Raw genomic sequence first — 57,029 nt, 5'->3', positions numbered from 1 at the left:
GGGTTCTGGGCGACGAGATAAAAACATAGCGTCAGGCTGGCTGCAAGGGACGCCGCTATTCCGATAAGCCACCATCTCCTCGGCGCCAAAGCCAAGAAAAGAGGCAGCAGCAGGTAGTACTGTTCTTCGACGGAGAGCGACCAAAAATGCAGGAGGGGCATCGTTTCGGCGGCCGGGCCGAAATAGTCCACTTGGAGCCAAAGAACGATATTACTGGAAAATGTGAGCGCCCCTATGAGCTGATTGCGGAACTCCCGCAGCCCCACGTCCGAAAGCAAAAATGGCGCAGCGATCGCCGTAAGCGCAATGACGACGTAGGCCGCCGGCAATAGACGCTTCGCACGCCTATAGTAGAATTCCAAAAAGCTGAATCGCGACTGCTCCAGCTGCCTACTGATCAGATCGGTGATCAGAAAGCCCGAAATTACGAAAAAAATATCAACGCCAAGATAACCAGCTGCGAACGGCCCAATATGGGCGTGATAGAGAACAACCAGCAAAACAGCGAGCCCTCGTAGGGCTTGGATATCGGCTCGAAATTCTCGCGGCATCGGTAGGACCTAATGTAATTCTCAATTGATGGGATTGACCGATGACTTGGCCGAAAAGCGGCTGTTTAGTCGGGCGTCCCCAAGCAAGCCAGCGCTGGATCGGCTCTGATTTCATGAGCGCGCTGCGGCACTAGGTGCACTCGACATATTCGGCGCATGGGCAAGCCAGGCGCGTCACAGCTCCGGACCATTGCGATCGATCATCGAACCAGCAGGCCAATCGGACATTGATCGTCCAATCGGCAGAACGACGACAAGCGCGTCATCGATGCGTGTGGGCGGCTTATCGAGACGCGGCTCTTGTAAGGTGGACCGCACGCGAACGTCCGAAAAAACCGTCACAGGACCGTAACGGCCGAACCTCTCGATATGCCTTTGCAACTCTGGGCGAACCGTGCCGAAAGCAAACGGAACGGCGAGATCCTGGAGGGTCGGAAGCATGGCTCGGATTGAATGGCTCATTCCGAGTCTTTCAAGATTGGTGCGTATCCCGAACAATCCCAACTCAGCCACCGGCAGGTCAATTCCGTCAACTTTAATGAAGCGACGTAGCAGTCCCAGATGAGCGGCGATCCCGTCAGCGTCATAACCGATGAGGCGAAGCTCGGGTCTTGCTCCGGCCCAGCTTCGACTGCCCTCGAATGGTTTTGCATTAAAGGCCCCGGTTGGCCCGTAGGTCGCTCGAAAGAAGTTGGCGAGTTCGACATGATCGGCGAGTTCCAGCTCGCTTTCCCAGCATAGTCTCCACCGCATTTGAGAGCACATGCAAAGATCTCCTCTTCCGAGTTTTTTTGAAGCAGCTATGATGAAAGTCACCAGTTTGAGGGCGCCTAAAAGGCATTCGTCTGTCGTCCACTGCAGCCCTCATGCCCACTCGTGGCGCTAGGTTCCTGACTGTTGGGCTCTGCAACCAAATGCCTGTCCATTCGCGAACCGCTTGGCGACAGCCATCAAATGTACCTGATAGCGATGAAGCGATGTTCCTTTAATGGATCATAGCGCTCAATTCGTAAAATCGATTATTTGGATGTAATCCATCCAGGCGACAAATGGGTTGCATCCGGTGCGACTTAAACCCTTGTCGAACTCAATGCGCCAACGACCGGAGCGTCGCTTGCATTGTGAACACGAGAAAAATCGCTCACACTTAATTCGAATCATCATAGTGCTGGATGGCGATTGGTCAGCAGTACTGGCCATTTCGGGAATGGACGCGTAAAGCGCTCTTAAATAGATGGACGGGACGAAGAATGGAAGAATGCATTAGCATAGACAACCGGGGTGACTTTGGCATCTGGGCTATTGAGGTTGCCAAGCAGATTGTCGGCGAACAGGGTTTTGATCTGGCCAAAGCGGCGCGCGATGGAACCGAAGAAGCAGTCCGCGAAACAGGCAATGCGCTTGGACAGGCTATCACCAATGCGCTCATGGAAGTCTATGACGGCCTCCTTGAAGGCGCGCCAGACTAGGCCCTCGCAACATTAGCAATTCGCTCCGAAATGCCTCGCGAGCACAGCCTGCCGTTACGAATCATCTTCAGCAACGCTGATTGAGAACGTCGTCGGCTTGGTTTTCTTGTCCCCCGGATGAGCTTCGCTCGGCAGTGCTAGACAGCTTGGCAATGCGATCGCAATCGAAAGAGGCCTTAAGGCTAGCGGCGCGGGCTGTGATCCGCTCCGGTGTTCGCCGGCTGCGGCGCGGTTGATACCATCGACATCGATTGCTGATGAGTCGGAAGGGAATTGATCTCCGGCATCACTGTCATCATTACGCTCGATCGACCAGGTTGCCCTGTCATTACCACGTGGCAAGCAATGACAGGGCGGGTGCGCTGACGCGGATGGCATTGGTGCGCCAGCGACAGGGCACCCGGTCTATATCAGACAATCGGCGCGGGAGGAATCCTGTTCGCATAAAATGAAGATGGTCATAGCGGAACCATGCAATGATCCAAAAAATCATTGGTTTCGCTCAATGACGCGGGAGAGCGAGGCAGTTAACGAAAAAGCCCGGAGGCGCACCCCGACAAGCCGCCCACACGCTCTAATCATCTATCGCCCGAGAGATCATCTCGGCGAGATTGAATGGCCCACCACAGTTTGTTGCCGGCGAGGGCGGGGCTGCATACCCCTGATGCGCTTTCTCGTATGAGAAGGGCTTTCACCGTAATTTGCCTTGTACATCGCCGAGAACCGCCCGAAGTGAAGAAATCCCCATTTCAAGCAAATTTCTCTCGTTGTGTGCCCATTGGCCGGATCAAGTAAATCCACCCGCGCCGCCCGCAAGCGAAGCATCGCCAAATAAGCGGCCGGCGTGGTCTCCCGGAAGGCACGGAACCCGAGTTGCAATGCGCGTGTCGACACCCCAGCGGCTTTGGCGACCATCGGAATTCTGATCGGCTGGCTGATATTGGCTTCCATATATTCAATCGCGCGCCGGACATGCCTCGGGGCAATCATGTAGGGCTTCCTGTCGAGCAGGTGCGAAAGCTTGTGAGGGACAAGGCGTATTATCAAGTCGGCCAAAGCTTGCGTGATATGCGCCATTGCAATTGGGGATCGAACCGAGGGATCGCGCAAACCACGAATGACGGTCTCCGCGAGAGAGCCGATCATTTGACCCGCCGACGTCGACATTTCCAATTCAGGAAGAAGGCCCAATGATCCACTGAATGGCGTCTCGAAGGTCTGATCGAGCGTCTGCAGAATAACATTCCAGTCGAGCAAAAGTTCGTCAATGATGTTCGATCGGCCGTACATCATGACGCTCTCTGGCTCAAGATTGTTGTATAAGAGCAACTTACCATGTCGAGCGGTGGCTTCGCGCGAGCCGTAAGTCACTCCCATGCCGCCGCTACGCGGTAGCACAATCGACAAATGCTCCACTGCGTTGATGGTAGGCTCAATCTGAAACTCAAACTCGTGTTGATGAAAACCCTTGATCACAGTGGCACAGTCGCAGGTCGAAAAATCAAGACTCCATTGGAAGTCATCGACGGGGCTGACAAGCTCGGCTTTATACTCGCCAAAGGCAGTACCGAGTGTTTCGATCATGCCATCAAATGACGATCCATCACGCCTAAATGTCAAATGTGGGTTGCTGCTTTGCGACATCCGATACGCCTGTTCGTGATTACAATTGGGATACTGCATTCTTCGAGCGCTAATTTGCGGTTAGTCGCCACGGAAATGAATCCGGCTCATACGCCCGTGAGGCCTCAGGGGAGTCCGTCGGCAGTTCGTCGTCATAAAAGACCGATCCGCTCAACAATCTTATGGCGGCACCCACTCGAAGACGCTCAACTTCATTTCCCCTAAGTGTCACGTTCGCGACACATGGAAGGGCTTGCTATGCGGTGCGCCTCCTGGAGAATTATCTCACGCATCCAGGTGCTCGCCGCATCGTTTTCATGGGAGGTTGGCCACTGGATGCCCTCGGTGAACGCTGGAAGAGGTATTGGACTTTCCACAATCCGCAAGGGCATAGATGGTGCGAGATGCTTCACCAGTCGCAGAGGCATAATCGCGAGTCTTTCGGTGCCCAACAGCGCTGCCGGCACCATCCCAAAGCTCTGAACGGCGACTTCGATACGCCTTTTGACACCTCGTTCCGATAGATAAAAGTCCTCAAGCGATTGCTGTTGGCCAACCCCAGACTTAGCCGTGACGTGGCCCATCGACATATAGTCTCTGACTGTAAGATGACGAGATAGCTTCGTATTCGTCGTACAGCCAACAGACACTAACTTTTCGTCGAACAGCTTCGCTCTCGGATGTGCGCTTGACATGAACAATTCCGGAAGAATCAGAAAATCGGCTTTGCCCCGCCGCAGAAGCTGGTCCGGGTTGTCTGGGAGGGGAATCAACTCGAAACTGACTGCGGGAGCTTCCCGTGCCAGCCGCTTTATGATTTTCCGGAAGAACACGGTCGTCATGAAATCACAAAGCGCAATCGTGAAGTGTCGCTCCGGTTCGTCTAATGCGAAGCTGTCGCCAGAAATAATGTTGAGTTGAATGTGCTGTAGTGTCTCTCGAACCGCGGAGGCGAGGCTTTCCGCACGTGGCGTCAGAATAAGTTTTCGGTTCCGCATCGTAAACAGGTCATCGCCGAAATAGTCGCGCAGCCGGCGGACGGCGGCGCTCATTGCAGGCTGACTGAGATTGATGCTGCACGCCGCTGCCGAAACGTTACGCTCAGTCGTCAAAGCGTCCAATGCGACGAGAAGATTAAGGTCAAGACCCTTGAAACGCATACCGATTTAGCCTCAGAATTATCGTGAGGGTTGAAAAGAACAGTAGTGTTCCGATGTTTGCGGGGCAGATCTGACGTCGTGAAGTTGCAAAGCAAGATCAATCAGCATCGCAAAGACCATTGGGTGCGTAATCCGGATATATTAGGATTGAATCGACTAGTTTTGATTGTAGGTAACCTGACATTTTGGACATTATGACCTGCCGCCCGCCGTTGCGCGTTTCACAGTCTTCAGGCGTTGGTTTTGGTTCCATCCGGCGGTTGCCCTAAGGCACATTGCTGGTGTCGCGGATGGTTTCAACGTCCAACTGGACGCGTGTCAGATGCTCGACAGTGACGGGACCGAACTCACACATCGTTAAGCCCGAAAGGCGAACTTGCGTGGAACGCGGCTTTGAACGAGCTACTGGAACGGCACCGTGCTTCAAAAGGGATTCAGGCGTGCCGTGCCTCATGACATGCGACGTGTCTTGCTCGGTCGGGTTCAGCGTGCGTACCAGCAAAATCGCGCAGCAACGGGACGCGCCCGGCCGGCCGGTCGCTAAATTGTCAGTTGTTTAAAGAAAAGCTGAATTGGCTTGCTCTCCCTTCGGGCCGTCGCGATTTTGCAAAGTTCATTTGCACTCCGCGAACATGTGGGAAGAACCCGCGGCCTTCAGAACTCGCTTTCAGGAACTCGACATATCGCAGTGCCTGCACGAAAAGCCATATTCGGTTGCTTGAGTGGAGTCCCCAGCCGCAGAAACCCAATTGAGGGGCTGCGAGCAGCGAACTCCGGACAAGCCAAAACGCTGCACCTGATACGGGGGTAAGGCTTCGTGGCAAATCATGCAATCAGACGAATGTGAAATCCCACCCTGTCAGATGCATATTGGCAAGATCAGCCACAGCCTGCACACCAGGCAGATGAACCAATGTTTCCACGCTGTTTTCCGAGGTGACATAGGCCAGATTTGCAGTGTGCATCTTATTGTCGTGGTAGACAAGGATGTCGCCGGCAGCCTCGTCTGAAATCGCGCGTGCGACGGCAGTGCCATCGGCGAAACGCCGGTCAGTGATCACCACGCGTGCTCGCCGTTTGCACCCGAGGCCTTGCCGCTATAGAAGGTGTCCACCGGAAAGCCCGACTGAACGCTCGCGTGATTGACGAAATTTGCGCCGAAGCCGTCGTTGTAAAGGTCCATCGCGTCGAAGGCGAGAGTATCCTGCGCCGGATCGAAATCGAGGATGGTGGAGATGTCCGGGTCTAGTCCCTGTTTCGGGAACACCCCTGGCATCGGATTGTGGTCCCCGGGCTGAGGATTGTGGAACTGGAAGACGAACGTGTCGCGCCCCTCGCCCCCTTTCAGCCAATCCCTGCCGTCACCGACGAAGAGAACATCATCGCCTTTTCCGCCGGAGAGATAGTCGTTGTCCTCACCGAAAATCGGGGGTTTATCACGGCCGTTGTCGCCGGAGAGATAGTCGTTGCCGTCTTCGCCGTGGACCTGATCATTGCCCGCGCGCCCTAAGATCCGGTCATTACCCTCGCCGCCGAAGGCTCGGTCATTGCCTGATCGAGAGTCGATCCAGTCGTTGCCCCCGTGATCAATGATCACATCGTCTCCATTGCTGCCAAAGAGGCTATCGGCGTTCTCGCTACCTCGGAAAAATTTTTCCATCGCAAATACTCCTTGTGATGCGGCGCAATAAAACGCCAGGTGGCGCCTACCTATTTCTATTCGGACATTGGGCATAATTGATTGTTTCGATGGGTTGCATCCATGTCACCGATGGATTGCTGCGCACTTCGTTCTCGAACGTTAATTCCGCATTTGCCGCGCTTTGTGTTGAAAGAGCTCATTGCTCAAAAGCAGCCCTGCTTGCTGAGATCCGCCGCGGCAGGGCCTTTGCTGGATCGGCAATTCTGACGAGGGACGCGGTGTTTAAAACGCAAATTGATGGCGTGGATGCGTGTTATCCAAACAATCGATTTTACGAATTGACGGCCATGCTGCATCAGGCGGGCTATCGAGTGACGAAAATAAGGGGCGTCGACCGCACACGGGGATGCTGAAAGCAATCAAAAGCAGTCAAGAGAAGCCCTGCCGAGAACCTGCTCGTGCAACTAAAAACCGGAGATGAAGCATGCGTCTTACACTTGCTGCCGCGGCAGTACTTTCCACTTTATCTTTGCAGCAAGCCGTCGCTGGGACTGTAAACTGCGCGCCGATCACCGAGCAGCAGGTAGCTGAATTGTTCGACCGCTGGAATGCGTCCCTCAGAACGCTCGATTCCGAAAAAGTTGCTGCGAACTATGCGGAAAATGCGATCCTGCTACCGACGCTGTCGAACACACCGCGCCTGACGCACGAGCAGCGAGCCGCATACTTCGACCACTTTCTCAAAAAGCGGCCGCAAGGATCGATCGATCTGCGCGTGATTAGGGTCGGATGTAACATGGCAACAGACAGCGGCATTTACACCTTTTCATTCGCCGACGGCACCAAAATTCCCGCGCGTTACACCTACACATATGAATTCATGGACGGAAAATGGATGATTACAGCCCATCACTCCTCAGCAATGCCTGAGACCTAGGGTTGGCGACAGCTACGCGTGCTGGCGAAATGCCAGCACCCCGCTTGCGATGAACTCCAGCTCATCATTCCAAGCCAGAACTTTTATCAAGCATCACTTGCCTTGCTTCGGAAGCAAATCGCCAGATTGTCACAACGGGCTAGAACGTGAGCTTGAAACCGGCTGCCAGAGTGAGGGCATAAAGGTCCATGCCGGCGCCATCTTTGTAAGATCCGACTTCGGGGGGCCTGGTCGACATGTCGTATTCCGTCGTGTCGCCTTTCCTGCGAAAGTACTGATCAAAATTGCCGGCAAAGAAGAGGCTCACGCGGCCCGTCACCTGATAGACGGCCTTGGCGCCGATCGAAACGAAAGGATGCGCGCCGAACTTTTCCTCGAAATCCACATTGCGAAGCCAATGATTGTCGACGTCGTTGGCATCGACATCGGCGCCGCAACGCAAAAGAGCCGACAGGGTCCAATCCCCGTATTTCGTGGTCGCTTCGGTGCCAAGGAAAACGCCGGGGTAGCGTTGTTCGTAACTGATGACCCGCTCGCCGTCCTCAAAGTTGAAGCGCTCGTTGCGAAATCCCCCCGAGCTGTCAATAAACGTTCCGCCATACGCGGTCCATTTGACGTTGGTGTATTTGAAGCCGACATGCAGGTTGACGGTCGTGGCATCGTTGATCACGAAGTCGTGCCCAGATGCAATGTCAATGTTAACGTATCGTTCAAGATCAGTATTCGTATGAACCGATCGAGACGACCAGTCCTTGCCATCATAGCCCCAAGCTTTCTCCCAATCGTAGTCCTCCATGTGGCTGTCGCCAGAAAAGCTGATCGCGGCGTTGGCGGAGATAGTCCAGCTGTTGTCAAGCTCAGCCTTGAAACCCGACGTCATAACTGGCGCATGGCTTTCCCAGATCAAGCGACTGATCCGATTACCAACCTCGTTGTAGACAAGTTCGTTACCCTTAAGACGAGTATATCCGAAACCCATCACGAAGCTGGCATAAGGCGAGGTGTAGATTGTCTCTTCCGTCGCCATGGCGGCTGTTGGAGCTGCGCAGAACGCGGTGAAAATAAAAATTGTCGAAAGGAATCTATAGCGCCATATCCCAGCCGCACTGCGTATCGCAGATCGCGCTGGACTCTCCGATCTGCGAATCGGCCTCGCCGCAGAATGGTGTTGGTGTGCGTTCCGAGCGGCGATGACATAAAGGAGATGTCTACGAAGGCGAACTGTATCGCGCAGTGGTAAAACGACGACGTTCGACGTATGCCGCCGGTGTGCTCCTTGCCTATATAAACCGATGTAAAGTGCCATTCGACCCCTTTCCCTAACATCCATTCAAACTGGCTCGGAGTTAAGGCCGTTCGGTTGACCGGCGGCCGATGGCCAAACAGAGTCCCCTTACCCGGAGCCACCAAGCTGAGTACAAATGTGCAAAGCGTTCGACCAAAGCACTGTCTCAGCAACTATGCCCGCCTCCTGGAGCTGATTCCGACACGGCTCCGCTCCCTCGGCGCAGTGTGTCGCGGATGGTTAGGCATACATCATGCCAAACGAAAAATGCTGTCGAAACAAGGTGATATGCGCGGTACCATTGTCCAATGTCGGACATTGTCAAAAGTATAACGTTCGGTTGGTTCAAGGCGTCCGGGCATGGAGCGTCACAATTAGATGCTAGATGCGCAGTGGTTGAGCGCAAACGTCTTTCCCAATTCAAACCAAGGGCAGCTGCTTATAGCGACTTCGACCAGCTGCAAGTTCTCGATCTTCAACTCGAATGGCATGCCTTTTGCCCGGTGAAAGACGGCGGGAAGCCATGATGCCTGGCGGCGAAAGCCCCCCTCAAGCACTGAATCCCATTTGATCGAAAGGAAGACGGCGCGTGAAATCTCGACGTGACAAGCCGGACTGGAGACGAAAGTCATTGCGCGCATCGTCATCAACTTTCTTCTCGAAAAAACATAGTGGATCGCATTTACCTTGGTATACCATCTATCCGACGATACAGGAGTTTTCCTCAGCAATCGGCGCCCAGACCTATGAGGAATGGCTGAGGAGCCTGCCAACCGATGACGCTGTTTCGCTCTATCTTCACATTCCATTTTGCCGCTCTATGTGCTGGTATTGTGGTTTTCCGACGAGCATCACTCGTCTGGATAATTTGATCATCAATTATCTCGCAGTGCTGCGCGAGGAGATCCGCTTGGTTGCCGAGCTAGCGACGCAGGCACTCCCGGTGAGCGACGTGCACTTCGGAGGCGGATCCCCGACCATCATGCCGCCAGCAGACTTCCTGTCGCTAATGGAACTCCTGCGCGGCCGCTTCGCGTTCGAGAAAGCGGCTAACATCGCTATCGAGGTCGACCCGCGCACGTTCACCACCGATATGGCCGAAGCCTTGCAAAAAGCCGGTGTGAACCGCGCAAGCGTCGGTGTTCAGAGCTTCGATCCCATCGTACAAAAAGCGATCAACCGGGTTCAGAGCGAGGCGCAGGTGATGACTGCCGTCCAGAACCTGCGCCTGCATGGAATAGGGCGCATCAGTTTCGACCTGATGTTTGGTTTACCGTATCAAACAGTCCAGTCCTGTCGCCAGAGCGCGATGTTAGCTATTGAGATGCGTCCCGACCGCCTCGCGGTTTTTGGTTATGCGCACGTTCCCTCCTATAGAAAAAATCAGCGCTTGATTGACCGGGCAGCATTGCCCGATATAGCCGCGCGCGTCGAGCAGGCCTCAGTCATGGCCGACACGTTAGTTGCAGCCGGCTATCTGCAAATCGGGCTCGACCATTTCGCTTTGCCGGATGATGAGCTTGCGCTGGCGCAGAGGACTCGTCGTCTTCAGCGCAACTCGCTTGGTTACTCGGCCGAAACACGCCAAACTGTGATCGGCTTCGGCGCGTCGGCGATCGGTCGTTGCCGCGAAGGTTACGTTCAAAACGAACTCCCACAAGACTCTTATAACCGATCCATCGCGTCCGGCCACTTGGCGACATCAAAGGGCTATCGTCTCACCATCGAAGATCGCGTACGAGCCGCAATCATCGAGCAACTCATGTGCTACTTGGAAGCAGACGTACCAGCAATCTGTACGGCTCACGGATTTGATCCGATCCATTTACTGAGTTCAGCTAAGCAGTTGGACATTCTGGCTGAGGACGGGATAGCGGACATCGACAACGGTCTGGTCCGAGTGCCTCAGGAGTGTCGCTTTGCGCTTCGCGCTGTCGCCTCCGCATTCGATGCTTATCTTGGCCGCCCACCCCTCTAGCCCGTCAAGAAGCAAGTGCAAACAAGCTTAATCAGCGATCATGGGACTTTATCGAGTACGAGTTTCTCGAGATGTTTGGCAGGAGGCCATCCGTCCGCCCTCCCCATCGGTTAAATCTTAAAACGACCGCTGAATCCGAAGCGCGCCGGCCCAAGTGTCATTCTTGATCCTGTCGTAGTTCACGTAGGATATTTCCGGCTCGATTTTGAGGTCTCTGGTTGCGAACCATTCGACCGTTGTCGCCGCCTGGAACGTCTTGTTGTCGGCGTAGGCGAGCTGCGTATTCCAGTTTAACCTATCATTGATCTTGACGGTGCTGCCGCCCCATAACGCCCAATCGCCGCTGCTTCCAGTAACGTCACCGTTGGCATATTTGTTGATCTTGCTGCCGTCTGTATTCCAAGCTCCCATGAGGAATGCACTGATGAGGCCAAAATCGGCATCGATACGAGCCTTGACTGCGCCCTCCTCGACAATGGAATCATAACCAGCGACAACTCTTACCGACCAAGGACCAGTCTTGTAGCCAAGACCAGCCACTGCGTCCGGCGCATAATGATCTGCGCTGCTAGGATTCACACTCGTCGAGAGACTGTCTTCGATCGAGACCACACCGAACATGCCGTTGCCGCAGTCATAAAAATACGAAAGTTGGTTCAACTTGATAGGGCCATTGCCGATCACATCCGGATTGACGACATTGCCGGCATAGCCGATCCAATCATTGTATTGAGAGCCGGCGCGGCCGATAAGGAAACCGCCAAGCGAGATATTCGCCAAAGGCAGATCGGCGCCGAGCGTGTTACTATCGTCCGTATAATCGAACCGTAGAGTCGTCGTCGTCTTCAGGGGGCCATATTCAGTCTCCGTCGCCGTATTGACATAGATTTCGCTTCGCGTCAGCCAGGTGGTACCGCTGGGCTCTACTGGGGCATAAGGATTGTATGACGATGCCTGCGTGCGGACCATGCCGCCGAGTTGCATGCAGGTTTCAGATCCGGGGATATAAAAATAGCCCCTGCCGTAGGCATCGCAGATACGGACAAGTTCAGCCGGTTCCGGCTCTATGGCGACGACTTGATCGACAGCGCGTACGTTAGGCGCGACTGAAAGTGTTGCAATCGCGCCGAGAAGAATGGGTCTGATATTCACTGAAGCTCCAATGTTTAGGTCAACGAGAATTCATCACGCGCGCTAAACGCGTGCTCAGCAATCGTCGTTGAAAGCGAATTCCTATGCTTCTGATTTGGGATCAGGGATTCATTCCCACCCTTGAGCAAGCTAGGCCTATTGCTACGCTTTCAAAAGGAACAATTCGGCCTGGCTATTTCTTGGAAACAAGGCCAGATCCCTCCATTGCGTCTCGAAATCTGACGACAGGACGTAGGCCGCGGCAGAGGGCATTTTGCTGACATTTTCGACATTTCCGCTCTGTTAAATTTGATCGTGAAGCGTTCGCAAATGGCTCGCAGCAATATGCATGCCGCAGGAAAAACCCTTTGTTTTGCAACGTAACTTTTTTGAAACAGCTCGCTTGCAAGTCCGCCATTGTCGCATAGCCGACAGAGCTGAGCGACATCGATCCTTGATGTTTGGACCCATGATGTTTGCAGCTAGCGGCATCTGAAACATTGTAGATCATCGATCGAAATGTCTGCTCATCGCTTGCAAGTCCAAAGCATCAGTTCAGGCCATGGCTGGCGCTGTATCGGGATGAGCGGTTGATTTCCAGCGCACGTTCGGGGCATGATCGGGCACCCCGTGATGCGCAAAATTCGTTCCCTGCAGCAACGTCGATATTGCCGGGCAGGATATAACCATCCTCATCCAGCTTGAAGATCTCCGGCGCTTGGGACCAGCATCGCGCGTGCCCATGGCATTTGGCATTGTGGACGATGATGTGCATGCCTAACCTCCGATTTTGCACAGCGGCGCTCGAGTTATGACCAGTCCAGGACGAGATTCTCGATCCCGAACACATGGCCGCCATGGGTTATGGGGGCCGTACCTTCCTTGATACGGAAATGAGGGATGTGAGACAGCCATTCCTCCAAGCCGATGATGATCTCCCGCCGGGCAAGGTGCGAACCAAGACAACGATGGGGACCAGAGGCGAACGCGGTGTGGCGGTTGTCCTCGCGTGCAAGGTCGATCACGTTGGGATCCTCGAACTCCGCCGGATCACGATTGGCAATCATCGCGGCGCAGCAAACATAATCCCCTTTGCGAATCGGCGCGCCTTCGAAGTCGATATCTTTTGTTGCCACCCGGATCATCTGTACGGTCGAATAGGCCCGCAACAATTCTTCGGTTGCCAGCACAATCCGTTCCGGTTCACTGCGCAATAAACTCTGGTCCTTTGGGTTGCGCGCCAGATGGGCCAAATCAAAGCCTATCGCGGCTGCGACCGTATGGAGTCCCGCTACGAACAATAATACGCCGATGCCGCGGACTTCTTTGTCGGTCAGCGGACGGTTATCAATCTGTGCCTGCACGACGAAGGTCATGAAATCGTCGGCCGGTTCTTTGCGGCGCAAGGCCGCAAGCTCGTCGATAAACTCCAGAATAGCTTGAGCCGCTGCCGATCGCTGGACCTTGTCTCCGTGAAGCAAGTCTTTCGCCCAGCCGACAAATATGTCGAGCCGTTCAGCCGATAGTCCCAAAAACTGAAGAATGACGCCAACTGTGAACGGAATGGCAAAGTCTTTCATCACCTCGCAGCTCTTGCCCGACAGGGAGATCTTTTCGACAATGGTGATTGCCCGCGCACGGATAGAGGGTTCCAGCGCCATCACTCGTTTTGGCGAAAACAGGGGATTAAGCAGGGAGCGAAAGATGCCGTGGGCCGGTGGATCGAGCTCAAGTGGGATCAACGGCCAGTCGTCACCGAGCGCAGAGGCGAAAAGGCTGCGGTTGCTGGAAAAAGTATCGAGGTCCTGCAGCACTTTGCGTTGGTCTTTGGCCCGGGTGATGAGCCAAGTGCCACGACCATCACGCGTATTGTGGACTGAATAAAAGATTGGAGGCCCGGCGTGAACACGAGCGGCGGCTTCATGCGGATCGCCATTGGAGATGCGTTGCATGCCGGGTGACGTGAACAAGCTGAAGTCACTCACCATTTCGCGCGGAACATGATCTGGAATTGGGTCACTCACGGGTTGATTTCTCCTTTACGGCGGCCGGCTGCGTTGCGCCGTGTTGTTCTTTGGCAGCTGAAGTCTCACTGTCGCGGTTCACCTGCCCATCAAAAGCCAAGAGGGCGAGATTCCCGATATTCGGCAACCTCCGGCTCGTGACAGTCGCAATCTGGTCGTCCGGTCGATTGCGACCGACACTTACCCGATGAGGAGGCCACTCAAACGTGCCGGACGCGCCGATCGCCTCGTATCGAGACTTCAAAAATCATGCCAGGTCCGTTGGTCGGCCGAAAAGCAATCTTCCCGGCGCTCTTCGGCTGTTTGATCCGAGCAAGCTGAAAAAGCTTGTGTCGGGGAGCTAACAAAATCGACGGAGCGTGATCGCGCTCGCGGAAGAAACTGGCATAGCGGTCGACGAGCAAACGCAGCGACGTAGCGGTGTCGCACTTCCGACAACGCCGGACACCGTCAAAGGTCCATGAGTATCATTTCATTGTTTTAAAACGATGTTCTGGCTTGGCCTGAATAATGCCTAAACCGCGGCCAACTTGCTGGTTGAGGAAAATCCGACAATCGGCCCCACAAGGAGGCGGGTAGCCGCAAATACACCGCCATGCGCATGGCGCAGAAGACCGTCGCCACGAACCAGGCCCTCAATGCTTGCAAGGGGAATGGATTTCCCGTGCGAAGTTTCGCCTGTCGCCCTGTCCATCGCCACACAAAAGAGGAGAGCAGTTGTGAGCTTTCTTGAAACAAGTTCGAAGCTTTTTCAGCAAAAATATGCGGCAGACTTGGGTCCCGAACAATACGCTCACCACACTGGACGTGACCGGGACGGCAATTCGATGAGCGGCGCACTGTTGTGGGCAAGGGCTGAAACCGAAAGGATGAACAATGCGCGCGATACCGGGACAACCAATATGGTGGACGCCGAGATCAAGTTGGCGCAAGAACTTCAGCAGAAAGTAAAAGAGTATGTCCGATGGCCTCGGGGCGAGCGATCTCAAAAAGGGGTGTCAATTCTCGACTTCGGCCCCGGAACAGTGCGGGCATTTCAGCAGAAGACCCTTCCCCTTGCAACGGAGTTGCGCGGAAAGACCTCACGTTGCGTACTGGTTGATCGCTCGAACGAGTTCCTCGGGGACATAGAGCGATCGCCGCCACCGTTCGACCTGAAGATCGAATTCATACGAGATGACATATTTTCTGGGCGACGCTTTTTTTCCGATGAGGAAACGGCATTGGTCGTCATGTTTGGACGCACATTTGGGAACCTCGCAGCCGCCATAAGTGAGGCCCCTCCGGTTGAGGCGGTCGTCCAGGCGTTGAGGAGGATATCGAACAGCGCTGAGAGGTGCTGGCTTGCGATCTCGATTGGCTCGGATCTCAGGTGGGATGTCGCAAAAGCCTACTACGAAGCGCATCCAGAATTTCAGCTGAACGTGTTCTATCGAATGAAGGCAGAATTACCCGTCGACGATAACTTTGATCCAGGAGTGTTTGAGTATGAGGCGGATATAAGAGGCGACGACAACTTCATGCAGGTGATCCATACCGCGATCGTGAATAGAAATTTGTCGTTTCGGCTCAACGGAAAAAGCATCGAATTGAAGGATGGTGATCGGTTGCATTTAAAGAACTCGTTTTCTTTTTCCGAAGATTTCTTCAGGGAATGCGCGAACCTCGCAGGGCTTATGTCGGTTGATGTGCTTTCAGATGACGCCGGCTCAGACATTCACGTGCTGGAAAAGGCGACCTGAGAACAAGTCCTTTCGCCGCTGTCGGCGAAGAGCCAAGCCTTGCATGCAATGGCAATAACCGGCCATTCCGCCCATGTCTGGCAGCAAGTGAGGTCCCCTGTCACTCATAGCGGGATGGAGTGTCGGGCGTTTAGAACTGGCCAACTTTCACGGCCGAGACGCTCGGCCGCGCACTCAATGTCGCGGCGAGGAGATCGGCAGCAGGCTCTCGCGTTCGCCCGGCGGCTAACAGGTCAAGGTCGCTTGGTCTTGTCCGATGTGCGACAAACGCTGGTTATGCACGCCGGGCGGTTTGATCGATTGCACTGAACTAAAAAACATTTTTTCCTTTGGCATGCGTATTGCTGCGAAGCATTTGCAGACGCGTCGCGGTCCGACGGTACCGCATGGAGATGTCGAAATGTTAGCACCAGACTATCTACCGGGACCTATGCCCGGTCAGCCGGGAGCAGGACGCTCCAGACCCGGAAGAAGCAGGCCATGTTCGCCGAGGAATATCGAGCCGTGGCCACGCAGACGCATCAGGTGGTGCGTGGGTAGGCGCGACGAAGCACGAGCAAACCCTCATCACCATCATAACCTCTAATCTGACGGCGCCTCATAAGCGGCTTTTCGCACGCAGCGATCAACGCCGACCGGTCCGGCGCGTTTTGAATTAGATACTTGCCAAATTGCTGCAGAATCTCACCAAACGCCCGTCGTGGAACCCGCGAAGTTGGACAGCAATCGCATCCAGGCGCGACGCCTTGGCCGATTGGTCCAGATCCTTTCAACCGCAGGAACCTAAACCATGGCTCACTTAGAAGACATCGACCAGTTTTGCCAGCGCATCGCCGAAGCACTCCCTTCGGCCAATATCCCGACCCTGTTGCTCCTGCTTTATCAGTTCACAGGACGAGAATATTGGCTAAGTCCGCGGTTTATTCCCGCCAAAACCGGCTGGGACGACAACGACTCCGGTGGCCTGCCAAGCAAATTGCAGGCGGAGATTCGCGATGCAGCGCTGAGCGCCATCACGGCTTGGCGCCAAGGCGTTCCCATCGCCAGGGCAGACTTATCGGCGGAAGAGTTGATCCGCATGCTATCCATGTCAGAGGCTGAGCCTATTCCACCGGAATTTGCTGACATGATGATCCACAAGCTGCGCAGGTATTCAGGCGCGGTTCCTGATCCGGTGTGTTTGCCGGACAATTTCCGCATCCTTGTCATCGGAGCCGGCATGTCCGGCATCGCAGCCGCAGTTCGGCTAAGACAACTGGGCGTTTCCTACATCCAGATCGAAAAGCAAGCCCGCACCGGCGGGGTCTGGCATTCACATTGCTACCCTGGCTGCGGGGTCGACACGCCCGGACATCTATACTCCTTCACGTTTGCCAGTGGCGACTGGAGCAAATTCTTCCCGTTGCAGCAGGAAATCGATGAATACCTCAGCCGGGTCGCCCGCGAGTTCGGGATTGAAAGCTCAATCCGCTACGATACGGAATGCCTGTTCACTCGCTATGACGAGGAAAGCCGCACTTGGCATTCTCGATTGCGCTTGCCAGACGGGCGGGAAGAAACCCTTGTAACCGATGTGGTCATTTCGGCCGTGGGCGGATTTACCACGCCGAAATGGCCGAACATTCCCGGCCTGCGTGACTTCGACGGACCAGTGGTGCACACTTCCAATTGGGATCCCGGGATTAGCCTCGACGGCAAACGCGTGGCTGTGATCGGAAACGGAGCATCGGCAATGCAGATTGTCCCTGCCATCGCCGATCGCGTGAGTGCCCTGACAATCTTCCAACGATCGCGTCAATGGGCGGCGCCCTTTCCAAAATTTCTTATGCCGGTTCCCGAGCCGATGCAGTTCTTGCTCCGCGCGGTACCACACTACGAATGGCTCTACAGGCTGAGGCTCAGTTGGATTTTCGACAGTCAAGTGCACGAGTCCCTGCAGAAGGACCCGGCGTGGCCGCATCCCGATCGCTCTGTGAATGCGCTGAACGACGGCCACCGCGAGACGTGTACTCGATATATCGAAGAACAGCTGGCAGGGCGACCCGAATTGCTGGCCAAGGTCATTCCCGACTACCCGCCGTTCGGCAAGCGAATGCTCCTAGACAATGGCTGGTACAGAACCCTTCTTAAGCCGCAAGTCAATCTGGTGGACAGCGCTGCTGCACAGGTTGAAGGCAAGTCGATCCAAGCGATAAATGGCGACAGCCATGAGGCAGATGTTCTCATCGTCGCCTCTGGTTACGATATCACACGCTTCTTGCTTCCAGTTCAGGTATTCGGACGCAACGGCGTGACAGTACGCGAGGCTTGGAACGATGACGACTGTCAGGCGTATCTTGGTACCGTCGTGCCGGGCTTCCCGAACTTCTTCATGCTCTACGGCCCAAATACAGCCCTCGGGCATCGCGGGAACTTCATCTTCACCATCGAAAGCCAGCTGGATTACGTGCTGAGCGTTTTGCGCCAGATGGGAGAAAAGAAGCTCGCCGAGGTGGAATGCCGGCAAGACGTTTATCAACGCTACAATCGGACGATCCAAGAAATGCACCAGAAGATGATCTGGAGCCATCCTGGCATGTCCACCTATTTCCGCAACGACCGGGGGCGGATCGTAACGAACAGCCCTTGGCGTCTTATCGACTATTGGAAGCTGACAAAGGAGGCAGATCTCGGTGACTACCACACGATCGGAAACGTCGGCTCCCAGTCAATGGCGTCGGCTGAAGCGGTTTGAAAAGCAGCCACCACTCACAGGTCCGGTTGAGATCGAGGATTAAAATCGCTCAGTGGCGAAGACGGCCTCACGGGTGGAAGGCTGAAAGGAGCAAGATGGCCGCGACCGAAACGTTTTACGATGTTATCCGTCGCCAGGGCATAACCCGGCGCAGTTTCCTGAAATTCTGCAGCCTGACGGCTGCCTGCCTCGGCCTTGGCTCCGATACGGCGGCCGCAATGGCAGAGGCACTCGAATCCAAAGAGCGTGTGCCGGTGATCTGGATGCACGGGCTCGAATGCACCTGCTGCTCGGAAAGCTTCATCCGCTCGGCCCATCCGCTGGTCAAGGATGTGATCCTGTCGATGATTTCACTCGATTACGACGATACAATCATGGCGGCGGCCGGCCACCAGGCCGAGGCGATCCTCGAAGAGACCAGGGAAAAGTACAAGGGCAGGTACGTTCTCGCCGTCGAAGGTAATCCGCCGCTTAGCGAAGGCGGGATGTTCTGCATCGATGGCGGGCGACCCTTCGTCGAGAAGCTCAAATGGATGGCCGAAGGCGCTCTGGCTGTCATCGCCTGGGGAACCTGTGCCTCTTCGGGCTGCGTTCAGGCCGCCAAACCCAACCCCACCGAGGCAACGCCGATCGATAAAGTGATCCGCGACAAGCCGATCATCAAAGTGCCTGGCTGTCCGCCGATCGCAGAGGTGATGACCGGCGTCGTCACCTTCATCACCACGTTCGGCAAGCTGCCCGAACTCGACCATCAGGGCCGGCCGAAGATGTTTTATTCGCAGCGCATCCACGACAAGTGCTATCGGCGCGCTCATTTCGACGCCGGCCAGTTCGTCGAGGAGTGGGACGACGAAGGTGCGCGCAAGGGCTACTGCCTTTACAAGATGGGCTGCAAAGGCCCGACCACCTACAATGCCTGTTCGACCGTTCGCTGGAATGGGGGCGTCTCCTTCCCGATCCAGTCGGGTCATGGCTGCATTGGCTGCTCGGAACAAAATTTCTGGGACGCAGGGAGCTTCTACTCCCGACTGTCCGAGGTCAGCCAATTCGGCGTCGAAGCTACTGCGGACCAGGTGGGCATGACCGCAGCTGGCATTGTCGGTGGGGCGATTGCTGCGCACGCTGCAATCACTGCCGTCAAGCAGGTGACGGCCAAGCGCGGGAAAACCGATCCTAAAGACGGCCAGGGACAGGAAAGATCACGATGACCATCCAAACGCCAGATGGCTTCACGCTCGACAATTCCGGCAAGCGTCTTGTGGTCGATCCGGTAACCCGCATTGAAGGCCACATGCGCGTCGAGGTCAATGTCGATGGGGACAATATCATCCGCAATGCCGTTTCCACCGGCACAATGTGGCGCGGCATTGAAGTCATCCTCAAAAATCGCGATCCACGCGATGCATGGGCGTTCACCGAACGGATCTGCGGCGTCTGCACCGGAACCCATGCGCTGACATCGGTTCGGGCGGTTGAAAATGCGCTCGGCATAACCATTCCGGAAAACGCCAATTCGATCCGCAATCTGATGCAGCTGGCATTGCAGGTTCATGACCACGTCGTGCATTTCTATCACCTGCATGCGCTCGACTGGGTGGATGTCATGTCTGCCCTCACGGCCGATGCGAAGGCCACCTCGGCGCTTGCGCAATCGGTGTCCGATTGGCCATTGTCTTCGCCTGGTTACTTCAAAGACATCCAGACACGGCTCAGAAAGTTCATCGAATCCGGCCAGCTTGGTCCGTTCAAGAACGGCTATTGGGGCAATGCATCTTATAAGCTGCCGCCGGAAGCCAACCTGATGGCCCTAGCGCACTATCTCGAAGCCCTCGATTTCCAGAGGGAGATCGTCAAGATCCACACGATCTTCGGCGGTAAAAATCCGCATCCGAACTGGCTGGTCGGCGGCGTGCCCTGTCCGATCAACCTCGACGGCACGGGAGCCGTCGGCGCGATCACAATGGAACGGTTGAATCTAATTTCGTCGGTGATCGACCAGCTGATCGAGTTCAACGAGAAGGTATACCTGCCCGATATCATGGCGATCGGTTCCTTCTACAAGGATTGGCTCTTCGGCGGCGGGTTGTCGGGCAAGAACGTGCTTGCCTATGGCGACGTGCCGGAACACGCAAATGACTACAGCGAGGCGAGCCTGAAGCTCCCGCGCGGTGCGATCATTAACGGCAATTTCAACGAAGTCCTGCCGGTCGACCATTGCGATCCAGAGCAGATCCAGGAATTCGTCAGTCACTCCTGGTACGAATATCCGGACGAGGCCAAGGGCCTGCATCCCTGGGACGGTGTCACCGTGCCGCATTACGAGCTTGGGCCGAAAGCAAAGGGCACCAAGACCAACATTCAAGAGCTGGACGAAGGCGGAAAATATTCTTGGATCAAGGCGCCGCGCTGGCGCGGCCATGCCATGGAAGTCGGCCCGCTTGCCCGTTGGGTCTTAGGCTACGCCCAGGGAAAGGCAGAATTCAAGGATCCGATCGACAAGATCCTGAAGGACCTCGGCCTGCCGACTGAGGCGCTATTTTCGACACTGGGGCGCACCGCCGCTCGCGCGCTCGAATCCGTTTGGGCGGGCCGGCAGATGCGGCATTTCCACGACAAGCTGGTCGCCAACATCAAGGCCGGCGACAGCACCACCGCCTTCATCGACAAATGGAAGCCGCAGACCTGGCCTTGTGAGGTCAAGGGCGTCGGCTTCACTGAGGCCCCGCGCGGCGCGCTCGCCCATTGGATCAAGATCAAGGGCGGCAAGATCGACAATTATCAATGCGTGGTGCCGACCACCTGGAACGGAAGTCCGCGCGATTCCAACGGCAATATCGGCGCGTTCGAGGCCTCACTGATTGACACGCCGATGTCGGATCCGTCGCAGCCGCTCGAAATACTCCGAACTCTCCATTCCTTCGATCCGTGCCTTGCATGCTCGACGCATATCATGAGCCCGGACGGTCAGGAAATGGCCAAGGTCCAGGTCAGATGAGAAGGACGATCATGAGCATCTCTGCCACCTCAAAGGCCGATTGCGAGCACGAAAACGTGTATGCCTACGAGGCGCCCGTTCGCCTCTGGCACTGGATAAACGCTTTCTGCATCCTGGCGCTGGCGCTGACAGGCTATTTTATCGGTAGCCCATTGCCGGCGGTACCCGGCGAGGCGAACGCCAATTTCCTGATGGGCTATATCCGTTTTTCCCATTTCGCCGCTGGACAGATCCTGGCCGTGGCCCTGATCCTCAGAATCTACTGGGTCTTCGTCGGCAATGTGCATGCACGCCAAATCTTCTACGTTCCCTTCTGGAGCAAACGGTTCTGGAGGGAATGGCTGCACGAGGTGCGCTTTTACATGTTCCTCACTCAAAACCCGCTGAAATATGCCGGCCACAATCCGCTGTCGCAGTTGGTCATGCTCCTGATGTTCACGCTGCCGCTGACATTCATGGTGATCACCGGATTTGCGCTTTATGGCGAAGGCGTCGGCCGCGACAGTTGGGAATATACGCTGTTCGGTTGGGTATTCTGGCTCTCGCCGAACAGCCAGTCCGTCCATAGCTTTCATCATCTGGGAATGTGGGTGATCCTGATCTTCGTGATGATCCATATCTATGTCGCGGTGCGCGAGGACATCGTCAGCCGCGACAGCATCGTTTCGTCGATGATTTCGGGCGAGCGGCTGTCTAAGCACACCGAGGACTAGGATGGACGAAACGAATTCTCGCAAACCGAACGTCCTGGTGCTCGGTATTGGCAATATCCTCTGGGCGGACGAGGGTTTTGGAGTCCGCGCTGTCGAAGCCTTCCACCAGGCCTATGCGGTGCCGACCAACGTCACCGTGCTCGACGGCGGCACCCAGGGCCTCTATCTCGTGCAATATGTGACCGAAGCCGAGCATCTGATTGTCTTCGACGCTGTCGACTACGGGCTCGCGCCGGGCTCGCTGAAGATCGTCGAGAATGACGAAGTGCCGAAATTCACCGGCGCCAAAAAGATGAGCCTGCACCAGACAAGCTTCCAGGAAGTTCTAAGCGCTGCCGACCTTCTCGATCGCTATCCCACAAGACTCGCGCTGATCGGCTGCCAACCGGTGGACCTCGAGAACTGGGGCGGACCGGTGACTGAGCCAGTCAAAGCGGTAATTCCGGCGGCCGTAATGGTAGCCGCCGGCATCCTGGAGCGATGGGGCGTCGCCATTAGTTCGCGCCGCGCCGCCGCGCCCGCTCTTCTCGCCAACGACATCGATTTTGCACATTATGAGCGGCGCGCCAATCCGGGCGAATTGACCGGTTGAGGAGGAGTTTCCGACGCGACCGAGGCAGTCGTCGGTTGCGTTGCTGTTCGCCGGCTGCCCAAATCTTTCCAAAACCTAAGGACCCGCACGGGAACCCTTCCGGTTCCCGATATCATGAACCCAGGCGGATCGAGGAGCTGATTTGTGTGCATAGGAATTCCGATGCAGGTGACGGGCGGCGAATTTACAGCGCAGTGCCAGCGCCACGGATCCGTTTTTGCGATTTCGATGCTGCTGGTCGGCCCGCAACCGGTTGGGACCTACGTTCTTACCCATCTAGGATCTGCGATCCGGGTGCTCGATGCCGACGAAGCACACAAGATAGACGATGCGTTGGCCGGTCTTGGTGAAGCCGTCGAAGGACGGTCATTCGAAACGCTGTTTGCCGATCTTATCTCCCGCGAGCCGGAATTACCGTCTCATTTGCGCGAAAACTGACAGTTCGTATTTCGCTACCGAATACAATCTCCTCATCCTTTTCGCCCACATGTTCATGTGAACTGTCGTCAACGGCAGCCGGAGATGCACGGGATCGATCGTGCCTGCGTGCGGACTGCCTCCGCGCTGAACATTGCGAGGCAAAACGGGTTGCCTCGGCATCGGCGCGCGCGTGCGCACCGGCATGAGGCCGCGGCCGGAATTTTCCTTCAGATCAATGCGATCCAACCTTCTCCGCAGGTGGTACGGCACTTGCAAACCCCAAGTGGGAGAATGAATGACAAGCTGATTTGGAGCAGATAATGCCATCCTACCGAGTTGGCTCCCTAAACGGCAGAAGCCGCCAAGCCGCAATGCTCATATCCGACATTGCTGCAACGCTTGCGGTGCAGAAGGCCGGCCAGCCGGGGCGGCTATTCGACATTTTCGAATTCGATGACGATGATAAGAAATTGATCACGCAGACGCTCGGCAACGGCGAGGTGTGCGGGGTGGCGGCGCTGCCCTCCGGAGTCCTGGCGCAGTTCCAGGAAGCGGTTATGGCCGGCGTCTGGCATATCCGCTTTACCGACCCCGCCGGCGACCTCATTGCCGAATATATCGAGGTCGCCCCCATTCCCATGGCGGTGCGGCGGGCCTGCACGGCGCTACCGACTTTGATCTCACATGGACCTGAGCCGCCCGGCGCTATGAACGTTATGCCCCTCATGACCGAGATCGGTAATCGCATGGTCCAGTATCGGGATGGCGATCCGGCTCATGTTATCATTTTGTCGTTGTTTCCGATGAGCATCGAGGATGTGAATTTCCTGCAGGTCACGCTCGGAGCAGGTCCCGTACAATTGACATCGCGCGGCTACCGCCCCTGTCGCGTGGCGGCAGCAGGCGCCCGAAACGTCTGGTCCGTACAGTTTTACGACAACATGGGTAAGATCGTTGTCGACATGCTGCAAATTGTCGACATCCCCGCCGTCGCCATCGCCACCGAAGAGGATTTCCGCTCCTCCGCGGCACACCTGCGTGATGTCGAGGAGGCCTATTTCAAATGACCAGCTTGGCGATGACCGCTGGCCTTCAAAAAAGGGCGACAGTCGTTCCCGCGCTCGGCGCTGTGGAAACGAGCTTGCTGGCGTTCGTCGGGCGAACGACCGGCATCGTCGCGACGCCACGGTTCATGATCTTGGCTGCTGCAGGGACGGCTCGCAATCAGCAGGCAGGCGTGATCGAATTCATCGCCGGCAAACCCGAGAGGACTGGCGGTGTTGATTACTGCTTGCTGTTTTCCATGGTCTTTGAGTTTGGAACGATGGGGATGGCGTTGAAGGCTAAGCGCGCAATTTCCAACATCGTTGCGCTCGCACCGTCGCCCACTCCAACCGCCAGCCCTATGCGCCGTGATCTGCTTTGGAGGAATTTCCGAGCGCTGCGGGAGCTTGCTGCATGACCTATCTCCTTGGCCCCGGTTCGATCAGGATCGACGTAACAGTGTCGCAAGCGCTTGCCCGTTTCGTGGAAGTGAGGGTCAACCGCCCGCAAGAATTGGCACGCATGTTCATCGGCCGCCGACCCGAAGAGGCGCCCGTGCTTGCAGGACGGGTTTTTTCACTCTGTGGCTGTTCGCAATCGGTGGCCGCGCGCCTTGCCATACTGAATGCAGCCGGCCTGCCGATGCCCATCGAGGAGCAGTTCGCGGCGATGGCCGGATTGCTGGCCGAACGGATATTCGAAACATTGAGAGGACTGATTTTGCACTGGCCGTCATCAATGTCGGCAGGTCTGGTGGCTCAGGCGGGCCAATATTTGCGCGGCGCCCTGGCCGCGTCGCAGGCAATCATCGGCGAATCGAGAGAGAAAAAAGTAAACCATGGTGCCCTGGTTGCCAACGCGCGGCGGCTTGCCGATGCAGCAGAGGGACTCGGCATCGCCAAAGACGATGGCCTTCCGCCGGATGACACGGCTTGCGCGGCGATTTTTCGAGATATCAAGGATGACCGGACTTTTCCAGGCCGGCGTCCTGATCCGCTGACTGCCGCCGACGATGCCGAAATTATTGCCCATCTTTGCAACGATGCGCACTATTGCGCCTTGCCGCATCTTGACGGTCGGGTCGTTGAAACCGGCGCTTATGCCCGGCTTTGCGACACCAGCAGGTCAGACGATCCGCATCTTGCCCAACGCTTCATGGCGCGCATACGCGACGTTGGCCTTTGCTTGAAGCAAGTCGCGCATCTTGCCAAGGGCCAGAATGATCCTTCCGAACTGATGGCCGGTGGTCCGGTGCCCGGCGCCGGCGGCTTTGGCGTGGTGGAATGTGGGCGTGGCAGGCTATATCATCAGGCCGAGATCGACGCGAACGGGAAACTTTGCGCCTACCGCATCCTTGCCCCGACCGAGTGGAATTTTCATCCGGCCGGTCCGTTTGTCGAAACCCTTCTCTCATCGCGGATCGGTGCTCATGAATCGGCGGCCCGGTCGGTTTCTCGCCTCGCGGCTCTGTTCGATCCCTGTGTCGAGTTCAAGCTTAACATTCGCGACGCCGCCCATGCATGAAATGTCGTTGATGGAGAGCGTGATCGCCATCGTCTGCGAGATGGCGCAGCTGAATGGCGCAAGCGCAGTCAAATCGATCCGCCTCGATATCGGTGTTTTGAGCGACATCAATCCGGATTCGCTTCTGTTCTGCTACGAAGCTGTGCGGCGTGGCACGATTGCCGAACATGCCGCACTCGAAATCAATCGCATCGCCGGCAAGGGCTGGTGCCTTGATTGTGGGAAGACGGTGCCCCTCGATAGGCGGTTCGGCGCCTGCCCGGACTGCGGGCGGTATCGGGTGCAGACGACGGCGGGCGATGAATTGAGGATCAAGGAGATGGAGGTGATCTGATGTGCATGGTATGCGGCTGCGAAATGGCAACGTTGGAAGATGGCAAGAGCAAGACCGGCGCGCAGGGCGAGCGCCATGATCATCATCGTGGCCACCCTCACGATCATGGACATCATCATGATCGTCACTATGCGCAAGACGGAGGGCTCCAACACGGTCAGCGCATTGCCGGCGTGCATGTCCCGGGCGTGAACCCCGAGCGCATCGTCCAGATCGAAAAGGATATCCTCTCAAAAAACAACGCCTATGCTGCCGAAAACCGGGCTCGGTTCGGCCGCAACAGCATCTTTGCGCTGAATTTCGTTTCAAGCCCGGGGTCGGGAAAGACCAGCTTTCTGGTGCGCGCCATTTCCGACCTCAAGGACCGGATGTCAATCAGCGTGATTGAAGGCGACCAGCAGACCTCGAACGATGCCGCACGCATCCGAAGGACCGGCGTTCCTGCAATCCAGATCAACACCGGCAAGGGCTGTCACCTCGACGCCCACATGGTCGGCCACGCGGTGGAGGACCTGGCGCCCGGGGCCGGTTCGGTCTTGTTCATCGAAAATGTCGGCAATCTTGTCTGTCCCTCGGCTTTCGATCTTGGCGAGGCTCATAAGGTCGTGGTGCTTTCGGTTACTGAAGGCGAGGACAAGCCGCTCAAATATCCCGACATGTTCGCGGCCGCCGATCTGATGATTCTCAACAAGTCCGACCTCCTGCCGCATCTCGACTTCGATGTCGGGCTCTGCATCGCTAATGCGCTGCGCGTCAATCCGCGCCTTCGCACTCTCACGGTTTCTGCGCGCAGCGGCGAAGGCATGGAAGCGTTCTATTTCTGGCTGGAGGCTGCGGTGGCCCGGATCGCGATAGCTTCGCAGGTAGGCTGACGATGGTGCGCGCCTTGGCATCCATGGCGGAAGATCGTGTCCGGCGGTTGCGAGTGCGAGTGCGCGGTGCCGTGCAAGGGGTGGGATTCCGGCCGTTCGTCTATAGGCTTGCGAGGATGATGCAGCTTACCGGCTTCGTGCTCAACGACAGTGCCGGCGTGCTGATCGAGGTCGAGGGCGCCGCTGTCGACTGCTTCGCGGAACGCGTCCGGAACGAGGCGCCGCCGCTTGCCCGCGTCGATTGCGTCGACAAGCTGGAACTGGAGAGGGTCGGCGACGAAGTATTCGAAATCCTCCAAAGCGTCGGCGGCCGTGGCGCCACGCGCATTGGTGCCGACGCCGCGACCTGCGTCGAATGCCAGCACGAACTGAATGATCCGGACAGCCGCTTTTTCGGTTATCCTTTCGTCAACTGCACTCATTGTGGCCCGCGCTTCACCATCACCCGTGCGCTCCCCTATGATCGCGGCCAAACATCGATGGCTGCGTTCCCGATCTGCAGCGCCTGCCGCGCAGATTATGGCAACCCGGAGAGCCGGCGCTTCCATACAGAGCCCCTCGCCTGCCCGGCTTGCGGCCCACAGCTTAGCCATCCGATCGCTGAGATATCCGCGCGGCTCATGAATGGCCAGATCATTGCGATCAAGGGCATCGGCGGCTTCCAGCTCTTCTGCGACGCACGCAATGATACGGCGATTGATCGTCTCAGACGAGGTAAGATGCGCGACGAGAAGCCGTTCGCGATCATGGTGCCGGACATTGAGACAGCCCGGCTACTCGCCAGGCCCTCGCGGGCACAGGAGGATTTGCTCGCCTCGACCGCCGCCCCGATCGTCCTAATCGAGGCGCGTGATCACCTTTCCAAGCTCATTGCTCCGGGCCTTGGTCGGGTCGGTCTGCTGCTCGCCTATGCGCCGGTGCACCACCTGTTGTTTGCTGCGTTTGCCGCAGAGGCGGCAGGTGCTCCCGCCGCTTTGATTGCGACCAGCGCCAACCCGGGGGGCGAACCGCTCCTATCAGACAATGACGATGCCATGCATCGGCTTGCCGGGATTGCCGACCTGATCGTCACACATGACCGCGACATCGCCATTCGTGCTGACGATTCCGTCATGCAGGTAATTGACGGCGCGCCGAGCTTCCTGAGGCGTGCCCGGGGTTTTGTGCCAGAGCCAGTCGATCTCGGTGAGGACGGCCCATGCGTGATCGCCACCGGGGCGGACCTCAAAAACGCGATCTGCGTGACAAGAGGTCGGGAAGCATTTCTGTCGCAGCACATCGGCGGTCTCGACAATGTCGAAGCGATCCGCTTTCAGCGGGAAGCCCTCGAGCATCTCTGCTCTATCCTTGATGTCAGGCCGGAATTTGCCGCCTGCGATCTGCATCCGGATTTTCGTTCAGCGCGGATAGCCGAACATTTGGATCTGCCGCTTCTGCCGGTGCAACATCACCTCGCTCACATCGCGGCCGTTGAGGCGGAACATCATGCCGGCGGGCCGGTCCTCGGGCTTGCACTCGACGGCCATGGCTATGGCGTCGATGGCAGCAGTTGGGGAGGCGAAATGCTTGTCGTCGACGGCCCTCGCTGGCAGCGGCTCTCTTCGCTTCTGCCTTTGCCGGCGCCAGGCGCCGACCGGGTTGCACGGGAGCCCTGGCGCATGGGAATTGCCGCTCTTCAGGCCGCCGGCCGCCGCGACCTTGCGGCCACGCTTTGGCCTGGGCATCCTGGCGTCGCGCAACTTGACGCGATGTTTGCCCGCGGCTTGCAACCAACAGAGACGTCCAGCTTGGGGCGACTTTTCGATGCGGTGGCCGCGATCGCGGGCGTCCGCCTCGTCCAGAGCTACGAGGGGCAGGCAGCAATGGAGCTCGAAGCACTTGCCGATGATCCGCAATGTCTTGCCGGAGGCTACAGGCTTGCCGACGGCATGCTCGATTTCCGACCCCTCATCGTCCATCTGGCGGAGCGGCGGCCTGACCACCGCCAGGCCGCAGACCTATTCCACGGCACGCTGATCAGCGGCCTCGCCGATTGGGCCGCCCTTGGTGCATCAAAGGCTGGCACACGAACAATCATGCTCGGCGGCGGCTGCATCACGAACTGCGTTCTGGCCGAGGGTCTCTCCCGCGCCCTGCGCGACCACGGCCTTGAACCTTATCTGCCGCACCAGGTTCCGCCCAATGACGGGGGCATAGCGCTAGGTCAGGCCGCCTATGCACGGCACGTGATCAAACACGACTGCGCGCGGATCTCGGAGCACCGGACATGTGCTTAGCCCTACCGGTCCAGGTGATGGAACTGCTGCCAGACAATATGGCCAGAGTGACGCTCGACGGCGTCTTGAAGGTCATATCGATTGCACTCGTCGAGGATGTCACGCCCGGTGACTATCTCGTCCTCCACGTCGGCTACGCGCTTGCGAAGATCAACACGGAAGAAGCGGAGAGGACCCTTGCCTTGATCCGCGAAGCTACTCTCGGAGGTCCGGCGTGAAACATATCGACGAATACCGCGATGCCAAGCTTGCCAAAGATATTGCTCGCCAGATCGCAGCGGCGGTAGATCCGGCGCGCAGCTATCATTTCATGGAATTCTGCGGCGGCCATACCTATGCAATTTCGCGCTACGGCCTTGAAGACCTGCTGCCGTCCAATGTGCAGATGATTCATGGACCGGGCTGTCCAGTCTGCGTGCTGCCGATCGGCCGCATCGACGCAGCGATCGCGCTTGCCATGCGCCCAGAAATCACGCTTTGCACCTATGGCGACTTGATGCGTGTGCCATGCTCAAACGGCTTAAGTCTGCTCAAGGCCAGGTCGGCCGGCGCCGATATTCGAATGGTCTATTCGACACTCGATTCGCTAAGCATTGCCGAAGCCGAACCGAACAGGCAAGTCGTCTTCTTCGCCATCGGTTTCGAGACCACGACGCCGCCGACGGCGTTGGCGCTGCGGTTCGCGATCGCGAAGGACCTCGCAAACTTTTCGATCTTCTCAAACCACGTGCTAACTCCGGCTGCGATCAAGACTATTCTCGAAAACTCCGACGTTCACCCGCTCGGCACTATCAAGATCGACGGATTGCTTGGCCCTGCACATGTCAGCACGGTAATTGGTACGCAGCCATTTGAAGTCCTTACCGAAGAATTTAACAAGCCGATCGTGGTGGCAGGCTTCGAGCCGCTTGATGTCATCTATTCAATCCTGATGCTGGTCCGCCAGGTCAATGACGGCGCCCATAAGGTCGAGAACCAGTATATCCGCGCCGTGACCACCCTTGGCAACGAAAAGGCGAAGTGCGAGATCGCAAACGTCTTCGAATTGCGGGAAAGCTTCGAATGGCGCGGTCTGGGCGCGATACCCCATAGTGCGCTTGGCCTCAGGTCCAAATATGCCAAATATGATGCTGAGAAACGTTTCGACATGGTGACGCCGGCGGCGCAAGACAATCCGGCCTGCGAATGCGGCGCCATTCTGCGCGGTGTAAAGAAGCCCTCCGACTGCAAGCTGTTTGGTAAGGTCTGTACGCCCGATTCGCCGATGGGTTCCTGCATGGTGTCGTCGGAAGGCGCCTGCGCCGCGCATTGGATCTACGGCCGTTTTCGCAGGCGGGGAAAGGCGGACGAAAGCAGCAGCACGGTCGCATGACCATGAAAGCCAAAAGGTCCAAGCTCGACCTCAGCAACGGACGCATCGATCTCTCGCATGGGGCGGGCGGGTGCGCCACGGGCCAGTTGGTCGAGGACATTTTCCACAAGGCCTTCGACAATGACTGGCTCAGAGCTGGCAACGATCAGTCGGCATTTGCCGTTCCGGCAGCGCGCATGGTGATGACCACCGACAGCTATGTTGTCTCGCCACTGTTCTTTCCCGGCGGGAATATTGGCTCGCTTGCCGTACACGGGACGATTAACGACATTGCGATGGCCGGCGCGCGCCCGCTCTATCTTTCGGCAGGTTTCATCATTGAAGAGGGCTTTCCGCTCGCAGACCTTAATCGAATTGCCGAAGCCATGGGATCAGCCTCCCGCGAGGCAGGTGTGCCGATCATCACTGGCGATACGAAAGTGGTCGAGCGCGGCAAGGCCGACGGCGTGTTCATATCTACCTCCGGCATCGGCGTAATTCGAGCCGGTCTCGACCTGCGCTCCGATGCCGCGCGGCCAGGCGATGCGGTGATCATCTCGGGTTCGATAGGCGATCACGGCGTCGCGGTGATGTCGAAGCGCGAGAACCTGGATTTCGATACGGACATCATATCGGATTGCGCCGCGCTGCACGGGTTGGTAGCGGCAATGGTCGAGGTCGCCGGATCGTCAATCAGGCTGATGCGAGATCCAACGCGCGGTGGACTTGCGGCGATACTCAACGAAATCGCCAATGCCTCACATGTCGGCTTCCGCATCGACGAGGAGGCCATTCCGATCAAACCGGAAGTAGCCGCGGTTTGCGAATTGCTCGGCCTCGACCCGCTCAACGTCGCCAACGAGGGCAAGCTCGTCGTCGTGGTGGCGCCAGAGTTTGCGGATGCGCTGCTCGCCGTCATGCGCGCGCATCCGTTGGGTGCTGAGGCCGCATTGATCGGCCATGCCGAGGCTGACGACCATTGCTTCGTCCAGATGGCGACGTCGTTTGGCGGCAGTCGCATTGTCGATTGGCTATGGGGCGAACAGTTGCCGCGAATCTGCTGAGCACGGCTGTGCATACCGCTTCACGCAAGAATGCATGCCCGTAGCCAGCAACGAGCTTGATGAGCAGCTATCATGCGCACTTTGCCGGTAAATCGCATGCACTCCCTCCTGGTGGTCATGAAGGGATCTAAGCGCTGCCACGCAAACTGGATCGGTTCACAAGATCTCGCGGTTATCGCTGAATCGCGCGAGCATCTGTCGAATCTGCGTATTTTCTTGAAGAAGATGTTCGATTAGCAAAGCCTTAAGCCGTCGATTCTCTTCTTCAAGCGCAATTAGCTCGTCGCCTGAGATATCGATGTGGCTAGCGTTTGATTGGGCGCTGACCATGCTTGTCGTTTCGTCGGCATTATGATCGATATTTGCTTCCCGTCGACGCTTTGTGTTCTTTCGAGACCGCCTGGAAGAGCCGTCTTTCAACGGTGAAACAGAGGTGAAGATCGGACCATTGTCCTGCTGAGACGGGCACGTTTGTTCCGTTTCGAAAGAGGACGCCGAAATCCGTTGATCGTCGCCGGTTTCAACGTGGTCGTTGAGGTGAGTTTCTGGTTTTGGCTCCGACCACGGCTCGCTTTCATGCTTCGGAACATCTGAGACGATGTTGGGCTCGAAAAGATGCGGTGCGTCAGCTTCCGCCTCGCGTGCCAGCGCCTTGAGGTCGGTATCACCCCAGATGGAAGTTGGCTGGATCGTTGTCCTGCGGCGCGCCGATTTGAGCTCGACAACGAATTTTCGCTGCTGTGTTTTCATATATGTCCCATCTTTGAGATCGTAAGGAGGATTTACGATCGGTCGAATCGCTCAAGCATTTTTCTAAGCTGATCATTCTGTAAAACCAGCTTTTGAGCCAATTGAATCCTCAGTTGCGTGATTTCCTCGTCCAGGCCTGCCACCTCTTCGAAAAAGCCGTCCTCAGGCGATGGGGATTTTGCATTTTGAGCATTGATTGCGACAGCTGTGTTCTGCGCGGTCACGTCAATGTGAACGCTTTTCGCATGTGCCGGCTTTTTCGTCCGCGGTATGCTTGGAGCCTCATTGCGCGTATCGCTTTCAAGCGGCACCGCAGAGGCTTCGGCGCTCGGCCGCCCGACCTCCGGAGGCGACAGTTCTTGAACCTCGTCACCTTCAACCGGTGCCGCACCCTCAGTTTCGACCTCACCTTCGAATTCTTTTGAATCAGTCGCTATGAGCTCAATAGATCGGCTTTCATCGGGCTCGGAGCCACTGGAGGGCTCTGGTGGGTTTAGCGAAAGCTCCGGGACGTCTTGTGCTTCGCTTTGGCTTGCGTCGGTGTCGACACCATGCCCAATCGAACTTTCGGGTGCGGACTGTCGCCGCGAAGTTAATCGAGCAAGGAATTTCCACGGTAATTTCATAGTGCTTCAACCTCGACCAGTCCGTATTCATAATAGCGCCGCAGCTTGACACCGGGCTCGGAAGGCGAGCCCGGCGAACGCATCTTCTGCCGAGAAGGATAGCTCAGGTCGATTTCGCCACCATCCCGCTGTTGATCGGCGATCAATCTAGCCCGAGCCGCTTGCGCAGATCGGCATTTTCCGCACGCAATTTCTCTGCCAAGAGCTTGCGCAGCCGCTTATTCTCTTCTTCCAGCTGAATAAGATCCGCCATCTCGTCCCTTGCTGAAACAACGGGCGTCGTAACTTTTTGCTCGGACTGCTGTGCCGTGCTCTTGGCTGCAGTATCCTTTGTGCGCTCCTTGACGGAGATGTCGGCGACCTGCATTTCGACAGGCTCGGACTTTGTGTCCGCGGGTTGTTCGCTACGCTTCCTGCGACCTCGCGGCGCCTTCGCGGGTTTGGCAACTTGCGTATTACCCGCTGCCTCGGCAGCTACTTTCGGGCGTCGCGGAGCGCGCTGTTTTTTAGGCGCCGGCGTTTTTGCCGGTATATTCGTGTCTGCCATATCGGTAATTGAGCCAGTATTATTCTCGTCAGCCATGAGTATCTCCCTCTGTCGGCAGGAGTTCTTTTCGACCGAGTGAAAGACAGAGTCAACATTGCTGCGTTGGTGGCGCGCCTTTTGGACAGCACCTGTCAAAACGCGTGCCTGAAGGCGAGCGGCAGCCCGCGGACAATGGAATAAAAAAATGCCGAGTTTGCGAGGTCGAACCGTCTGTTTCACGACAAGTCCGCGTTCACACTCTGCCACAAAACGGAGCTCCCCTGCCAGCTTCTGCGATCGGTCACTTCATTGAAGTGTTCGGATTTTCCTAAATCATTGCAATAGATCGATGCCTCACCTGGCACCCGATTCTTGACAGATATGTGCAAAGCCGGTTTGCACCGTCATAAAAATCGCCCTTGGTTTGACAGACAAAGAGGATACGAAATGCGTGCACCATCAGGTTCTGTTCCGGGACTTTGCTCTGCCTCCGCCACCATGTTCGCTGTGGGAATGGCGTTCCTTGGCTATTGGGGAGTGTATGAGCCAGGAGGCTGGCACAGGTCCGATCTGATCGTCGTGATCTTGGCGCTCGTCGGTTTTGCAGCGCTTGGCTCGGTTCCTTGGATTGTAACGACCCCCGTCGCAGAGGAAGGCCAGGAAAAGATCGTAGCCGCCAGGCGAGCGCTGTTGCTGGGAGTCGTCTTGATCTGGTTGTCCGTTCTCGTCTCGTTTTTTTCTTAGCCTTAGCTTCCATCCGCACCAGGCTGAACTTGGCGGCTTCATTTTCAAATCCGGGTGAATACCTTTTGCAAGGAAATGACCAGATGCGTCTCTAAACGACTGTGGCCGTTCTCTGCTCAGATCATGAAATTCAACAATTCGCAGATAACGAGACCCGCCGCGCCGCGCAGGCCGGCGACATCCTCCTGATCGCCGAGGGCAAGGGCGATCTCGTTACCCGCAGGATTGACCATCAATTGCCTAACGCTCTCTCCAATAAGATCTAATATCAATTTTCCGCCGCGCACGATGTCACCATGCAAAGTGATGCAGTTGGGTGCCATCAGTTGTTGAAGGTTCGCCAACCCGACAGAAATATTGGACGCGTAGTCTTCAAGCAGTTCTTTTGCCCCTTTAACGCCAGTTTCAGCGAGCCACACCATGCGGCTCACATCCAACGAGCCAGGATTCGGCAGGCCCCTGGCCTTTGCTTCGCCTCTTAGCCATCGCAGTGTAGCGATCGTTTCCCAACATCCGCGTCGTCCGCATCTGCACATTTGGCCATTGAGTTGCACGATGGTATGGCCGATTTGGCAGTGCTTACCTCCTGCGGCCCTATAAGGATGTCCATCGACATAGAGCGCCGCGCCCAACGACTGACCGATGTAGACGACCGCGAAATTTCTCTGTCCACGTCCTTGCCCGAACCAACGATCGCCAACAAGCAAGGCTCTGGTATCTTGGTCGACGCAAGCCGGAACTCCGAAACGCTTTGCTAACTCTGCTTCTATCGCAAATCCATGAAGGTGCGGCGCAAGATCCATGGCCGCGATCGAGCCCGTTTGCGGGTTGAGCTCGTTGGCAACCGCCACACCGATGCCTAGGACCGGTTGGTGGGTAGAGGCGATTGACTTCTCGACGCAAGCACTGACGATCTGAAGAGCATCGGCAACATCTGTCAGATCTTTCGCCAAATCCACGTCGTGTTGAGCATAGATCTCACCCTCCAGAGTGACCAAGCATGTGTGGACACGGTCATGCATCAGCCGAACTGCGCAGATCGGCTTGGCCTCCTTGGAGAACCAGAGCTTGGTAGCGGGTTTTCCGCCGGTCCGATTGGCGGGAACTACGTCGCCTTCGGCAAGAATACCCTGATCGATTAATGGTTGGACGATGCCGCCGATGGTTGCTCGGCTGGCACCGGTGACGCGCGCAAGCTCGACCCGGCTGGAAGGGCCCATATCGTATAGGGCCTGTAGCAAGCGCCCTCGATTTGCAATCCCTAGCGTCCGCGCGGCGATTAGAGGATGAGCTGGCCTAAATCCTTTGCTGTCGCTCTGGTCCCCCTCGACTGGCCCGATGAGGTGATTGCCAGATCCATCTCGGGTGTTCGCATTTCGCGCAATTGATGGTTTTTCTGTTCTTTTTATCATGGACTCCATTTGATCCGACTTTCTCTTTTTATCTAAATTCGATTGCCTTCACGCCACTTCCGCATGAGCCCTGCAGTCGTTGCCGAACGTTTTCCGGACCCCGGAGCCGGTATGGCAATCATCACACCTGAGTTCTCCACCGCCGTCCGAATGTTCACTTCGGAAAGAAGAAGTATCCTTCAAGGTATATGTTCATTTTCCGGATAACTATTTTCGGAATCTCCAACATTACGACAGAAATATCCGTCAACGCAAAATATACTTTTAAATATATTTTAGAAATACTGTTGATTTGGCCAGTTAAAACACTAGAACTCTTCAGAAAATCGACAGACATCGACGTAACCCAATCGCCGGAGGAATAAATGAACGAATTTGCCAGCAATAATCTGGACTTCTGCGAGTCCGGAGGGCACTGGCGGGAAAATGATCTCGCTCTCCTTGGTGGGGAGCCCATCGTTCCTTCCGGGCGCATCACGCCTTGGCCAGCCACACAGACGGAGCATTTGGATGCCCTGCGCGAAGTTGTAGACAGTGGAAGGTATCATCGGGTCAATCACCCGGTCGTGGCCGATTTGGAGCAGGATCTCGCTACTTGGACGGGGAAGTGGAAGGTGCGCGCCGTCGGCAGCGGTACGGCGGCAATCCATATTGAACTTGATTATTTTAAAGGTAGAGGCGAGCGCGTGGTTACTGCGGCGCTAAATTGGCCGGGCGCAGTGGGGCCAATTGCGATCAGTGGCCTTCAGCCCGACTTCGTGGACGTCGACATGAACCTCGCCGGGATCGATCAAGACGCGGCAGCCGACCGATTCGCACCCGGCGTCGGAGCGGTTCTCATCACCCATCTCTTCGGGAATAACATTCGTGTTCCTCATGCAAGATCTGCCGCGCGAGCCCAAGGGATTGCCGTGATTGATGACGTCTGCCAATCGATCGGCGCCATTAAAGCGATCGCAAATGGGGCATACATTGATACAGACGCCCTCGCTTTGTCCGGCAACGGCGCCAAGCACCTTGGAGCGGGCGAGCTCGGATTCGTGATTACCGAGGACAAAGATTTAATTGAACACGTGGACTGCGTTTCGCTGACGAGTTCATCTCGAAACGGAGATCGGGCTTTTTCGCCGTCTTCAGCAGGATATAACTACCGTCCAAACGTTTTCTCCTCGTCTATTGCAAAAATGCGATTGAGACACCTCGAGACACAACTTCAGATTCGAAGAAACAATGGGAAAATTCTATGGGAGATGATCCAAGATCTCTCCGGTATATTTCCCCTCTTTGACCCATCTGACTGCAATCAGTCCATGCTCAGCTTCCCACTTCGCATCGAACCGGAAGCTCTCGGTTTTGCTCCGGGTCCGGCGGCAAGGGACACCGTCGTCAAACTGCTGCAGGCGGAGGGGGTGCCCGTTTTGGTCTGGCTCAGGAAGCCTGTGTTCGAATATCTGCCGAATATTGCCAAGGATTGGAAAGCCGCCGATTTTCCTAACACGGTAAAACTCTTGGATACGATGTTTTGCGTATCGGAGATCGCGCCACCCAATGAAGCCGGGGTGATGGAACTTTACGCAGAAGCGTTTCATCGGGTCTGGACGGCCCTTTCCAAGTTTGGCCCAAAGATTTCCAGTATCACGACAACCATCTAGGCAAGCGAGGCCTAAAGCAAAGTCACCTCCACGCTGGCTCTCTTGCAATGTCGTTTTTGAACGACAACGGAGTAATCCCATGACCTCGTCCAAAATGCCAAAACTTCTGATTTTCGATTGTGATGGCGTCCTAATCGACAGCGAAATCATTGCGACCGCGGTGCATGTCGAAGTGCTGGCAGCGCACGGATATAATATAGCTGCCGAGACTTACAATCGTCGCTTCACAGGCATGACTGATCGGCAAACCTATTCAATCATCGAAGCTGAGTCTGGCTTGTCCTTGCCGGAGGGTCATCATGAATATGTTATGGCAGAAATTGGCCGACGGTATGCCAGCGATCTCAAGGCCATCTCAGGCGTCAATCAAGTTCTGGACGCCATTGATGTGGCGCGATGCGTGGCATCGAGCAGCAATCTGAAGGAGCTGCATTTTGCGCTCAAGCTAACAGACCTCTATGATTATTTTTCGCCAAATGTATTCAGTGCTTCCCAAGTGTCACGTGGCAAGCCCGCCCCGGATCTTTTTCTATTTGCGTCAGAGAGAATGAACACGTCGGCGGACAAGTGCTTAGTCATCGAAGATAGCGTTGCCGGGGTCCAGGCGGCGGTGGCGGCCCAAATGCGGGTAGTTGGTTTCGTCGGCGGTTCTCATTGTCCTGCCGGCCACGCTGAGAAATTGCTGGAAGCAGGCGCCATGAGAACATTCAGCCAGATGGCGGCGCTGCCAGATATTCTTTCAGGTTGATGGTTGGGCGATGGTCCGCCCGCAGGCTTGAGCCGCAACGGGCGAACCAAAGGCGCACAATGCTTTTGCGTTGGAGGGTTTCGTAAGGTGAGGACCCCAAATGTCCCTTTTGTGTTGCGGATTCCAATCAGGTCAGGGCCATCCCGCTGCAAGGCTCTTTGGGAAAGGCTTCAATCTAAAGCACCCGACACTTGGCAAATAGGAAAAGACGATGGCTGAAAAGCAAGCACACATTCAAGTTCCGATAGTGATTGAGTATCTGGAGAATTGTCGCGATCTGGTTCCGGTTTGTGCAAGCTGGTCCTTTGGGCATTGGGGCTGTCAGGCCAATGGATCATTCGAGGAGACGCAGCGTGAATTCCAAGCGTCCTCCAGAAGTTCTCTACCGCTGACTTTGGTTGCTCTCGAAGATAGTAGACCCGCAGGGATGATCAGCCTGTCCAATTGTGATTTTAAAGGAAGGCCTGACCTTTCGCCGTGGCTGAAGTCGCTGTACGTCCATCCATTCCACCGCAACAAGGGTACAGCTTCATTGCTGGTCAAGAGGCTGGAAAACGAAGCTTTGCGCCTCGGCTACGAAAGGCTTTATCTCACCACCGAGAGCGCAAAGCTCCTCTATACGAAGAATGGCTGGTCGGAAATGGACCACGTGCAGACACCTTATGGCGATGCCACTTTAATGATGAAGATGTTGCTGGGCGCACGTACAGCCTAGCTCAGGCGAACCAGGGGGTGCCTGGTGTTGGTCTGCGGGTGCCCAAATCTCCTCCGGGACTCAACTGACCTGTCCGCGTGAACATATCGGAGACTGCCATGAATCGTGCTTCGGACGGATCAGATTGTGGCAGGCGTGACCTCAGCCAGACTGTCGTCTATAGTGGCCTTCAAAAATCACGCCCCCACGAATCCTTTAAGCAGCCCAAAGCGTTGTGGCGATTGAAATTGCCAAGCGTCATCCGGTCTTCAAATTGCATCGACAGAGGAAACCCAAAAATGTGGCTTTGCGAGAATGCTCTCCAATGTCGCGGAATAGCCGTTCCAACTTCCGCTGGTGAACAGGTTCCCGCAAAGGCTGACGCTGCCTACAATGCGGTTCTTCAATTGCTTTACAGCTATGCTCGCGTGCCGGTGCAACATCTTAGTGATCAGGAGCTTGCCTGCGAACTGGACCTTGGTCGGACGCCGATACGCGAAGCACTCATCCGACTTGCCGCGGAGGGCAAGATTCTTTCGATCCCTCAGAAAGGCTATTTTACCAGGCCGCTCGTGGAGGGAGCACTGTTGGACTTATATAGTATCGCACGTCAAACGCTCACCTACGCGCTCTGGCGTATGCGGCCGCATGTGCCGGATACCGACGGCGAACGTGACAAGCCGCCCCGCGACCGGCTCGCGACGCATGCGGAAACCGTCTTTGCCCAAATCGCCCAGCTGTCGGCAAATTGCGAAATTTGTAGAATTGTCGACAAATTCTGCTTTTGCTCACGCCCTGTCCGGATGGAAATAATTACCTCGGAGCTGGGCCCTTCCTATGAAGAAAGCCTTGCAAGGCTGATCGACGCGATGCCGTTATTGAGCAAGGCAACGGGCGCGGTGGAATCAGCATTGATGAGTCACCTTGATCTCGAACAGAACACGCTCCCACGCGTCGTACGAGAACTAAACAGGCAGCGGTCGACAAGTTTTCCTCGGCTGGTGAGAAGTTTGTAAATACGCAAGTGTGATCATTGTCGAGTAGTTCAGCCTATGACCAAACGTAATTGCTTAGCCGCTCAGGAGGGACAATCCACCTTCGTGAGCGCTTCCTGCAATGAAGTCGCGCCGAGAGAGACGAGCGCCCGGTTTAGGTATGATCGTATTTCAGCTTCGCTCTTACCCTCTAGCAGTGCAATCTCGGACACGCTCCAACCGAGCGATATCCAGCGAAGGCACGAACGTTCAATGGGCGAGAGCTTCCAGATCGTCATGAACACTCGGCGGATTGACTGGTCCGCGTCAACGAATCCTGTCTCAGCTCGAACGGCTCACCAAATGTCAAGCTGCGCTCCTTTTTAAAAAAAGGGGCTGCCGTCGGACGGATCCGCACGGCAGCCCCAGCGCCCTGGGAGGCAAGGATTGCAATTGTTTCTCATACGCATCAGTCGCGAATTGCGGCTCCTGTCAGCGGATCGAACCAGTGCAGCTTTTCGAAGTCGACTGTCAGCGGAACCCGCTGGCTGACTAAAGGCGTTGACGCCGGAGGGATGCGCGCCACCAGACGGCTCCTGCCTCCTTGCCTTAAGTCTTCCAAATCTGCTGCCTCGCTCACTTTGACGGGCGGCGAGGCAATATCGAAGAAGACAAAGGTATCGGCGCCGAGCGCCTCGACAACGGCAATTGGCTCATTGAATAGCGTCTCGGAGTCGGGACACACCTCAAATACCTCGGGCCGAATTCCGACAATGACCTGGCGTCCGACATAGTTAGAGAGCGCAGGCCGCGCGGAAACTGGAAAGGTGATATCGGTTCCTGAGATGATGCCGCGCAAGATTCCCCCCTCCTCCCAAAGGTTGGCCCGGACGAAATTCATCGCCGGCGAACCGATAAAACCGGCAACGAACAGATTGGCAGGCCGGTCGTAGAGCCGCTGCGGCGTGTCGATCTGCTGGAGGTTGCTTTCCCCAGCGTCGCCGACAGGCTTCAGCACAGCAACCCGATCCCCCATCGTCATCGCCTCGACCTGGTCGTGGGTGACGTAGAGCGTGGTGACGCCAAGGCGCTGGTTCAGCAGCTTGAGTTCGGCGCGCATCTGGACGCGCAGCTTGGCGTCGAGATTGGACAGCGGTTCGTCCATCAAGAATGCAATCGGATGACGGACGATCGCCCGACCCATCGCGACGCGCTGTCGCTGACCGCCCGATAAGGCGCCAGGCTTGCGGTGCAAATACTTCGTCAGGTCGAGCATCTCCGCCGCTTCGCGGACGAGCCTTTCGATCTTGTCTTTCGGCATTTTGCGCTGCTGCAGGCCGAAGGCCATGTTCTCGTAGACCGTCATATGCGGATAGAGTGCATAGTTCTGAAACACCATGGCGATGTCGCGGTCCTGAGGCTCGGTGTTGGTGACATCCTGATCGTCCATAAGCATCCGGCCGCTATTGAGCAATTCGAGCCCGGCCGCCATTCGCAGAAGCGTGGATTTGCCGCAGCCTGACGGTCCGACCAGCACGACGAACTCACCGTCGCCGACCGTGAAGCTCACATTGGCAACGGCGACGGTACCGTCCGGATAGGTTTTCCCAATCCCTTCAAAGGTCATGGACGCCATATAGTTCTACTCCCAGTATCAACAGGCGAGGCAGTCCATCCGGTCGGGTGGACGCCACACGGGATTGGTCACGGCATCAGCCGATGGTCACTGCCTTGCCGCTGGCGACGGACTCCTCGATCGCTGCGAGAACCTTGGTGTTGGCGAGGCCATCATTCGCGTCGGCAAGCAGGGGTGCGCCCTGCACGACGCTGTCGACGAAGCGGGCGATGGACTCCTGCACAAAGCCGCCGATGCGTGTTGCACCGGTCGGCGTCATGCCGATGTAATCATGGAATTTCATGCCGCCGTCGACAATGCGGCGAAGACCGCCACTATGGGTAGGATCAGCCTGGATCTGACCCTTTTCGCCGACGAACTCGACCTTGAAATCGACGAGGGAAGGGTTGTCGCGCGACAGGATCCAGCTGTTTTCCATGGTCACGACGGTGCCCTTGGAAAATTCCAGGATCGATGCATGGAAATCCTTGGTGTCGACGCCACCGGCGGACAGCGTCCCGCAACGGGCCACCGCGTAAACGCGGGTAACTTCGTCTTCGAGGATGAAACGCAGCACGTCGACGAGATGGCTGCCCAAGAACCAGAGTGCCGAGGATTTTGCCGCCCAGCTCAGCATCTCGAACGGAACGAAGGTCGTGTTTGAAAGCCGCGCCGTGCCGTGTTTGGCAACCCCGATCTGGCCGTCCTGGATCATGTCGCGGACCTGCGCCAGGATCGGATTCACCCTGTTGTGGAAGTCGATCATCAGCTTGCCCTTCGACTTTACGGCGGTCTCGGCGATCTCCTCTGCTTCCTCCACGGTCGTTGCCAGCGGTTTTTCGCTGAGCACATGCTTGTCGGCCTTGAGTGCGGCAAGGATGATCGGCGTGTGGGTGAAGTCGGGTGTTGCCACCGACACGGCATCGATGCGATCGCTGGCGATCAGCTTACGATAGTCGGTGAACGCTTCCGCCGCGCCGAAACTCTCCTTCATCTTAAGCGCCCTGCCCTCGTCAAGGTCGCATACGCCGACAAGTTCGGTCTCCGGCAGGACGTTGAAGGTGTGGGCGTGATTGCTGCCCCAAAGGCCGGCGCCGATAACGCCGATGCGAAGTTTGCTCATTCGTTATTGCTCCATTCAGAACTAAGAAAAGGGTCAGCCTTTGACCGAACCGAAGGTGAGACCACGGACGACGTAGCGGTCGAAAACCAGAAAAATGATCATCGGCGGGATCATCGCGAGCACTGCCGCCGCGGCGATATAGTTCCAGGTGACGCCGCTGGTGGCGAAGTATCCAAGGGTCCCGATCGGAAGAGTGGCGGTCGAGCGCGAACTCAGCACCAGCGGGAAGGCCGCGTTGTTCCATGCAAAGACGAAGGCGAACATCGAGGTGACGATGATGCCGGGGCGAACGATCGGAAGCGTGATCCGCCACATAATCGTGTACCAGCGGGCGCCGTCGACCCGGGCAGCCTCTTCGAGCTCCGCCGGCACCTCATCGATGAAGCTCTTCATCAGCCAGACCGAGAACGGGATCGTCAGCGTCTGCAGCACCAACACCATCGAGAAGTAGGAGCCCTGAAGTCCAACGCGTGTGATCAGCACGAAATACGGGATCAGGAAAGCGATCGGCGGCGCCATCAACAGCCCGAGATACCAGAGCATGATGTTCTTCTTGCCGCGCATCTTGAAGCGCGAGAGCGCGTAAGCCGCAGGAACCGAGAACGGCAGATTGAGCAGCACTGCCCCAATCGCGACGATGAGAGAGTTGACCAGTTGCGGCGCATTGGTGCCGGGATCGACGAGGATATGCCGGAAGGCATCGAGCGTCGGCTCGAAGGTCAGTTGCGGCGGCATCGCAAACGCCGTTTCGGCCGGGCGGATCGCGAGCGCCAGAAACCACAGGATCGGGCCGATGAAGACGGCAAGGCACAACAGGCCGGCGGCATAGGTGAGCGCAGTGTAGAAGGTCGTGCGGCTTTTCATGTCACCACTCCTCATTGCGGAAGGCGAAGAAGACGTAGAGGGCGACAATGATGTTGACGATCAGCACCGCGATCCACGTCTGAGCGCTGACAAGGCCGACATTGAAGTTGACGAGGCCTTGTTCGTAGAGCGAATAGCCAAGCGTGCGCGTCGACGTCCCCGGCCCGCCACGGGTCAACACCAGCACGGTGTCGAACGTGTTGAAGATCTGCATGAAACGCAGCATCACGATAATGATGGCGGTGCGCCGAATGAGCGGCAGCTTGATGCGCATCAGGATCGTCCAGGCCGATGCGCGATCGAGCCTGGCGGCCTCGATGATCTCGTCGGGAACGGCAAGCAGGCTCGCATAGAGGACGATGGCGAAGAAGGGTGTCCACTGCCAGATATCGACGAAGAGAATAGCGGCAAGCGCCGTCGATGGCGAGCCGAGAATGCCCTCCGCCGGCACCGGCAGCGAGAGCGACTGCAGAACCCAGGTTACAAGGCCGCCGCCCGGGTCATAGAGGTAGCGGAACAGGAAGCCGACGACGATCGGCGCAATCGTGGTCGGCAAGATCAGAAGCGCGCGCACGACATTCATGCCAGGCAGCGCTTTGAGCAGGGCGAGCGCAATCGCCAGACCGAGCGAGAACTCGATCGCGGTGCCCAGGATCGACAGGATCAGCGTGTTGGTGAGGGCCGCGCGGAAATCGAAGGCATTAAGCGCCTGGACGTAATTGTCGAAGCCGACAAAGGCCAAAGGCTGCGGGCCGACCTGCAGGTTCCAGAAATAGAAGCTCGATTTCAACGCAAAGAGCAGCGGGTAGGCGATCAGCGCCAGTAGCATGATCACTGAAGGTGCGATCAGGAAATAGGGCAGGTTTCGCCGTACAAAGCCTCGCCTGACAGGCGCAAGCGCCTGCGGCGAGCGAATGGTTGTAGCATCCATCGTAGAAGTCCAGTTCTTCACACGTGACTGCCGGCGCCAACTTGCACGCGCCGGCAACAGAAGAATTTATTACGCCTTGCCGAGCTTACCGATCAGGTCCTTGGCGCCATCGAGCGTGTCGGTATAGCTTTCCTTCTGATAAGGGATCATCAAATTGCCCTTGAGGATGCTTTCGAACAGGTTGTTCGTGCGCACCAGCGCCGTCTTCGGATCTTCACTGCCCGTCAGAAGCTGGTTGAGCGTGAGGCCGAGCACACTTTCGACCGCGGTGTAACCGGGGACCGGTGGGCGGGTGATCTTGCCGTTGCCCTGTTTCATCATGTCGTACTGGACATCGAGATAGGGGTAGATCGCCTTGACGTCTGCGTCCTCATAAAGCGACTTGCGGGCAAAATCCGAGAACTGGAAATTAAGGTCCGGCCACTGCGCCATCTTCTTCTGTGTCGCCTTCGAGGTCGCCCATTTGATGAAGGCGTAGCCGTTGTCCTGCCGGTCGGAACTGGAGGGAACACCGAGGCTCCAGCCGCCGAGGCTGACCGTCTGCGCCACACCCTCGGCCTTCGGAAGCGCCGCGGTCGCATATTTGTCCATGACGTCCGACTTCTTGCCGGTCATGTAGCCCAAATTCTTGACCAGATAGAAGTACGGCGTCCACCAGTAGAACATGCCGATATCGCCCTTGGCGAAACGGGTGCCGGCATCGAACCATACGTAGTTGATCGCCTCAGGCGGCGAGAGCTTGTAGAGCTGCCGGTAGACCTCGACCGACTTTGTCCAGGCCGGACTGGTGAGCTGCGGCGAGAAATCCCAAGGCGCGCCCGGGAAGGACTTGAACCAGCTCGCGCCGTGGCTCGCGGAAAGCTGTGTGAACATGTGCGTGATCGGGGACGGCTGCGACCCACAGACGACCGTCGGGAACAGCGCCTTGCCGTTGAACGACTTGCCTTGGAGCGCCTTCAGCGTCTCGACATACTTCGTCCAAGTCCAGTCTTCGGAGGCCTTGGTCGGCGGCTCGGCGATGCCGAAGCTGGCGAAGATATCCTTGCGGTACATCACGCCCTGCGCATAGGCTGCCACCGGAAGCGTGCCGATCTGCCCGCGCCACATGTTCGACGAATACAAAACCTCGGGAATGAAGTCAGCAAGATCGATGTCTTTGTCTTTGGCAATGTAGTCGTTGAGCGAAATGATCCAGCCGTTGTCGAGATATTGGCCGAGCCACATCTGATCAACCGCAATGACATCCGCATCCGACGTCTTGGCGACAAACGCCGAGACCAGACGGGTCTGTAGCGCGTCATAGGACAGGCTCTCCAGCTCTACCTTGATGCCGGTTTCCCTCTCGAAGTCCGGGATCATGGCCTTGATCGAGAAGAAGAATGGATCTTCGACCGACAGAACGCGCACGGTCTTGGCGCCTTGGGCGCTTGCGCGTTTTGGGGTTAGCAGGGAGCTTGCGCTTGATGCCAAGAGAGCCGCGACAGACGCCGACTTCAGCATGTTCCGGCGCGACATATTTCCGATATCGAATGTCATGTGTGCCTCCTCAGTTGTTCTAAAATTCCAACCGCATTCGATGACGGAAGCCTTCTCGGCGCCGAATTCGATTTCGATTGTTACCCCTCGATCTGCCTTTTCAGCAGTTTGTTTGTACTTCGCACAAACTTATTGTACTGTCAAGAAGTCGCGATCTGATGTTTCCGCGTGACCTCGCAGCTATCCGCATCTGGTCGCAGTAAGCAGGAAAGCGGCATCTGGTCGAGCAAGCGCCCACAGGCTAGAAAGACCGGACTGGCAAATCGGAGACGCAAGTTGAAGTTCGAGAATCAGCCATCCTATTCGCTCGGCCAGCGCGGTCCTTCCAACAAGGACGCGCTTGCTGGCGAAGGTGGCAATGTAACACTCGTTTCGCAGTCGACCCTCGGCGAGATCAATCGCGGCCGGGTGCTGCAGGCGTTGTACGACAACGGTCCTAAAAGCCGCGCCGAGCTTGCGCGCCTGGCAGGCGTCAATCGCACGACGATCACGGGGATCGTCCAACCGATGATTGAGGAGCGCCTGCTCGTCGAAGGCGACGCAGTGCCTTCCGACTTCAAGGGCGGCAAGCCGGCGCGTCCGATCTACTTTAATCCTGAAGCCCCAATGCTCGGCGCCGTGCTTCTCTTGCCGGGCAGGATCCAGACATGCCTCGTGACGCTCAGCGGCGAGATCAAAGCGCTCACCAAGGCGCAATTCGATCCGCATGGGAACAGGGATGCATTCCTGGCGATCATCAAAGACACCTTGTCCGCGACGCTTTCCCAAGCGCACCAGGCGCCCTTCGGGATCGGTATAGCCTCAGGAGGCATGATCGACAGCGACAACGGGGTGATCCTCGCCGTCAATCTTGCGCCCGTTCTGACGGGCCTCCCCTTGGTCGATATCCTGCAGGGGCATTTCTCACTGCCTGTTGTCATCGACCATCATCCGCGCGCGCTTCTCGTTGGCGACCGGTGGTTCGGGCCGGGTCGTGGCCAGCAGACGTTCGCGGCCATCTACACCGGGGAGGTGTTGGGCGGCGCTTTCTACATCGACGGACGGGTCTACCGGGGGCTTGCCGGTTCCGGAGGCGAACTCGGCCATACCGTGGTGCAGATCGATGGCGACCTCTGCAATTGCGGCAAGCACGGATGCTGGGAAACCGTCGCCGCCCTACCCTGGCTGCGGCGTGAAGCGGCTCGACTTGGCTTCGCAAACCCTGAAAGCGTCACCTGCGCTCGTCTCGTCAATGAGGCAGCAGAAGGCTCCGAAGCTGCGAACGGTCTGCTTGACCGCTATACCCGAAACGTCGCGTTCGGGATCCTCAACCTGCAGCAAACCCTGTCGCTCAACTCCTATGTCCTGCATGGGGACATTGCTGGCGGGGGTGCGGACGCCGCTGAGCGCGTCAAGCAGCATGTCGAACGACTGGTCAGGAAGCGGCCGAACCAGGAGATTTCGGTCACGGTGAATGGCATCGGAGAAGGTCATACCGCGTTGCGAGGGGCTGCTGGCTTGGTCTTGTCCAGCCATCTGAAGCTGGTCATCTAGGCAGGATACGGTCGCAACGGCCGCACGGCTCGTGGAACGCCGATCGACAATGAGTCCGAATTCGTGGCCCTCGTCGCAAGTCCCGCCTTAAGCGACGCGGGACCATCCAATCATTGCACGAGAGCCCGCCGAGCGGTTCGCCCCGCGTGGGCGTTCGGCTTGGCTTTCAAAGGGGCCGCCATGCCGGCTTCGAGGCAAGCGGCCATGAATGCCTCTCGTGCAACGACGGCGGCTACGGCGCCATTAAGGGCACCGCGACAGGTCTTAATGGCACGCTGATGGCGTTCGCCATAACGCAATGGCCATTCGTTTTCGAGAAAATCCAAGGCGTCGTAAACGCCCGCAAACGTCCGCTCAAGACCGCACTGTAGTCGGATAGTGACCAGACGAGTCCAGGAAACATCGGTTATCGGCATCCTATTCCTCCTTTCCTTTCCAACGTCACCTGTGGTCATCCAACAAATATTGGAATAGCTTCCGAGCGTTCAAGTGTCGCGACGACGCAAAGCCGCATTGATCGAGCCAGCAGAGGGCAACTCTCAAGCCAAGCGGGTCGCAAACGCCGCCTGTTAGGATGCGACGCGATACCGTGAAATCTTGGCGCGGCCGCCGGCAATAATCGCAAAGCCTTTTTCTGATTTGCGTGGTCCAGCCAACCAACCGCTCGTTTGCTAAGATCGCGCCTACCGACGATCGCAGAACGGGAGAGTCGCCATTAGCTGCGATGATGAGGATGGCGCAAGTTTCCGGCCAAGTAGACCTTGCCAGCCGCGCGTCTCCCGTACACCGCCTCAAAAAAGAAGCTATTGCCGAGGCTTCGACCTGGTCAGCTTCCTTGCTGGGGCAATGAGGCGCTATCACCTCCCCCTGCCCCTTCGTCGAAACAGTCTGAGCGCTCCTTAGGCTCTCCAAACGAAACTTGGATCATGATCCGTCGATTGATGAAATCGCGAACAAAATAGATCGTAGGGTGCCGCTCGTCTTCCTTCTAATTAAGGGCGGAGTGTACAACAGGTCCCATAGGCGTTGCAGTGGCCAGCTAATTTATGCCGGCCTGAGGTCCGCCAAAAATTTGTCAAAAGCATTGTTGATCGGCTTAGCGATCTCCGCCACCGCCTTGCTCGCCAGCGCCCGGAATTCCTTGGCATTCTCGATGCTCGTGTCTACGCGCTTGTGCAGGAACGCCGATTGCAGTTCGAAGACTTGTGACGGCGAATTCGCGCCCAGCAACGCTTGCAAATGCGAGAAACCGGCCACCGCATTAGCCTGCAACGCGGCGACAGACTTAAGCGACAATTCGTAGCCGACTAGCGTTGCGGTTTCGAAGATCGGAGTGAGCACTTTCTGTGCCTCTTCAGCGCTTGAGGCGAATTTAAAGAAAGCTTCGGTCAACTGCTTGTTCCCCTTTTCGACGGATGCCCCGATTTGATCGGCCACCTTGAGAGGCGTTGATGCTGAATTTTCGATTGTTTCAAAGGACCTTTCTGAAACCTTGGTGGTCATAGCGTTTTTCCTTCTCACGTTGTTGGTCTCGCTAGGCACGGCGATATTCTTGAAAAATCCGACGCTGAGAGTATCGCCTGCCCTTTGTACATGCACGAATGCAGAACTCGGTTTGACGGCGCTTTTCAGATCCGAGAAATCCGAAACTGGGTACCGCCTGGTTTAGGAAATCCGGCCCTATCCTTGGCTGCTTCTTGCCGCCTAACGACGAGTACATGCAAACTCGATGCCAACTATGCAGACGCTTTCAAAAGGTGCTTCCGGGTATTGTTCTGCGACTTGAGCGCATATCTCCAGACTGCAACGCGTCTGCTATGTCGTTCATTGTCGGACTCAAGACATTTTTGGACGCAAAGACAGAGCGACCATCAGACTGATCGCTTTGCCGTAAAACCATTTTTTTGTTTGGCACGAAACTTGTGTGTCTATAGCGGACCGCCGGGAGCGAGCCGGAGCAAAGGCTCTGGTGCTTATCTCGGCTGGTCGTCACGAAATTTGAAGTCAACGACAGAGGGCACAGATCCTGAACCGGACGATCGATCCTGCGGGTGTCAAAGGGTTCTGGCGAACACTGCATCGATAACCTGTCAAAAATCCCGGCCGGCGGCGAGAATGTCGAGGATGGCGACGACTATCCGTGGGGATGCAATCAACGGAGTTAAGGATGAATAAATACTTTTGCGAATTGCTAGGGACCTTTGCGCTCGTTTTCTTCGGCTGCGGCACACTCCTCTTTATGCGTTCGGAGGCGGGCCCCCTTGGTGTTGCTCTTGCCTTCGGGATGACAGTGGTAGCGATGGCCTGCGCGATTGGTCCAGTATCAGGCGCTCATCTCAATCCCGCCGTCAGCCTCGGTTTTCTCGTTTCCCGGCGGTTTGGACTGTGGGACTTCGTCGCGTATGTCTTGGCTCAAAGTGCGGGCGCTATCGCAGCAGCAGGCACACTCTACGTTATAGCAATGGACAAAGTCGGCGGTTACAACATTGCGGTGGAAGGTTTCGCTCAAAACGGCTGGGGAGCCTATGGGGCAAGATCTGCCTTCCTGTTTGAGTTCATCTCCACGTTTCTGTTCGTGACGGTATTTCTCAAAAGCACGGCCGAGGACGGGGCGGGTACTGTCGCAGGTTTTGCAATTGGTCTTACCCTCGTTGCGGTCCATCTGGCCGGCATTACGGTTTCGGGTTCTTCTGTAAACCCTGCACGGTCGCTCGGCCCGGCACTCTTCGCAGGGGAGACAGCGCGCGCTCAGCTCTGGCTTTACATAATTGCACCAATGCTCGGTGCTGTCGCCGCGGGCCTTCTGCAACTCAGTGAAGTTCTCGCGTTTCGACCAACAAGCAATCCACTGAAGCGCAATGGCACCACTCTTGCGGGGCGAAGTAGAGTTGATGCAGCTCGCCACTTTCGGTCCCGCCCCTGATCCAGATTTCAACGGACTTCACGTTCCCTTCAAAGCCAACCGCCCTGCCCTCGAGCCTGAGCATTTTGGGCTACATGTCGATTGGTTTCTCCCCGTCGCATAGTCACCTAAGCTGCTTCCGATTTCGCTTTTAAAGGCGCGTGATCAATCTTCTTTCACGAGAGGAAAATCAGACGGCGGCCATGATCGGAAAAACTTGGGTCCGTATTCAGATCTAGCCCGACGGCCGAAAACAGACGTCCGATCGATATTGCGGCTGATGCTCCTGCAAGAATTCCTCTGAGAGCGGTTCGAATACCCAGCACTTTTCTGCTTCGCCTTTGTGAATATTCCACTGAGCATTATGAACGCTGCTCATAGTTCCATGAAGAAATGCCATTTCAGTTTTGGTTTGCCTCATGATATTGGCCGCTGGGGTCAAGGAATATCGCCTTCGCCCGGCACGATAGGACAAGAGCGTCAGCCCTGGGCGGAAAAGCCATCGGGCAGCGGGCATCCGATATACACCCATAGAGTTATATGGCGATATTAGTATAACCTTAGGTCGTATATCGTCGGCCAACGACAAAAGAAGAGGTCTTTGAATGCGCGCAGACGTGCAGTGGAAATTGTGCTGGGAAAATGAGCTGCAACTTTCCGATCATGTCGAACTCGCCGAGTTCTTTCGAAAGACATACGGGCCGACTGGGGCCTTCAATGCAAAGCCGTTCCAAGGCAGTCAAAGCTGGGCCGGCGCAAGACCTGAGCTTCGTGCGATCGCGTACGACTCGATCGGTGTTGCGGCCCATCTGGGCTTACTGCGCCGCTTCATCAAAGTTGACGGGGTCGACCTTTTGGTGGCTGAGCTAGGTTTATATGGTGTGCGTCCGGATCTTGAGGGGCTCGGCATCGCCCATTCGATCCAGGTTATGCTTCCAACATTGCAGAAGTTCGACGTTCCATTCGCCTTCGGTACAGTTCGGCCGGAGTTGCGGAAACACATTGAAAGATTTGGCCGACACAGTCCGCTGACGGTTGTGTCGCAAGTGAGCGTGCGATCCACGCTGCCACACGCGCGTATCGACTTGCCGCCCACCCGTGTCGAGGATCCGCTTGTCATCATTCTGCCAATTGGACAGCCCATCTCCGCCTGGCCCGCTGGTACGATGATCGACCGGAACGGACCGGAGTTATGACCTATCTAGACTGCTTGCGGAAGTGCTCAGATTTCTTGTGGAACCCGCGGTCCCAAGCGCAATATGGTCCGGTAATCGGCAGGAACGTGCCGGCCGCCCTCGGATGAAGAGATATGCGGTTCAATGGCCTTGATCTCAATCTTCTGGTTGCGCTCGACGCCCTGATGAGCGAGCGTAATTTGACGGCGGCGGCGCGCAGCATCAACCTTAGCCAGCCAGCCATGAGCGCGGCCGTCGCCCGGCTGCGCGCCTTCTTCCAAGATGAGCTGTTTACGATAGCTGGGCGCGAATTTATCCCCACACCTAGGGCAGAAAGCCTGGCGCCCGCGGTGCGCGATGCTCTGCTCCATGTTCAGCTCTCCATTATTTCCAGAGAACCGTTTGACCCCGCCCAATCGGATCGTCGCTTCAAGGTTATCCTTTCCGATTACGTCGCGCTCGTATTTTTCGAAAAAGTCGTAGAGCGCGCGGCGCGGAAAGCTCCCGCCGTCAGCTTCGAATTTCGGCCCCCGGGCGACGATAATGAGGATTTACTCCGGCGCGGCGACGTCGATCTTCTCATTTTGCCGGAAATGTTCGCGTCGAACGCCCAGCCACGAGCAAGGCTGTTCGATGATGTCCACGTGTGCGTAGGCTGCGCCTCGAACAAGCAACTGGCAGAGCCACTTACATTCGAGAAATACATGTCGATGGGACACGTTGTCGTCAAGTTCGGGAATATCCGCAGGCCTGGCATCGAAGAATGGTATTTGCTCGAATATGGTCACAAGAGACGCATCGACGTCGTCGTACATGGCTACAGTATGATTCCGCCGATGGTTTCGGGCAACGAACGTATAGGAACCATGCCCCTACGGCTGGCGCAGCATTTCGCAAAAACAATACCTTTGCAAATCGCTGAGCTTCCGCTGCCACTACTCCTTCCGTTCACCGAAGCCGTACAATGGCCCGCTCTGCACAATAGTGATCCGGCAAGCCTCTGGATACGCGAACTCGTATTCAAGGAGGCGTCTTGTATGATTTCGCCGCTTGCCGCGGCCGAGCCCAATATCAACCGGACTAGCACCAGCCCTGTCCGGCTCACCTCCGATCGGCGAACTTGATATTGGCCAGAAAAGTCGGGTAGCTTGTCCCTCAGCTTAAGATTTACACAAGCCAATTGGGCTCGACCCCACGGCGATAACCTATCGCAAGGTTATATTGCGTCCGGCCGCAGCGGAATAGCATGGATGCACGGAAATTCCTATTGCAGCGCTCCGATAGACAAGAAGGACGAGCAGCCATAACTCGGGTCGCGATTGCGGTTGCAGGAAGAAGGCGCAGCGGCCGTTATCGAGGCCGATCGACGTTAGCCGTTACTTTGCCGAATGCCGGTAAAAGACATCCGCCAGAATGTGGTGATCATGACGGTAGACTTCAGCCATGATATTGTAGAGCTCTGGATCGTGAATCTCGAAGTCGTCTGATGTGGCTACGGTGAGTTTACCATGGCTGTAAGCCATATTCGTATTGAACCAGAACCGCGTACCTTCGGCCCAATACTCATCGACGGTGTTCTCCATATACGACCGCGCCCAGAGTCCTTTCTCGCGGGCGTGGAAATAGGCTTTTTCAACCCGTGCAACGAGATCAGGATCCACCGTCCGAAGGGCGTTAAAGATATTATGTGAGAATTCGTGAACAAGAATGTTTCCTCCGTAATACCGCGTGCCGGGCACGCCCATCAAATTTTCCACGGCCCCCGTCGTGTAGAGCCCGCCCATGCCGCGCGCCCTTTGGGCCCAGTATTCCTGGGCAGTCATCTTGGCAATCGTGCTGGCGTAATTTCGCCGTTCGTCTGGGGTAAGGCGCGGATCATCGAGCGCCGGCTTCTGCCAATCCCGCTGCTCGGGAATGTCAGTCGTCGTCTCGTCAATTGCCATGATGCCAACCCGTGCCCCAGCCCGGATTAATGCATCGCGGACATCACGACGTTCTGACAACATGTAGAGGACAATGTCACGTGCGATCAACAGTGCCGTGTCTGGAACCTTTTCGGACGAGATAATAGGTATGCCCGCTGCGTCAGCATATTTGGCATAAAACGGATCCAGGCCGAGTGATGGCGGTGGGCTGCGAACTATGAAAGTATCGAAATTGGATATATCAGCCATCGACAATGGCGACGCAGATAAACCATTCTCAGCGCCGCCGAGTCCCCCTGCGGATGCAGCAAGAAGATATCCACCGCACAGGACCATCCCCATCGAGAATACGTGAATCATCATGACCTTTCCTTAATGCACTGTCTTCCTAAGACGCGACGCAACAACTGTGCCAATCACTGAGAAAAGCACCGACGGATATATTTTCGACGATAGCCTGTTGTGATGAGCGTTTGCGGCATAGGCCTTAACCGAAAGGTGAATTGGGACCTGCGGCTGGGGGCAACATGCTTCTCGACGCTGGGACCTTGCTTGCAGCGGCGCTTACATCAACATGTGTCATTTGCGCCGGAGTTCAGGCTCGCTTTAGAAAAGCCCTTGCTTTGATCGTCTGGCAGCATCCTCGAACACCCGGTCCCGGCCGGTCGGTCTTCTCGCCAGCGCCACCGAGGTGCCGACGCCCCCGAGCGGAGCCGGCGAGCTGGCCAAATTCGACGACAACCTAATCCTCCAGTGAAAATAGCGAGATCGTGTCCACATCAGTCTCAGAGGTAGAGCCTGTACTTCGGATCAGTTGGAACAACGGCCTGAACATTGCCTAAAGCCTGGGTCGATGGATGTCGCCGCTTGAGGTGAAGCATGCGGGAAACCATCCGGCATTTGGATGCGTCCTATCAAATCAATCGATTATCCTAATGGGCCGATCAAGAGTAAACAGGCGGTGAAGTGCTTCACCGAAAGGGTGCCGGCAATGCTAATCAGTGGTGGTCCACATGAAGATAAGCCTCCGCAGCGATGTCGGCGATGTCCTCATTGATCCGATGGGCGATGGCCGGCTCGTCGGCGGCGAAGGTATTGGGCAGATCAGGATACCCGATCCGTCGATCGACGGTATCAATCTCGCACTCATGGCCGTCTTTGAGGTCTCGATCTAGTCCGTAGCTCTCGGTTTGTAATTCATGCTCCAGGAGGCGCGCATGAAGATTTCCGTGGTGACCAGCCAAGCGAGCTGCACGTCGCCGCCGGTCCTGATGCTGTCGATCCCGCTGCGGTCCCGTCAGCTGCCTTTGGAATTTTGCGGAAGACTGCCCCTTTACGCTGTGGGCCGGTTGAGCCGCAATCGAAAACGGCGGGGGAGAGCTGGCAGCATTGGCCCGTAAGATCGCACAGTGAGAGGCGATTGATCCAAAGGCGGCTCTAATTTCGAAGGATTGAGCAAATTGCGGTTTTAGACGGTTAGCGGTGCTTGGCGATCTGCGGACAGGATAATCGTTGCTGCCCTCGTCGCAGCGGAACGAAGGCACATGGGCTTCAGCTAGGGCCGCCGATCACATGCTAGCGGGTTCGACTAACTGAAACGGAGAAAAAATATGTCTGATGCAAAACTGCAAGGCGTGCTTTCGGCTCTTTCGCAGACGATGAAACAGCTAGACGCTATTCCGCCTAAACAGCCGGGTCCGGAGGCCAATTGCGTAAAGCTGGATACGAATGAGAATCCATTTCCGTTGCCAATGCTGGTGATGCGAAGCGCGATTGCCGCCCTCAAACGGCATTATCTTTATCCCGAAGATGATAATCGCTGCTTGCGGGAAGCGGCCGCCAATGCGTATGGCCTCTCTCGCGATCAGGTGATCGCCGGCAATGGATCATCTGAACTGCTGGGGCTCATCTACAGGGCTTTCCTTGCTCCGGGTGACAGCGTGGCGATGATGTCGCCAGGGTTTTCATTCAACCGCAAACTGGCCATGTTGCAGGGTGCTCGATTTCTCGAAATCGGATGGGGCAAATCTTATTCGTTGCCGATAGAGCAATTGCTTCTCGGTCCCGCAAAAGAGGCAAAGTTCATCCTGCTGGCCAATCCGAATAACCCGAGCGGAACCTTTGTTCCGATAGCCGAGATCGACAGGCTCGCCGCGCAATCCGACCGTTTGATAGTGTTGGATGAGGCGTATGTCGATTTTGCGCCCGACGATGCTCTACGACTTATCAATCGCCATTCGAACCTCATAGTCTTAAGAACATTTTCTAAAAGCTACGCCGCTGCCGGTATTCGCATTGGTTTCGGCTTCGGTCATCCTGAACTTGTCGGAAGGCTGCGTAACAGCCAAAATCTCTTCAATATGAACCTTATCGCCCACGCGATGGGTACTAGCATCCTCTCGCACCGCGCCGCCTACGCCGAAAACCACAAGCATATCAAAGATGAAAGACACCGGACCACTGCTACACTCTCTAAACTCGGATTTTCGGTGATCCCGTCTCATGCAAATTTCTTGCTTGCTCGCGTACCACCTGGGCAAAACGGCACGTGGTGGCAAGCATCGTTGAGAGCAAAAAAGATACTTGTGGCCGTCTTTCCAGATGACGGCTTGGAAAATCATATTCGCGTAAGCATCGGTTCTAAAAACCAAATGGATACATTCCTTTCAGCCGCCGCTGACATTTCTGAAAGCCTGAAGATGCAGCCGGTCACGCACGGCTAATTTTCGTTTTTTACTCAGACACAGAAACAGCCAAGTCGACCTGGCCGGGATACCGAGATCTCCGCACCAATGAGGTCGACACAACCCGTATCTGCGATTGCAGTGGCCCTGGTGCTTTTTCATGCCTTGTTTGGAGAACCGGAGCATAGACCGGCTTCTTGAATCGACATCTTTCGTCAAACATTGGAGACAATCGAATGGGAAATGCCATTCCTTCTAATCTGACCTTCGGCATCTTCGATCATCTGGACGACAACGGCTGCGACATTGCCCAGCAGTACTCAGATCGCCTGAGGTTAGCCGAGGCGTGCGACGGTCTTGGTTTTTATGCCTATCACCTTGCTGAGCACCACTGTACTCCGCATGGGAGAGGGCCATCGCCAAATTTGTTTTTATCGAGCGTCGCACAGCGTACGCGTTGGATGCGTATCGGGCCACTTGTCATGCTGCTGCCCCTTTATCATCCGCTGCGAGCTTTTGAAGAAATCTGTATGCTGGACCAATTGAGCGGCGGCAGAGTCGAGGTCGGGATTGGACGTGGTTCTCTCCCGATCGAATTGAGTTATTTCGGGATGTGTGCGGACGCGGCACCAGGCTGCTATGCGGAAGCCAGTGAAATTCTCATCAATGCAATGAGAGGCGGCACGCTGTCCCATAAAGGTGAGCATTTTGAGCTGAGCAGCATACCTCTGACACTAAGACCTCATCAAAGACCGCATCCACCGATGTGGATTGCCACAGGTAGACCCGAGTCAGCCCACTGGGCCGCAGCGAATGGCGCAAACATCGCGTGCCTTGGACCGTCCTCTTCTGTCCGCAGAATTACTGATGCCTTCCGCGCCCATCGAAAAGAGGACGCGGGCGAAGATTATCAATCATCATTTCGTGGCTTGCTTCGCATGATCGTGATCGGGCGTTCTGATCGCGATGCCTGTGTGCTCGCAGCGTCGGCTTACGAACACTGGCTCACCAGCTTTAAATTTCTTTACGAGCTAAATGACCTGCAGACTCCCCCAAACCTGCCGCTGACTTTCGACGAGGCAGTTGAGAATGAGTTATGCGTCGCAGGTTCGGCGGCATCGGTGAGACAAACGTTACTTAACCAGATAGAAGAG

The 57,029-nt window shown here is 56.4% G+C and carries 56 protein-coding genes (2 of these 56 running past the window's edge); 32 read left to right on the top strand and 24 right to left on the bottom strand.

From position 1 onward, the window contains the following. Together QA648_RS32865 and QA648_RS32860 are read right to left on the bottom strand one after the other, a co-directional pair. A protein-coding gene (locus tag QA648_RS32865) for an acyltransferase family protein (RefSeq protein WP_283054659.1) crosses the window boundary here: on the bottom strand, positions 1–551 show its beginning. Its footprint begins 1,375 nt before the window's first position; the window shows 551 of its 1,926 coding nt (coding positions 1–551); the start codon lies at positions 549–551; the stop codon falls past the left edge of the window. 174 nt (positions 552–725) lie between these two features. Beyond that, positions 726–1,316, bottom strand: coding sequence for a NodA family N-acyltransferase (locus QA648_RS32860; RefSeq protein WP_283054658.1), 591 nt, complete (start codon positions 1,314–1,316; stop codon positions 726–728). A gap of 485 nt (positions 1,317–1,801) precedes the next feature. Here QA648_RS32860 and QA648_RS32855 point away from each other — a divergent pair, with 485 nt between their 5' ends. Continuing rightward, the gene (locus QA648_RS32855) at positions 1,802–2,020 is read left to right on the top strand and encodes a hypothetical protein (protein ID WP_283054748.1); all 219 of its coding nucleotides are present in this window, start codon (positions 1,802–1,804) and stop codon (positions 2,018–2,020) included. Between the two features lie 597 nt (positions 2,021–2,617). Here the strand turns inward: QA648_RS32855 and QA648_RS32850 are convergent. The 4 genes from QA648_RS32850 to QA648_RS32840 all read right to left on the bottom strand — a co-directional run bounded on the left by QA648_RS32850 (position 2,618) and on the right by QA648_RS32840 (position 6,463). Further along, positions 2,618–3,664 carry an AraC family transcriptional regulator gene (locus QA648_RS32850; protein WP_283054657.1) on the bottom strand — a complete coding sequence of 349 codons (1,047 nt, stop codon included), beginning with the start codon at positions 3,662–3,664 and terminating at the stop codon, positions 2,618–2,620. Positions 3,665–3,864: 200 nt separating this feature from the next. Then, positions 3,865–4,803: a LysR family transcriptional regulator gene (locus tag QA648_RS32845; RefSeq protein WP_283054656.1), complete on the bottom strand. Its 939-nt coding sequence runs from the start codon at positions 4,801–4,803 to the stop codon at positions 3,865–3,867. A gap of 833 nt (positions 4,804–5,636) precedes the next feature. Continuing rightward, positions 5,637–5,867 carry a hypothetical protein gene (locus QA648_RS37090; protein ID WP_349254337.1) on the bottom strand — a complete coding sequence of 77 codons (231 nt, stop codon included), beginning with the start codon at positions 5,865–5,867 and terminating at the stop codon, positions 5,637–5,639. Then, positions 5,861–6,463: a calcium-binding protein gene (locus QA648_RS32840; protein ID WP_349254336.1), complete on the bottom strand. Its 603-nt coding sequence runs from the start codon at positions 6,461–6,463 to the stop codon at positions 5,861–5,863. Before QA648_RS32840 ends, QA648_RS37090 begins: the two co-directional genes overlap by 7 nt. A 77-nt stretch (positions 6,464–6,540) precedes the next feature. Between QA648_RS32840 and QA648_RS32835 the strand changes: the two genes are divergently transcribed. Together QA648_RS32835 and QA648_RS32830 are read left to right on the top strand one after the other, a co-directional pair. Beyond that, on the top strand, positions 6,541–6,858 hold the full coding sequence (locus tag QA648_RS32835) for a hypothetical protein (RefSeq protein WP_283054655.1): 318 nt from the start codon (positions 6,541–6,543) through the stop codon (positions 6,856–6,858). A 71-nt stretch (positions 6,859–6,929) separates the two neighbouring features. Beyond that, positions 6,930–7,382, top strand: coding sequence for an SgcJ/EcaC family oxidoreductase (locus tag QA648_RS32830; RefSeq protein ID WP_283054654.1), 453 nt, complete (start codon positions 6,930–6,932; stop codon positions 7,380–7,382). Positions 7,383–7,521: 139 nt separating this feature from the next. Here the strand turns inward: QA648_RS32830 and QA648_RS32825 are convergent, their stop codons facing one another. Both QA648_RS32825 and QA648_RS32820 read right to left on the bottom strand, forming a co-directional pair. After that, positions 7,522–8,409: an omptin family outer membrane protease gene (locus tag QA648_RS32825; protein WP_283054653.1), complete on the bottom strand. Its 888-nt coding sequence runs from the start codon at positions 8,407–8,409 to the stop codon at positions 7,522–7,524. Positions 8,410–9,041: 632 nt separating this feature from the next. Then, positions 9,042–9,314 carry a hypothetical protein gene (locus QA648_RS32820; protein ID WP_283054652.1) on the bottom strand — a complete coding sequence of 91 codons (273 nt, stop codon included), beginning with the start codon at positions 9,312–9,314 and terminating at the stop codon, positions 9,042–9,044. Here QA648_RS32820 and hemN point away from each other — a divergent pair. Next, the gene (hemN, locus tag QA648_RS32815) at positions 9,299–10,645 is read left to right on the top strand and encodes an oxygen-independent coproporphyrinogen III oxidase (protein ID WP_283054651.1); all 1,347 of its coding nucleotides are present in this window, start codon (positions 9,299–9,301) and stop codon (positions 10,643–10,645) included. The genes QA648_RS32820 and hemN overlap by 16 nt on opposite strands. 117 nt (positions 10,646–10,762) lie before the next feature. Here the strand turns inward: hemN and QA648_RS32810 are convergent, their stop codons facing one another. The 3 genes from QA648_RS32810 to QA648_RS32800 form a co-directional block, all read right to left on the bottom strand. Continuing rightward, entirely contained in the window at positions 10,763–11,797 is a 1,035-nt protein-coding gene (locus tag QA648_RS32810) for a porin (RefSeq protein WP_283054650.1), read from the bottom strand. A 529-nt stretch (positions 11,798–12,326) separates the two neighbouring features. Further along, positions 12,327–12,551, bottom strand: coding sequence for a ferredoxin (locus QA648_RS32805; RefSeq protein ID WP_283054649.1), 225 nt, complete (start codon positions 12,549–12,551; stop codon positions 12,327–12,329). Between the two features lie 34 nt (positions 12,552–12,585). Further along, positions 12,586–13,764 (bottom strand): cytochrome P450, encoded by a 1,179-nt coding sequence (locus QA648_RS32800; protein ID WP_283054747.1) that lies wholly within the window; start codon positions 13,762–13,764, stop codon positions 12,586–12,588. A 755-nt stretch (positions 13,765–14,519) separates the two neighbouring features. On the opposite strand from QA648_RS32800, the gene QA648_RS32795 reads away from it, so the two are divergent. From QA648_RS32795 to hypE, 16 genes are all read left to right on the top strand, one after another. Further along, positions 14,520–15,542 (top strand): L-histidine N(alpha)-methyltransferase, encoded by a 1,023-nt coding sequence (locus QA648_RS32795; RefSeq protein ID WP_283054648.1) that lies wholly within the window; start codon positions 14,520–14,522, stop codon positions 15,540–15,542. A gap of 790 nt (positions 15,543–16,332) precedes the next feature. Beyond that, a complete protein-coding gene (locus tag QA648_RS32790; protein WP_283054647.1) occupies positions 16,333–18,276 on the top strand; it encodes an FAD-dependent oxidoreductase in 1,944 nt (647 codons plus the stop codon). A 95-nt stretch (positions 18,277–18,371) separates the two neighbouring features. Beyond that, a complete protein-coding gene (locus QA648_RS32785; RefSeq protein ID WP_283054646.1) occupies positions 18,372–19,484 on the top strand; it encodes a hydrogenase small subunit in 1,113 nt (370 codons plus the stop codon). After that, entirely contained in the window at positions 19,481–21,271 is a 1,791-nt protein-coding gene (locus QA648_RS32780; protein WP_283054645.1) for a nickel-dependent hydrogenase large subunit, read from the top strand. Before QA648_RS32785 ends, QA648_RS32780 begins: the two co-directional genes overlap by 4 nt. Next, positions 21,268–21,984 carry a Ni/Fe-hydrogenase, b-type cytochrome subunit gene (gene cybH, locus QA648_RS32775; RefSeq protein ID WP_283054644.1) on the top strand — a complete coding sequence of 239 codons (717 nt, stop codon included), beginning with the start codon at positions 21,268–21,270 and terminating at the stop codon, positions 21,982–21,984. The genes QA648_RS32780 and cybH overlap by 4 nt, the downstream gene beginning before the upstream one ends. 1 nt (position 21,985) lies before the next feature. Continuing rightward, positions 21,986–22,576 (top strand): HyaD/HybD family hydrogenase maturation endopeptidase, encoded by a 591-nt coding sequence (locus tag QA648_RS32770; RefSeq protein ID WP_283054643.1) that lies wholly within the window; start codon positions 21,986–21,988, stop codon positions 22,574–22,576. Positions 22,577–22,720: 144 nt separating this feature from the next. Continuing rightward, positions 22,721–23,014 (top strand): HypC/HybG/HupF family hydrogenase formation chaperone, encoded by a 294-nt coding sequence (hypC, locus tag QA648_RS32765; protein WP_283054642.1) that lies wholly within the window; start codon positions 22,721–22,723, stop codon positions 23,012–23,014. Between the two features lie 302 nt (positions 23,015–23,316). Beyond that, positions 23,317–24,063, top strand: a complete 747-nt coding sequence (locus tag QA648_RS32760) for a hydrogenase expression/formation protein (RefSeq protein ID WP_283054641.1) — start codon at positions 23,317–23,319, stop codon at positions 24,061–24,063. 74 nt (positions 24,064–24,137) lie between these two features. Then, positions 24,138–24,458 (top strand): hypothetical protein, encoded by a 321-nt coding sequence (locus QA648_RS32755; protein WP_283054640.1) that lies wholly within the window; start codon positions 24,138–24,140, stop codon positions 24,456–24,458. After that, positions 24,455–25,564: a hydrogenase assembly protein HupF gene (locus tag QA648_RS32750; protein WP_283054639.1), complete on the top strand. Its 1,110-nt coding sequence runs from the start codon at positions 24,455–24,457 to the stop codon at positions 25,562–25,564. The genes QA648_RS32755 and QA648_RS32750 overlap by 4 nt, the downstream gene beginning before the upstream one ends. After that, positions 25,557–25,898 (top strand): hydrogenase maturation nickel metallochaperone HypA, encoded by a 342-nt coding sequence (gene hypA, locus QA648_RS32745; RefSeq protein ID WP_283054638.1) that lies wholly within the window; start codon positions 25,557–25,559, stop codon positions 25,896–25,898. The genes QA648_RS32750 and hypA overlap by 8 nt, the downstream gene beginning before the upstream one ends. Then, positions 25,898–26,770, top strand: coding sequence for a hydrogenase nickel incorporation protein HypB (gene hypB / locus QA648_RS32740; protein ID WP_283054637.1), 873 nt, complete (start codon positions 25,898–25,900; stop codon positions 26,768–26,770). The genes hypA and hypB overlap by 1 nt, the downstream gene beginning before the upstream one ends. 2 nt (positions 26,771–26,772) lie before the next feature. Continuing rightward, entirely contained in the window at positions 26,773–29,046 is a 2,274-nt protein-coding gene (gene hypF, locus QA648_RS32735; protein ID WP_283054636.1) for a carbamoyltransferase HypF, read from the top strand. After that, positions 29,037–29,264, top strand: a complete 228-nt coding sequence (locus QA648_RS32730) for a HypC/HybG/HupF family hydrogenase formation chaperone (RefSeq protein WP_283054635.1) — start codon at positions 29,037–29,039, stop codon at positions 29,262–29,264. Before hypF ends, QA648_RS32730 begins: the two co-directional genes overlap by 10 nt. After that, positions 29,261–30,418 (top strand): hydrogenase formation protein HypD, encoded by a 1,158-nt coding sequence (hypD, locus tag QA648_RS32725; protein WP_283054634.1) that lies wholly within the window; start codon positions 29,261–29,263, stop codon positions 30,416–30,418. The genes QA648_RS32730 and hypD overlap by 4 nt, the downstream gene beginning before the upstream one ends. Positions 30,419–30,420: 2 nt before the next feature. Further along, positions 30,421–31,461 (top strand): hydrogenase expression/formation protein HypE, encoded by a 1,041-nt coding sequence (gene hypE / locus QA648_RS32720; RefSeq protein WP_283054746.1) that lies wholly within the window; start codon positions 30,421–30,423, stop codon positions 31,459–31,461. A gap of 156 nt (positions 31,462–31,617) precedes the next feature. On the opposite strand, the gene QA648_RS32715 is transcribed toward hypE, so the two are convergent. From QA648_RS32715 to QA648_RS32705, 3 genes are all read right to left on the bottom strand, one after another. After that, positions 31,618–32,211, bottom strand: coding sequence for a hypothetical protein (locus QA648_RS32715; RefSeq protein ID WP_283054633.1), 594 nt, complete (start codon positions 32,209–32,211; stop codon positions 31,618–31,620). Positions 32,212–32,243: 32 nt separating this feature from the next. Continuing rightward, complete coding sequence (locus QA648_RS32710) at positions 32,244–32,837, bottom strand: hypothetical protein (protein ID WP_283054632.1); 594 nt, start codon at positions 32,835–32,837, stop codon at positions 32,244–32,246. A gap of 142 nt (positions 32,838–32,979) precedes the next feature. After that, complete coding sequence (locus tag QA648_RS32705) at positions 32,980–33,420, bottom strand: SyrB-like regulator (RefSeq protein ID WP_283054631.1); 441 nt, start codon at positions 33,418–33,420, stop codon at positions 32,980–32,982. A gap of 390 nt (positions 33,421–33,810) precedes the next feature. On the opposite strand from QA648_RS32705, the gene QA648_RS32700 reads away from it, so the two are divergent. Then, on the top strand, positions 33,811–34,107 hold the full coding sequence (locus tag QA648_RS32700) for a hypothetical protein (protein ID WP_283054630.1): 297 nt from the start codon (positions 33,811–33,813) through the stop codon (positions 34,105–34,107). Positions 34,108–34,223: 116 nt separating this feature from the next. On the opposite strand, the gene QA648_RS32695 is transcribed toward QA648_RS32700, so the two are convergent. Next, a complete protein-coding gene (locus QA648_RS32695) occupies positions 34,224–35,327 on the bottom strand; it encodes an ROK family protein (protein ID WP_283054629.1) in 1,104 nt (367 codons plus the stop codon). 557 nt (positions 35,328–35,884) lie between these two features. On the opposite strand from QA648_RS32695, the gene QA648_RS32690 reads away from it, so the two are divergent. The 4 genes from QA648_RS32690 (at position 35,885) to QA648_RS32675 (ending at position 39,629) form a co-directional block, all read left to right on the top strand. Further along, positions 35,885–37,171, top strand: coding sequence for a DegT/DnrJ/EryC1/StrS family aminotransferase (locus tag QA648_RS32690; protein WP_283054628.1), 1,287 nt, complete (start codon positions 35,885–35,887; stop codon positions 37,169–37,171). Positions 37,172–37,250: 79 nt separating this feature from the next. Further along, a complete protein-coding gene (locus QA648_RS32685) occupies positions 37,251–37,919 on the top strand; it encodes an HAD-IA family hydrolase (RefSeq protein WP_283054627.1) in 669 nt (222 codons plus the stop codon). Between the two features lie 211 nt (positions 37,920–38,130). Beyond that, a complete protein-coding gene (locus QA648_RS32680) occupies positions 38,131–38,634 on the top strand; it encodes a GNAT family N-acetyltransferase (RefSeq protein ID WP_283054626.1) in 504 nt (167 codons plus the stop codon). Between the two features lie 278 nt (positions 38,635–38,912). Then, positions 38,913–39,629 (top strand): GntR family transcriptional regulator, encoded by a 717-nt coding sequence (locus QA648_RS32675; protein WP_283054745.1) that lies wholly within the window; start codon positions 38,913–38,915, stop codon positions 39,627–39,629. Positions 39,630–39,691: 62 nt separating this feature from the next. On the opposite strand, the gene QA648_RS32670 is transcribed toward QA648_RS32675, so the two are convergent. The 6 genes from QA648_RS32670 to QA648_RS32645 form a co-directional block, all read right to left on the bottom strand. Next, a complete protein-coding gene (locus tag QA648_RS32670) occupies positions 39,692–39,886 on the bottom strand; it encodes a helix-turn-helix transcriptional regulator (RefSeq protein ID WP_283054625.1) in 195 nt (64 codons plus the stop codon). 170 nt (positions 39,887–40,056) lie between these two features. Next, complete coding sequence (gene ugpC / locus QA648_RS32665; RefSeq protein WP_283054624.1) at positions 40,057–41,223, bottom strand: sn-glycerol-3-phosphate ABC transporter ATP-binding protein UgpC; 1,167 nt, start codon at positions 41,221–41,223, stop codon at positions 40,057–40,059. A gap of 76 nt (positions 41,224–41,299) precedes the next feature. Continuing rightward, positions 41,300–42,325, bottom strand: coding sequence for a Gfo/Idh/MocA family oxidoreductase (locus QA648_RS32660; protein WP_283054623.1), 1,026 nt, complete (start codon positions 42,323–42,325; stop codon positions 41,300–41,302). A gap of 33 nt (positions 42,326–42,358) precedes the next feature. Continuing rightward, a complete protein-coding gene (locus tag QA648_RS32655) occupies positions 42,359–43,189 on the bottom strand; it encodes a carbohydrate ABC transporter permease (RefSeq protein ID WP_283054622.1) in 831 nt (276 codons plus the stop codon). Between the two features lies 1 nt (position 43,190). After that, entirely contained in the window at positions 43,191–44,120 is a 930-nt protein-coding gene (locus QA648_RS32650) for a sugar ABC transporter permease (protein ID WP_283054621.1), read from the bottom strand. Between the two features lie 69 nt (positions 44,121–44,189). Then, positions 44,190–45,656, bottom strand: a complete 1,467-nt coding sequence (locus QA648_RS32645; RefSeq protein WP_283054620.1) for an extracellular solute-binding protein — start codon at positions 45,654–45,656, stop codon at positions 44,190–44,192. Positions 45,657–45,932: 276 nt separating this feature from the next. Here QA648_RS32645 and QA648_RS32640 point away from each other — a divergent pair, with 276 nt between their 5' ends. Next, complete coding sequence (locus QA648_RS32640) at positions 45,933–47,189, top strand: ROK family transcriptional regulator (protein ID WP_283054619.1); 1,257 nt, start codon at positions 45,933–45,935, stop codon at positions 47,187–47,189. Positions 47,190–47,299: 110 nt separating this feature from the next. Here QA648_RS32640 and QA648_RS32635 read toward each other — a convergent pair whose 3' ends face one another. Both QA648_RS32635 and QA648_RS32630 read right to left on the bottom strand, forming a co-directional pair. Beyond that, positions 47,300–47,605, bottom strand: a complete 306-nt coding sequence (locus QA648_RS32635; RefSeq protein WP_283054618.1) for a DUF982 domain-containing protein — start codon at positions 47,603–47,605, stop codon at positions 47,300–47,302. A gap of 628 nt (positions 47,606–48,233) precedes the next feature. Beyond that, a complete protein-coding gene (locus QA648_RS32630; protein ID WP_283054617.1) occupies positions 48,234–48,692 on the bottom strand; it encodes a phasin in 459 nt (152 codons plus the stop codon). 664 nt (positions 48,693–49,356) lie between these two features. Here QA648_RS32630 and QA648_RS32625 point away from each other — a divergent pair. The 3 genes from QA648_RS32625 to QA648_RS32615 all read left to right on the top strand — a co-directional run bounded on the left by QA648_RS32625 (position 49,357) and on the right by QA648_RS32615 (position 52,390). Next, positions 49,357–50,112 carry an aquaporin gene (locus QA648_RS32625; protein ID WP_283054616.1) on the top strand — a complete coding sequence of 252 codons (756 nt, stop codon included), beginning with the start codon at positions 49,357–49,359 and terminating at the stop codon, positions 50,110–50,112. A gap of 584 nt (positions 50,113–50,696) precedes the next feature. Further along, entirely contained in the window at positions 50,697–51,287 is a 591-nt protein-coding gene (locus QA648_RS32620) for a NodA family N-acyltransferase (protein ID WP_283054615.1), read from the top strand. Positions 51,288–51,400: 113 nt separating this feature from the next. Continuing rightward, positions 51,401–52,390, top strand: coding sequence for a LysR family transcriptional regulator (locus QA648_RS32615; protein ID WP_283054614.1), 990 nt, complete (start codon positions 51,401–51,403; stop codon positions 52,388–52,390). A gap of 252 nt (positions 52,391–52,642) precedes the next feature. Here the strand turns inward: QA648_RS32615 and QA648_RS32610 are convergent, their stop codons facing one another. Beyond that, on the bottom strand, positions 52,643–53,551 hold the full coding sequence (locus QA648_RS32610) for a glycoside hydrolase (protein ID WP_349254339.1): 909 nt from the start codon (positions 53,549–53,551) through the stop codon (positions 52,643–52,645). 653 nt (positions 53,552–54,204) lie between these two features. Between QA648_RS32610 and QA648_RS32605 the strand changes: the two genes are divergently transcribed. The 3 genes from QA648_RS32605 to QA648_RS32595 form a co-directional block, all read left to right on the top strand. Beyond that, positions 54,205–54,366: a hypothetical protein gene (locus tag QA648_RS32605; RefSeq protein WP_283054612.1), complete on the top strand. Its 162-nt coding sequence runs from the start codon at positions 54,205–54,207 to the stop codon at positions 54,364–54,366. Positions 54,367–54,801: 435 nt separating this feature from the next. Beyond that, the gene (locus QA648_RS32600; RefSeq protein WP_283054611.1) at positions 54,802–55,914 is read left to right on the top strand and encodes a histidinol-phosphate transaminase; all 1,113 of its coding nucleotides are present in this window, start codon (positions 54,802–54,804) and stop codon (positions 55,912–55,914) included. Positions 55,915–56,111: 197 nt separating this feature from the next. Beyond that, positions 56,112–57,029, top strand: partial view of an LLM class flavin-dependent oxidoreductase gene (locus tag QA648_RS32595; RefSeq protein ID WP_283054610.1) — the 5' portion only. It continues 111 nt past the right edge of the window; only the first 918 of its 1,029 coding nucleotides appear in the window; it begins with the start codon at positions 56,112–56,114; its stop codon lies off the right edge, out of view.

The organism is Rhizobium sp. CB3171 (assembly GCF_029714265.1).
Classification (GTDB): domain Bacteria; phylum Pseudomonadota; class Alphaproteobacteria; order Rhizobiales; family Rhizobiaceae; genus Rhizobium.
This window is presented reverse-complemented; position numbering and strand designations above follow the sequence as displayed.

Coding starts and splice junctions, on each gene's coding strand:
- QA648_RS32645 (WP_283054620.1), bottom strand. CDS start 45,656: ATGACATTCGATATCGGAAATATGTCGCGCCGGAACATGCTGAAGTCG.
- QA648_RS32615 (WP_283054614.1), top strand. CDS start 51,401: ATGCGGTTCAATGGCCTTGATCTCAATCTTCTGGTTGCGCTCGACGCC.
- QA648_RS32600 (WP_283054611.1), top strand. CDS start 54,802: ATGTCTGATGCAAAACTGCAAGGCGTGCTTTCGGCTCTTTCGCAGACG.
- hypA (WP_283054638.1), top strand. CDS start 25,557: ATGCATGAAATGTCGTTGATGGAGAGCGTGATCGCCATCGTCTGCGAG.
- QA648_RS32715 (WP_283054633.1), bottom strand. CDS start 32,211: ATGAAAACACAGCAGCGAAAATTCGTTGTCGAGCTCAAATCGGCGCGC.
- hypE (WP_283054746.1), top strand. CDS start 30,421: ATGAAAGCCAAAAGGTCCAAGCTCGACCTCAGCAACGGACGCATCGAT.
- cybH (WP_283054644.1), top strand. CDS start 21,268: ATGAGAAGGACGATCATGAGCATCTCTGCCACCTCAAAGGCCGATTGC.
- QA648_RS32690 (WP_283054628.1), top strand. CDS start 35,885: ATGAACGAATTTGCCAGCAATAATCTGGACTTCTGCGAGTCCGGAGGG.
- QA648_RS32840 (WP_349254336.1), bottom strand. CDS start 6,463: ATGGAAAAATTTTTCCGAGGTAGCGAGAACGCCGATAGCCTCTTTGGC.
- QA648_RS32770 (WP_283054643.1), top strand. CDS start 21,986: ATGGACGAAACGAATTCTCGCAAACCGAACGTCCTGGTGCTCGGTATT.
- QA648_RS32850 (WP_283054657.1), bottom strand. CDS start 3,664: ATGTCGCAAAGCAGCAACCCACATTTGACATTTAGGCGTGATGGATCG.
- QA648_RS32860 (WP_283054658.1), bottom strand. CDS start 1,316: ATGTGCTCTCAAATGCGGTGGAGACTATGCTGGGAAAGCGAGCTGGAA.
- QA648_RS32805 (WP_283054649.1), bottom strand. CDS start 12,551: ATGCACATCATCGTCCACAATGCCAAATGCCATGGGCACGCGCGATGC.
- QA648_RS32655 (WP_283054622.1), bottom strand. CDS start 43,189: ATGAAAAGCCGCACGACCTTCTACACTGCGCTCACCTATGCCGCCGGC.
- QA648_RS32605 (WP_283054612.1), top strand. CDS start 54,205: ATGAAGATAAGCCTCCGCAGCGATGTCGGCGATGTCCTCATTGATCCG.
- QA648_RS32820 (WP_283054652.1), bottom strand. CDS start 9,314: ATGACGATGCGCGCAATGACTTTCGTCTCCAGTCCGGCTTGTCACGTC.
- QA648_RS32625 (WP_283054616.1), top strand. CDS start 49,357: ATGAATAAATACTTTTGCGAATTGCTAGGGACCTTTGCGCTCGTTTTC.
- QA648_RS32730 (WP_283054635.1), top strand. CDS start 29,037: ATGTGCTTAGCCCTACCGGTCCAGGTGATGGAACTGCTGCCAGACAAT.
- hypB (WP_283054637.1), top strand. CDS start 25,898: ATGTGCATGGTATGCGGCTGCGAAATGGCAACGTTGGAAGATGGCAAG.
- QA648_RS32610 (WP_349254339.1), bottom strand. CDS start 53,551: ATGATTCACGTATTCTCGATGGGGATGGTCCTGTGCGGTGGATATCTT.
- QA648_RS32630 (WP_283054617.1), bottom strand. CDS start 48,692: ATGACCACCAAGGTTTCAGAAAGGTCCTTTGAAACAATCGAAAATTCA.
- QA648_RS32675 (WP_283054745.1), top strand. CDS start 38,913: ATGTGGCTTTGCGAGAATGCTCTCCAATGTCGCGGAATAGCCGTTCCA.
- QA648_RS32635 (WP_283054618.1), bottom strand. CDS start 47,605: ATGCCGATAACCGATGTTTCCTGGACTCGTCTGGTCACTATCCGACTA.
- QA648_RS32855 (WP_283054748.1), top strand. CDS start 1,802: ATGGAAGAATGCATTAGCATAGACAACCGGGGTGACTTTGGCATCTGG.
- QA648_RS32710 (WP_283054632.1), bottom strand. CDS start 32,837: ATGAAATTACCGTGGAAATTCCTTGCTCGATTAACTTCGCGGCGACAG.
- QA648_RS32620 (WP_283054615.1), top strand. CDS start 50,697: ATGCGCGCAGACGTGCAGTGGAAATTGTGCTGGGAAAATGAGCTGCAA.
- QA648_RS32825 (WP_283054653.1), bottom strand. CDS start 8,409: ATGGCGACGGAAGAGACAATCTACACCTCGCCTTATGCCAGCTTCGTG.
- QA648_RS32695 (WP_283054629.1), bottom strand. CDS start 35,327: ATGGGCCCTTCCAGCCGGGTCGAGCTTGCGCGCGTCACCGGTGCCAGC.
- QA648_RS32680 (WP_283054626.1), top strand. CDS start 38,131: ATGGCTGAAAAGCAAGCACACATTCAAGTTCCGATAGTGATTGAGTAT.
- QA648_RS32790 (WP_283054647.1), top strand. CDS start 16,333: ATGGCTCACTTAGAAGACATCGACCAGTTTTGCCAGCGCATCGCCGAA.
- QA648_RS32780 (WP_283054645.1), top strand. CDS start 19,481: ATGACCATCCAAACGCCAGATGGCTTCACGCTCGACAATTCCGGCAAG.
- QA648_RS32705 (WP_283054631.1), bottom strand. CDS start 33,420: ATGGCTGACGAGAATAATACTGGCTCAATTACCGATATGGCAGACACG.
- QA648_RS32685 (WP_283054627.1), top strand. CDS start 37,251: ATGACCTCGTCCAAAATGCCAAAACTTCTGATTTTCGATTGTGATGGC.
- QA648_RS32845 (WP_283054656.1), bottom strand. CDS start 4,803: ATGCGTTTCAAGGGTCTTGACCTTAATCTTCTCGTCGCATTGGACGCT.
- QA648_RS32670 (WP_283054625.1), bottom strand. CDS start 39,886: ATGACGATCTGGAAGCTCTCGCCCATTGAACGTTCGTGCCTTCGCTGG.
- QA648_RS32750 (WP_283054639.1), top strand. CDS start 24,455: ATGACCTATCTCCTTGGCCCCGGTTCGATCAGGATCGACGTAACAGTG.
- QA648_RS32660 (WP_283054623.1), bottom strand. CDS start 42,325: ATGAGCAAACTTCGCATCGGCGTTATCGGCGCCGGCCTTTGGGGCAGC.
- QA648_RS32830 (WP_283054654.1), top strand. CDS start 6,930: ATGCGTCTTACACTTGCTGCCGCGGCAGTACTTTCCACTTTATCTTTG.
- hypF (WP_283054636.1), top strand. CDS start 26,773: ATGGTGCGCGCCTTGGCATCCATGGCGGAAGATCGTGTCCGGCGGTTG.
- QA648_RS32760 (WP_283054641.1), top strand. CDS start 23,317: ATGCCATCCTACCGAGTTGGCTCCCTAAACGGCAGAAGCCGCCAAGCC.
- QA648_RS32800 (WP_283054747.1), bottom strand. CDS start 13,764: ATGGTGAGTGACTTCAGCTTGTTCACGTCACCCGGCATGCAACGCATC.
- QA648_RS32700 (WP_283054630.1), top strand. CDS start 33,811: ATGCGTGCACCATCAGGTTCTGTTCCGGGACTTTGCTCTGCCTCCGCC.
- QA648_RS32785 (WP_283054646.1), top strand. CDS start 18,372: ATGGCCGCGACCGAAACGTTTTACGATGTTATCCGTCGCCAGGGCATA.
- ugpC (WP_283054624.1), bottom strand. CDS start 41,223: ATGGCGTCCATGACCTTTGAAGGGATTGGGAAAACCTATCCGGACGGT.
- QA648_RS32650 (WP_283054621.1), bottom strand. CDS start 44,120: ATGGATGCTACAACCATTCGCTCGCCGCAGGCGCTTGCGCCTGTCAGG.